The organism is Actinomadura miaoliensis, assembly GCF_039536785.1.
Taxonomy (GTDB): domain Bacteria; phylum Actinomycetota; class Actinomycetes; order Streptosporangiales; family Streptosporangiaceae; genus Spirillospora; species Spirillospora miaoliensis.
On sequence record NZ_BAAAZG010000021.1, the window covers coordinates 1 to 42,993 of the forward strand.

Annotated in this window: 36 protein-coding genes and 1 pseudogene; 9 read left to right on the top strand and 28 right to left on the bottom strand. The window is 73.1% G+C overall.

Annotated features, from left to right (window positions below):
• Both ABD811_RS17805 and crtI read right to left on the bottom strand, forming a co-directional pair.
• Positions 1–926, bottom strand: a 926-nt coding sequence (locus ABD811_RS17805; protein ID WP_344948522.1) for a phytoene/squalene synthase family protein, incomplete at its 3' end; no start/stop codon positions are given.
• The gene (gene crtI / locus ABD811_RS17810) at positions 923–2,431 is read right to left on the bottom strand and encodes a phytoene desaturase family protein (RefSeq protein ID WP_344948524.1); all 1,509 of its coding nucleotides are present in this window, start codon (positions 2,429–2,431) and stop codon (positions 923–925) included. The genes ABD811_RS17805 and crtI, both read right to left, overlap by 4 nt.
• 407 nt (positions 2,432–2,838) lie before the next feature.
• Between crtI and ABD811_RS17815 the strand changes: the two genes are divergently transcribed.
• A complete protein-coding gene (locus tag ABD811_RS17815; protein WP_344948527.1) occupies positions 2,839–3,147 on the top strand; it encodes a hypothetical protein in 309 nt (102 codons plus the stop codon).
• Complete coding sequence (locus ABD811_RS17820; protein WP_344948530.1) at positions 3,144–4,718, top strand: amidase; 1,575 nt, start codon at positions 3,144–3,146, stop codon at positions 4,716–4,718. Before ABD811_RS17815 ends, ABD811_RS17820 begins: the two co-directional genes overlap by 4 nt.
• 46 nt (positions 4,719–4,764) lie before the next feature.
• Here the strand turns inward: ABD811_RS17820 and ABD811_RS17825 are convergent, their stop codons facing one another.
• From ABD811_RS17825 to ABD811_RS17845, 5 genes are all read right to left on the bottom strand, one after another.
• A complete protein-coding gene (locus ABD811_RS17825; protein ID WP_344948533.1) occupies positions 4,765–5,805 on the bottom strand; it encodes an ABC transporter permease in 1,041 nt (346 codons plus the stop codon).
• Entirely contained in the window at positions 5,802–6,767 is a 966-nt protein-coding gene (locus tag ABD811_RS17830) for an ABC transporter permease (protein WP_344948536.1), read from the bottom strand. The genes ABD811_RS17825 and ABD811_RS17830 overlap by 4 nt, the downstream gene beginning before the upstream one ends.
• Positions 6,760–8,340, bottom strand: a complete 1,581-nt coding sequence (locus ABD811_RS17835) for a sugar ABC transporter ATP-binding protein (RefSeq protein WP_344948539.1) — start codon at positions 8,338–8,340, stop codon at positions 6,760–6,762. Before ABD811_RS17835 ends, ABD811_RS17830 begins: the two co-directional genes overlap by 8 nt.
• 11 nt (positions 8,341–8,351) lie before the next feature.
• Positions 8,352–9,440: an ABC transporter substrate-binding protein gene (locus ABD811_RS17840; protein ID WP_344948541.1), complete on the bottom strand. Its 1,089-nt coding sequence runs from the start codon at positions 9,438–9,440 to the stop codon at positions 8,352–8,354.
• An 89-nt stretch (positions 9,441–9,529) separates the two neighbouring features.
• Positions 9,530–12,136 (bottom strand): PA14 domain-containing protein, encoded by a 2,607-nt coding sequence (locus tag ABD811_RS17845; protein WP_344948544.1) that lies wholly within the window; start codon positions 12,134–12,136, stop codon positions 9,530–9,532.
• Between the two features lie 311 nt (positions 12,137–12,447).
• Here ABD811_RS17845 and ABD811_RS17850 point away from each other — a divergent pair, with 311 nt between their 5' ends.
• The 4 genes from ABD811_RS17850 to ABD811_RS17865 all read left to right on the top strand — a co-directional run bounded on the left by ABD811_RS17850 (position 12,448) and on the right by ABD811_RS17865 (position 18,346).
• A complete protein-coding gene (locus ABD811_RS17850; protein ID WP_344948547.1) occupies positions 12,448–13,254 on the top strand; it encodes a DeoR/GlpR family DNA-binding transcription regulator in 807 nt (268 codons plus the stop codon).
• A gap of 167 nt (positions 13,255–13,421) precedes the next feature.
• A complete protein-coding gene (locus ABD811_RS17855) occupies positions 13,422–14,984 on the top strand; it encodes a sugar ABC transporter ATP-binding protein (protein WP_344948551.1) in 1,563 nt (520 codons plus the stop codon).
• A gap of 194 nt (positions 14,985–15,178) precedes the next feature.
• A complete protein-coding gene (locus ABD811_RS17860; RefSeq protein ID WP_344948554.1) occupies positions 15,179–17,488 on the top strand; it encodes a beta-L-arabinofuranosidase domain-containing protein in 2,310 nt (769 codons plus the stop codon).
• Positions 17,489–17,662: 174 nt separating this feature from the next.
• Positions 17,663–18,346 (top strand): NADPH-dependent F420 reductase, encoded by a 684-nt coding sequence (locus tag ABD811_RS17865; RefSeq protein ID WP_344948557.1) that lies wholly within the window; start codon positions 17,663–17,665, stop codon positions 18,344–18,346.
• A 618-nt stretch (positions 18,347–18,964) separates the two neighbouring features.
• Here the strand turns inward: ABD811_RS17865 and ABD811_RS17870 are convergent.
• The 6 genes and pseudogenes from ABD811_RS17870 to ABD811_RS17890 form a co-directional block, all read right to left on the bottom strand.
• Entirely contained in the window at positions 18,965–19,462 is a 498-nt protein-coding gene (locus ABD811_RS17870; RefSeq protein ID WP_344948560.1) for a GNAT family N-acetyltransferase, read from the bottom strand.
• A 377-nt stretch (positions 19,463–19,839) separates the two neighbouring features.
• Complete coding sequence (locus tag ABD811_RS17875) at positions 19,840–20,043, bottom strand: carbohydrate-binding protein (RefSeq protein WP_344948563.1); 204 nt, start codon at positions 20,041–20,043, stop codon at positions 19,840–19,842.
• 13 nt (positions 20,044–20,056) lie between these two features.
• A pseudogene (locus ABD811_RS44015) lies at positions 20,057–20,107 on the bottom strand (hypothetical protein); the annotation flags it as partial.
• Positions 20,108–20,173: 66 nt separating this feature from the next.
• The gene (locus tag ABD811_RS17880) at positions 20,174–20,362 is read right to left on the bottom strand and encodes a DUF397 domain-containing protein (protein WP_344948566.1); all 189 of its coding nucleotides are present in this window, start codon (positions 20,360–20,362) and stop codon (positions 20,174–20,176) included.
• An 84-nt stretch (positions 20,363–20,446) separates the two neighbouring features.
• Positions 20,447–20,638 carry a DUF397 domain-containing protein gene (locus tag ABD811_RS17885; protein WP_344948568.1) on the bottom strand — a complete coding sequence of 64 codons (192 nt, stop codon included), beginning with the start codon at positions 20,636–20,638 and terminating at the stop codon, positions 20,447–20,449.
• Entirely contained in the window at positions 20,635–21,441 is an 807-nt protein-coding gene (locus ABD811_RS17890) for a helix-turn-helix domain-containing protein (protein WP_344948570.1), read from the bottom strand. The genes ABD811_RS17885 and ABD811_RS17890 overlap by 4 nt, the downstream gene beginning before the upstream one ends.
• Positions 21,442–22,045: 604 nt before the next feature.
• Here ABD811_RS17890 and ABD811_RS17895 point away from each other — a divergent pair.
• On the top strand, positions 22,046–22,579 hold the full coding sequence (locus tag ABD811_RS17895) for an ATP-binding protein (protein WP_344948573.1): 534 nt from the start codon (positions 22,046–22,048) through the stop codon (positions 22,577–22,579).
• A gap of 464 nt (positions 22,580–23,043) precedes the next feature.
• Here the strand turns inward: ABD811_RS17895 and ABD811_RS17900 are convergent, their stop codons facing one another.
• The gene (locus ABD811_RS17900) at positions 23,044–24,336 is read right to left on the bottom strand and encodes a cryptochrome/photolyase family protein (protein WP_344948577.1); all 1,293 of its coding nucleotides are present in this window, start codon (positions 24,334–24,336) and stop codon (positions 23,044–23,046) included.
• A gap of 107 nt (positions 24,337–24,443) precedes the next feature.
• Positions 24,444–25,631, bottom strand: coding sequence for an ROK family transcriptional regulator (locus ABD811_RS17905; protein WP_344948580.1), 1,188 nt, complete (start codon positions 25,629–25,631; stop codon positions 24,444–24,446).
• Positions 25,632–25,789: 158 nt separating this feature from the next.
• On the opposite strand from ABD811_RS17905, the gene ABD811_RS17910 reads away from it, so the two are divergent.
• The gene (locus tag ABD811_RS17910; RefSeq protein WP_344948582.1) at positions 25,790–26,926 is read left to right on the top strand and encodes a sugar ABC transporter substrate-binding protein; all 1,137 of its coding nucleotides are present in this window, start codon (positions 25,790–25,792) and stop codon (positions 26,924–26,926) included.
• A 9-nt stretch (positions 26,927–26,935) separates the two neighbouring features.
• Here ABD811_RS17910 and ABD811_RS17915 read toward each other — a convergent pair whose 3' ends face one another.
• The 11 genes from ABD811_RS17915 to ABD811_RS17965 form a co-directional block, all read right to left on the bottom strand.
• Positions 26,936–28,384 carry a DUF6297 family protein gene (locus ABD811_RS17915; RefSeq protein ID WP_344948584.1) on the bottom strand — a complete coding sequence of 483 codons (1,449 nt, stop codon included), beginning with the start codon at positions 28,382–28,384 and terminating at the stop codon, positions 26,936–26,938.
• A complete protein-coding gene (ccmA, locus tag ABD811_RS17920) occupies positions 28,381–28,995 on the bottom strand; it encodes a heme ABC exporter ATP-binding protein CcmA (RefSeq protein ID WP_344948614.1) in 615 nt (204 codons plus the stop codon). Before ccmA ends, ABD811_RS17915 begins: the two co-directional genes overlap by 4 nt.
• 19 nt (positions 28,996–29,014) lie before the next feature.
• Positions 29,015–30,187 carry a hypothetical protein gene (locus ABD811_RS17925; protein ID WP_344948588.1) on the bottom strand — a complete coding sequence of 391 codons (1,173 nt, stop codon included), beginning with the start codon at positions 30,185–30,187 and terminating at the stop codon, positions 29,015–29,017.
• 135 nt (positions 30,188–30,322) lie between these two features.
• Entirely contained in the window at positions 30,323–31,327 is a 1,005-nt protein-coding gene (gene hpnH, locus ABD811_RS17930) for an adenosyl-hopene transferase HpnH (protein WP_344948591.1), read from the bottom strand.
• Positions 31,327–32,826 carry a 4-hydroxy-3-methylbut-2-enyl diphosphate reductase gene (gene ispH / locus ABD811_RS17935; RefSeq protein ID WP_344948593.1) on the bottom strand — a complete coding sequence of 500 codons (1,500 nt, stop codon included), beginning with the start codon at positions 32,824–32,826 and terminating at the stop codon, positions 31,327–31,329. The genes hpnH and ispH overlap by 1 nt, the downstream gene beginning before the upstream one ends.
• Positions 32,823–34,760: a squalene--hopene cyclase gene (shc, locus tag ABD811_RS17940; RefSeq protein WP_344948596.1), complete on the bottom strand. Its 1,938-nt coding sequence runs from the start codon at positions 34,758–34,760 to the stop codon at positions 32,823–32,825. Before shc ends, ispH begins: the two co-directional genes overlap by 4 nt.
• A gap of 35 nt (positions 34,761–34,795) precedes the next feature.
• Entirely contained in the window at positions 34,796–35,809 is a 1,014-nt protein-coding gene (locus tag ABD811_RS17945) for a family 2 encapsulin nanocompartment cargo protein polyprenyl transferase (RefSeq protein ID WP_344948598.1), read from the bottom strand.
• Positions 35,806–37,161: a hydroxysqualene dehydroxylase HpnE gene (gene hpnE / locus ABD811_RS17950; protein ID WP_344948601.1), complete on the bottom strand. Its 1,356-nt coding sequence runs from the start codon at positions 37,159–37,161 to the stop codon at positions 35,806–35,808. Before hpnE ends, ABD811_RS17945 begins: the two co-directional genes overlap by 4 nt.
• A complete protein-coding gene (hpnD, locus tag ABD811_RS17955) occupies positions 37,161–38,018 on the bottom strand; it encodes a presqualene diphosphate synthase HpnD (RefSeq protein ID WP_344948602.1) in 858 nt (285 codons plus the stop codon). Before hpnD ends, hpnE begins: the two co-directional genes overlap by 1 nt.
• Positions 38,019–38,021: 3 nt before the next feature.
• Complete coding sequence (gene hpnC, locus ABD811_RS17960; RefSeq protein ID WP_344948604.1) at positions 38,022–38,927, bottom strand: squalene synthase HpnC; 906 nt, start codon at positions 38,925–38,927, stop codon at positions 38,022–38,024.
• A 225-nt stretch (positions 38,928–39,152) separates the two neighbouring features.
• Positions 39,153–39,932, bottom strand: coding sequence for an SDR family NAD(P)-dependent oxidoreductase (locus tag ABD811_RS17965; RefSeq protein WP_344948605.1), 780 nt, complete (start codon positions 39,930–39,932; stop codon positions 39,153–39,155).
• Between the two features lie 111 nt (positions 39,933–40,043).
• On the opposite strand from ABD811_RS17965, the gene ABD811_RS17970 reads away from it, so the two are divergent.
• Positions 40,044–41,333, top strand: a complete 1,290-nt coding sequence (locus tag ABD811_RS17970) for an MFS transporter (RefSeq protein ID WP_344948608.1) — start codon at positions 40,044–40,046, stop codon at positions 41,331–41,333.
• Between the two features lie 29 nt (positions 41,334–41,362).
• On the opposite strand, the gene ABD811_RS17975 is transcribed toward ABD811_RS17970, so the two are convergent.
• Together ABD811_RS17975 and ABD811_RS17980 are read right to left on the bottom strand one after the other, a co-directional pair.
• Complete coding sequence (locus tag ABD811_RS17975) at positions 41,363–41,803, bottom strand: heat shock protein transcriptional repressor HspR (protein WP_344948610.1); 441 nt, start codon at positions 41,801–41,803, stop codon at positions 41,363–41,365.
• 10 nt (positions 41,804–41,813) lie between these two features.
• Positions 41,814–42,993, bottom strand: a 1,180-nt coding sequence (locus tag ABD811_RS17980) for an Hsp70 family protein (RefSeq protein WP_344948612.1), incomplete at its 5' end; no start/stop codon positions are given.

Consider the following 42,993-nt stretch of genomic DNA (forward strand, 5'->3'; position numbering starts at 1 on the left):
CCGCCCCGGTCGGCCGCCGCCCGCGCGGCGACGCCGAGCGCCACCGCCGCCCGCCGCCGGCGCGGCACGACGGCCCGCCGGTGCAGCACCGCGTAGCCGTCCGCCTCGATGACGCGCAGGATGTCGCGGTAGAGGACGTAGGCGGTGCGGATGCAGGGCCGCGAGACGGGGTGGAGCATGTCCAGGCCCGGCGCGGCCTCGCGGTACACCCCTTCGGCCAGGTCGGCGGCGGCCCGCAGCGCGGACCGGATCCGGGGGTCGGGCCGGCCGGTGTCGCGGCTCCAGCGCAGCAGCTCCCGGTCCACCCCGTGCGCGTCCAGCAGGTCCTCCGGCAGGTAGACGCGGCCCCGGTCGAGGTCCTCGCCCACGTCCCGCAGGAAGTTGGTCAGCTGGAAGGCGATGCCGAGCGCCGCCGCGTGGGGGGCCGCCTCCTCCCGCGGCGCCTCCGTGCCGAGCACCGGCAGCATCTGCAACCCGATGACGGCGGCCGAGCCGTGCATGTAGATCTCCAGGTCGGCGTAGGTGGGGTACCGGGTGACCTCCAGATCGCTGCGCATGGAGGCCAGGAAGTCCAGGAAGTACCGGTGGTCGATGGCGTAGGTGGCCGCCGTGTGCGCCAGGGCCCGGACGACGGGTTCGGCGCTCGTGCCGTCGCGCAGCCCGGCCACCAGCCGCTCCTCCAGGCCGCGCAGGGCCTCGGCGCGCCGGCGCGGTGTGACGTCGGGGTCGAGGTCGTCCACGATGTCGTCGGCCCAGCGGGCGAACCCGTACAGCGCGTGGACGGCGGGCCGGCGCGCCGCGGGCAGCAGCCGCGTGGCCAGGAAGTACGTGCGGCCGTGCCGTGCGTTGAGCCGCCGGCAGCGCGCGTAGGCCCGGCGCAGGGCCGGATCGGTGATGCCCGCCGCGTCCAGTTCCCGCCGGGTCATGGCGACCGCCTCTTGCGGTGCGGCCGGGAGCGGAGGGCCGCTCCCGGCCGGACGAGGCGGGCGGCGGCCAGCTTCCCGGAGATGAGCACGGTGGGGACGCCGACGCCGGGGGTGGTGCCGCAGCCCGCCAGGACCGCGTTGCCGACGCCCCGCACGAGGTTGCGCGGCCGGAACGGGCCGGTCTGCGCGAAGGTGTGGGCGACCGAGAACGGCGTCCCCGCCGCATGGCCCAGCGCCGTCCAGTCGGCCGGGGTGACCAGCCGTTCGCTTTCGATGGACGCGTCCAGGCCGTGGAGACCTCGGCGTTCCAGTTCCGCCACCAGCCCGTCGCGGTAGCGCGGGCCCAGGGCGTGCCAGTCGCGGGCGCTGGGGCCGATGGCGGTGTTGGGGCAGGGCGCGAGGATGTAGAGCAGTTGCCTGCCCTCGGGCGCCAGCGCGGGGTCGCTCGCGGTGGGACGGGTGACCAGCAGCGACGGGTCGCTCATGACCTGGCCGGTGCGCGTGATCTCGTGGAACGTGCGTTTCCAGGCCCTGCCGAAGAAGATCGTGTGGTGCCCGAGCCGCGGCCACGTGCGGGCGGTGACCGCGTGCAGGACGACCGCCGAGGGCGAGTGGCGCAGCGGCACCAGGCGGCGCGGCTCGCGGCCCAGCAGGCGGTAGGCGGCCGGCAGCTCCACGGTGAGCACGACCGCGTCGCAGCGGATGCGGCCGCCCGCGCGGGTGCGCACGGCGGTCACGCGGTCGCCGCGCCGGTCCAGGGCGGTGACCTCGCTCCCCCAGTGGAACTCGCCTCCCGCGTCGGCCGCCGCGTCCGCCATGGCCCGCGCCAAGGCGTGCATGCCGCCGCGCGGGAAGTACACCCCGGCCACGGTGTCCATGTACGCGATGACGGCGTAGGCGGCCAGGGCCCGGTGGGGCGGCACCCCTGCGTACAGGGCCTGGAAGGTGAACGCGCGGCGCAGCCGTTCGTCCGACAGGAAACGGCCGACGCGCGCGTCCAGGCGGCCGAATCCCCCCAGGGCCGCCAGCCTGGCCAGGTCGGGGGTGAGCAGTTGCAGCGGGGAGTCGAAGTCGGCGTCGATGAACCGGCGCATCTGCACGCCGTACAGGTCGCGCAGCCAGGCCCGCAGCCGCCGGTAGCCCTCGGCCTCACGGGGGCCGGCGAACCGGCGGACCTCCTCCTCCATCGCCTCGGCCCGGGTGTGGACGTCCAGGGCCGACCCGTCGGGGAACACCATGCGGTACGCGGGGTGCAGTTCGAGCAGCTCCACCCGGTCCGCGAGCCGGTCGCCGACGGCGCGGAACGCCTCGTCGGCCAGGTGCGGCATGGTCAGCACGGTGGGGCCGCTGTCGGCGCGGCACCCGCCCAGGTCGAGCCGTCCCGCCCGGCCTCCCGGCTCGTCGGAACGCTCCACCACCGTGACCCGGCACCCCGCTCCCAGCAGGTGCAGCGCGGCCGACAGCCCGGACAGCCCGGCCCCGACGACCACCACGTGGTGCGACATCGACGCCCTCCCTGCTCCTGTCCAGCGGGGCCGGCCCGTCCCGCGCGCACAGGGGAACGCCGGAAGCCGGTGCCCGGTCCGGCACAGCTACGTCCCCTCCGGCCACCGTCCGAACCGCGTCGCCGCCCGCGTATTCCGCCAAGATTTTTTTGGATTCTCCAGGTGGGTCAGGACGCGTTCATGAGCCGCGCACGTCTCGCTCTCTGAAACCAACAGGGAACCAACTCGGCCCGCGGCACGCCGGCGGCGAGAGCCAACTTCGCATGTGGCACAGAGCCGGACGCAAGCCCCACATCGCATCACTTGTCACATTTGTTACCTCATCCCGACACCGCCGAAATCTCCTCGAAACGGATGTCCGATTTCCTCACCGATCGTGATCTACGAGTGGAGGAGGACCCGTGGGCATGCCGTCGGATGACGAGCTCGACGCGCTGATCAGGGCGCGGCTGGCGCTGGCGGGCGTCGATCTGGACCAGCTTCCCGAGTCCCCGGACCCCGCGACCGGCGTGCCGACGCGCGCCCAGGCCATGGAGTACCTGCGGACGTTCCTGGCGGGCGCCAAGAGCGGCGGCGCCCGCACCGGCGGGCGTCCCGGCGCGATCAACACCTGGCGGCCGCCCGCGACCGGCGAGGACGCGGCCGCGCTGGCCCAGCAGGCCGCCCCGCCGCTGGAATACCCGTCCATCACGACGGCCTGGACGGAGGCGAAGTGAACCGCGACGTCTCGCGCCGCCTGTTCCTGGCCCGCTCCGGCGCGGTCACCACGGCCGCCGTGGCCGCGGCGGCCGTCGCTCCCCGCGCCGCCTCGGCCGCGGCGCGCAGGCCCGCCCTCGACCTGCCGGACGTCCCCGTGCGCCCCGAGGCGGTGGCCGACCCGACCGAGGCGACACTGGCGGAGGCGGCCACCCTGCTGCGGCAGCGAAAGATCACCGCCGTGAAGCTCGTCCAGGCGCACCTGGACCGCATCACCGCCCACGAGACGACCTACCAGGCGTTCGTCACCGTCACGGCGGAGCAGGCCCTCGCCGCGGCCCGCACCGCGGACCGGCGGCGCACCGGCCCGCTGTCGGGCATCCCGCTGTGCGTCAAGGACAACTACTTCACCGCCGGGGTCCGGACGACCGCGAACTCGTTCATCTTCGACGACTTCGTCCCCGACCACGACGCGACGGCCGTGGCGCGGCTGAAGGACGCGGGCGGGATCGTCATCGGCAAGGGGCAGATGGGGCCGCTGGCCACCACCCGGGCGACGACGCCCGACGGCCGGATCACCACCGTCAACGCCTGGACGCCGGCCGACCCGTCGGTCGACCCGGGCGGGTCGTCCACCGGCCCGGCGACCGCGGTCGCCGGACGGCTGGCCACCTCCTCGATCGGCACGCAGACCGGCGGCAGCATCGTCCTGCCGGCCAACCGGCAGAACCTGACCGGGCTCAAGCCGACGATGGGCCGCACCTCGATCTACGGGATCGTCCCGCTGTCGTTCACCCGCGACCACAGCGGGCCGATCGCCCGGGACGCGCTGGACGCCGCGATCATGCTGTCGGTGCTGTCCGGTCCCGACCCCAGGGACGTGCGGACCCTCGGCCTGCCGCCCGTGCCGGACCTCGTCCGCGCCGCCACGCCGGTCCGCCGGGGCGGCAAGGTGCGGCTGCGGCGCACCACGCGCATCGGCGTCCCCCCGGACTACCTCGGCGGCGGGAACGCGCAGGTGGTCGCGTTGCGCCGCAAGTTCCTCGCCGACCTGGAGGCGATCCCCGGGGCCCGGCTCGTCGAGGTGTCCTACCCGTCGGACTGGTCGCTGCTGACGGGCGCGTTCAACGACATCCGGCTGGCGGAGCGGACCGAGCCGTTCCGGCCCTGGCTGCAGAAGGACCTCAGGCTGTTCGGGGTCTCGCTGCTGAGCTGGCTGGCCGGGCTGATGCTGTCGGGCGACGAGTGGGTCACCGGGCAGCGGGCCAAGACGCACCTGCTGGGCGAGGTCCTGGACGGGGTGCTGGACGACTGCGACGTCGTCCTGCAGACCGGGCCGGTGCCGTTCGACATCCTCGGCCTGCCCGAGATCGGCTTCCCCATCGGGTTCGACGCGGCGGGCGTCCCGGTCGGGACGATCCTCGGCGGCGGCCCCTACGAGGAGGACCGGCTGCTGGAGGTCGTCGCGGCCTACCAGGCCGTCACCGACTGGCACCTGCGGCGGCCCGCCGACCCGCCGAAGGCCCGGCTCAGGACGCGGGCCGCCGCGCCCAGGCTGGACCCGGTGACCGCCGCCGAGCAGAGCGCCTGAGGCGGCGGGGCACGGGGTGACGGGACGGTCGGCGGCGCGGGCCCGGTCAGGTCAGGCGCTGGGTCCTGCTGAGGATCCGCTGGGCGACCACGACCAGGACCAGGAACGCGCCGCTGACCACCTGCTGGACGGCGGAGGTGAGGTTGCCGACCTGGTTGATCAGGTTCTGGATCACGCCGAGCAGCAGCACCCCGGCCATCGTGCCGGTCACACCGCCGACCCCGCCGGTGAGCAGGGTGCCGCCGATGACCACGGCGGCGATCGCGTCCAGTTCCAGGCCGATGCCGAGGATGGTCACGCCGGACGACAGGCGGGCCGCGTTCAGCGCGCCCGCCAGCCCGGCCAGCAGCCCCGACAGCAGGTAGACCAGGATCTTGGTGCGGACGACCGGCACGCCCATCAGGCCCGCGGCCTCCTCGTTGCCGCCGACCGCGTACACGTTCTGCCCGAAGCCGGTGCGCTGCAGCAGCACGACCCCGGCGACGGCGAGCACCACCGTGATCAGGACGGGCCAGGTGAGGCCGAACGGCCCGTCCTGGCCCAGCGAGGCGAAGGCGCGGTCCTCGACCAGGTAGGTGGTGGCGCCCTCGTCGGACACCGCCAGCATGATCCCGCGCACGCCGAGCAGCCCGGCCAGCGTGACGATGAACGGCGCCATCCCCAGCCGCCCGATCAGCACGCCCTGCAGCAGGCCGATCGTCCCGCACACCGCCAGCGGCAGCGCCAGCGCCGCGAGTACCCCCGCGCGGGAGCCGTATGCGGCCAGCACCCCGCCGAGCACGAACAGCGAGCCGACCGACAGGTCGATCCCGCCGCTGATGATCACGAAGGTCATGCCGAGCGCGACGATCGCCAGGAACGCCGAGGACACCGTGACGGCGCGCAGGTTGGCGCCGGTGGCGAACGAGTCGAAGGCGAGCGTCCCGAACGCCACCAGGCCGAGCAGGACCAGCGCCGCGCCGTGGTGCTGCAGCAGGTGACCGAGCCGTTCGCGGCGGGCGGCGCCGGTCTCGGGGGCGGGCGGGTCCGGCGGCGGCGCCGGGCGTCCCGCCGCCCCGCCGGCGGTGATCGCGGTGGGGTCGGTCATCGCGCACCTCGGTTTCCGGCCGCGTACACCGCGGCGAGGATGATGGCCGCCTGGACGATCTGCGCCCAGGACTGCGGCAGGTCGTGCTTGATCAGGGTGGCGCCCAGCAACTGCATCAGCAGCGCCCCCATGACCGTGCCGAGCACGCGGATCCGGCCGCCGCTCAGCGGGGTGCCGCCGATGACCACGGCGGTGATCGCCGACAGCTCCATGAACAGGCCGAGGGACGTGGGGTCGCCGGCCTGCAGCCGGGCGGTGGCCAGCACCCCGGCCCCGGCCGCCAGCGTGCCGGAGATGACGTAGACGGCCAGCAGCAGCCGCCGGACCGGCAGCCCGGACAGCTCGCTGGCGGTCCGGTTGCCGCCGATCGCCACGATTCGCCGCCCGAACGTGGTGCGGCGGACGACGAACGCCATCACCGCGGTCAGCGCCGCCGCGACCAGCACCACGTACGGCACGCCCGCGACCGAGCCGCTGCCCAGCGTCAGCAGCCCCGGGTCGCCGATCTCCTTGAGCTGCGGGACCAGCACGTTGGCCAGCCCCCGCACACCGACCAGCAGCGCCAGCGTGGCGACGATCGGCTGCACCCCGACGTAGGCGACCAGCGTGCCGCCCGCCGCCCCGACCACGGCGCCCGCCGCCAGCGCCGCCAGCACGGCCGGGACCGTCCCGTAGCCCAGGTACAGCACCACCATCGACGCGGCCAGCGCCATCACCGACCCGACCGACAGGTCGATGCCCTCGGTGCCGATCACCAGCGCCATGCCGAGCGCCACGATGACGATCGGGGCGACCTGCACGAGCTGGGTGCGGAAGTTGCCGGTGTCCAGGAAGTTCGGCGTGAAGATCACGTTGAACAGCAGCAGGGCCAGCACGGAGGCGTACACCCCGTACTCGCGCAGCCACGCCAGGACGCGCGCCCGGTCGAGTCCGGTGCCGCGTCCGGCCACGGCCTCAGCCATGGCGCTCCTCTCCAGGTCCCTCGCCGGATCGCTCGTCGGATCGCTCGTCGGGGCGGTCGCCGGCGATGACGGCCATGACGCGGTCCTCGGTCACCTCGTCGCCGTCCAGTTCCCCGGCCACCGTCCCGTCGCGCAGCACGACCACCCGGTCCGAGCCCTCCACCAGCTCCTCCAGGTCCGCCGAGATCAGCAGCACGCCCAGCCCGTCGCGGGCCAGCTCGTCGATCAGCGCCTGCACCTCGGCCTTGGCGCCGACGTCGATGCCGCGGGTCGGCTCGTCCAGCAGCAGCACCCGCGGATCGGTCGCCAGCCACCGCGCCAGCAGCACCTTCTGCTGGTTGCCGCCCGACAGCTCCTCGACCCGCTGGTGCGGCGAGGCGGCCTTGATGCGCAGCCGCCGCATGAACTCCGCCACCATCCGGTCGATGCGCGCCTCGGACACCAGGCCCGCGCGGGCCAGCCGGGGCAGCGCGGCCAGCGCGATGTTCTCGCGCACCGACAGGCCGGGCACGATGCCCTCGGCCTTGCGGTCCTCGGGCAGCAGGCTCACCCCGGCGCGCAGCGCGGCGGCGACCGGCCGGCGGCGGCGCAGCGGCGTGCCGTCCACGACCACCTCGCCGTCGTCCAGCGGCAGCGCGCCGACGATCGCCTTGGCGGTCTCGGTGCGGCCCGCGCCGAGCAGCCCGCCGAGCCCGACGACCTCGCCGGGACGCACGGTCACCGACACCCCGTCCAGGACGTGCCGCCGGGTGAGGCGGTGGGCCCGCAGGACGGGCGGCCCGGCGGCCTCGTGCTCGCCGGAGAACCGGGTGACCCCGCGGGCCCGCACGTCGGCCAGGTCGCGGCCGAGCATGAGGGAGATCAGCCGCAGCCGGTCCAGGTCGGCCAGCGGCCCGGTGTGCGCCACCCGTCCGTCCCGCAGCACCGTGACACGGTCGCACAGCCGGTACAGCTCGTCGAGACGGTGGCTGACGTAGACGGTGGAGATGCCCCGCGCGCGCAGCTCGCGGACGACGCCGAACAGCGTCTCCACCTCCCGGGGCTCCAGCGAGGACGTCGGCTCGTCCATGATGACCACCCGCGCGTCCACCGACACGGCCCGCGCGAGGGCCACCATCTGCTGCGTGCCGACGCCCAGCGACCGCAGCGGCGCCCGCACGTCCGCGCGCACCCCGAGCCCGGCGAGCGTCTCCTCGGCCGCGGCGTGCAGGCGCGGCAGGTCGATCACGCCGAGCCGGGTGCGCGGCTCGCGGCCGAGCAGCAGGTTGCGCGCCACGCTCATGGCCGGGACGAGCCCCACCTCCTGGTGGACGGCGGAGATCCCGGCGCGCCGGGCGTCCAGCGGGGAGCCGAACGCGACCGGCTCCCCGCCGACCAGCACCCGCCCGCCGTCCGGCCGGTGCGCGCCCGTGAACACCTTGATCAGCGTGGACTTGCCCGCGCCGTTCTCCCCCACCAGGGCGTGCACCTCGCCGGGACGCAGCGCGAACGACACCTCGTCCAGCGCCAGCACGCCCGGGAACCGCTTGGACACGCCGTCGGCCTCCAGCACCGGGGCGTCCTGCGCCCCCATCGGCGCCTCCATCAGTAGGCCAGCCCCAGCGAGCCCTTGGCGTTGGCCGTGGTGTACTCGCGGTCGGCGATGACGACCTTCTCGGGGATCGGCTCGCCCGCCAGGAACTTCTGCGCCGTGGAGAACGCCAGCGGCCCGAACCTCGGGTTGGACTCGATCACCGCCTGCAGCCAGCCGTCGACGATGGAGCGCACCGCCCCGCGCGTGCCGTCGATCGAGACGATCTTGATGTCGCCAGGCTTCTTGCCCGCGCCCTTCAACGCGGTGACGGCGCCGAGCGCCATCTCGTCGTTCTCGGCGTAGACGCCGTTGATGTCGGGGTTGGACTGCACGAGCTGCTCGGTGACCTGCTGGCCCTTCTCGCGGGTGAACTCGGCGGTCTGCTCGAAGGAGATCTGGATGCCGGGGGCCTTCTCCTTGATCCGGTCCTTGAAGCCGTTGGTGCGGTCGGTGGTGACGTTGTTGCCGGGGGCGCCCAGCAGGATGGCGACCTTCCCCTTGCCGCCCAGCACGTTGATCATCTGGTCGGCGGCGCGCTGCCCCTGCTGGTAGAAGTCCGAGCCGATGAACGTCAGGTAGTCGCCGCACGGCCTGGCGTTGATCTTGCGGTCGACGGTGATGATCGGGATCTTCTTGGCCGCGGCCTGCCGCAGCACCGGCTCCCACCCGTCGGAGTTGAGCGGCGCGATGACCAGCAGCCGGGCGCCCTGGGCGATGAGCTGCTGCACGTCGGCGATCTGCTTGGAGAACTGCGACTGGGCGTTGGTGACGCGCAGCTTGGAGATGCCGAGCCTGGCCGCCTCGTCCTTGATGGACTTGGTCTCGGCGATGCGGAACGGGTTGGCCTCCTTCTCCGACTGGGAGAAGCCGACCACCGAGCCCTTCAGCTCGAACTTCGCGCCCCCGAACTGCTGGAGCGTGCAGGTCTTCCCGGCGGTGCCGGCCGGGGACTGGGCGACCTGCTGCTGCGCCTGCGCGGCCGGGGTGCTCTGGGACGAGGCGTCGTCCTCGGTCTTGGCGCAGCCGCCCGCGACCAGGACGGCGGCGGCGGTGACGGCCGCGAGGGGCAGATGACGGGAACGGCCTGGCTGCTTGGGCATCGCGAGTCCTTAAGACGTGCCGGGGTGGGGGGAGGGGGCGGGGCGGGCGGCGCTCCGCGGCGCCGCCCGCCCCGCGGTCATGGGCCGGGTCAGCCGCAGCTGACGGGGGTTTCGTCGATCACGGACCGGTTGGCGGCCCGGATCCGGTCGACGTCGGGCTTGACCACCGCGCGGTCATAGGTGATGAGCCCGTTCAGCTCGGTCTCGACGTCGGTCGTCTGGGTGTAGATCGCGGCGCTGAGCCCGTTGCAGGTGCGCAGCCTGCGCAGCTGCTCGCTCATCCCGGCGTACCGGTTGGTGAGCGCCTCGGGGTCGGGCTCGACCGCGTAGCCCCAGCCGCCGCCGGACCAGGTGTGGCCGATGACGGGCAGCCCGAGCCCGCCGTACTCGCCGAGCACCGAGGCGCGGGTGGCGGACGGAGCGCCCGGCGTGCCGGGGCCCGGATAGATGTGGTAGTCCATGACGTCGCCGTTGCCGCCGTCGACGGCGCCGCAGCAGTTGATGCCGCTCATGTTGTTGACGAGGCGGGACGGGTCCCAGCTCTTGACCAGGTCGGCGATGCGGGCCTGGTCGTACTGGCCCCAGCCCTCGTTGAACGGCACCCACATGACGATGGACGGGAAGTTGTGGTGCTGGTCGACCAGGGCGCGCAGCTCGGTCTCGAACCGGGCCCGCTCGGCCGCGTCGGCCGAGCCGAACATCGACGGCATGTCCTGCCACACCAACAGCCCGAGGCGGTCGGCGTGGGCGTACCAGCGGTCCGGCTCCACCTTGACGTGCTTGCGGACGGTGTTGAAGCCGAGCCGCTTGGTCTCCTCGAGGTCGTAGCGCAGCGCCGCGTCGGTCGGCGCGGTGTAGATGCCGTCCGGCCAGAAGCCCTGGTCGAGCGGGCCCATCTGGAAGACCGGCTCGCCGTTGAGCAGCATCCGGTTGACGCCGCCGACCTGCTTGACCTCGATCGTGCGCATGCCGAAGTAGCTGCCGGTCCGGTCGAGGGTGCGGCCGCGGGCGTCGAGCAGGGTGACGTCCAGGTCGTACAGGAACGGCCGGTCGGGCGACCACAGCTTCGGCTTGGGCACCGGCACGCGCAGCTCGGTGCCGGGGGCGCCGGTGGCGCGGCCGACCACGCGGCGGCCGTCGCGGGCGGTGACGACGGCGCGGGCGCCGTTCTGGGCACCCTGCGCCTGGACGGTGACGCGCAGCGCCTGTCCGGCGACGTCGGGCGTGCTGCGCAGGCCGGTGATGTGGGCGGGCGCGACCGGCTCCATCCACACCGACCGCCAGATGCCCGACGCCGGGGTGTACCAGATGCCGCCCGGCGTCTTGCGCTGCTTGCCGACGGTCTGACCGTCCAGGTCGGTGGGGTCGTACACGCCGACGATGAGCTCCTGCGGGCCGCGTCCCGGCTTGAGGGCGTCGGTCACGTCCACGCTGAACCGGTCGTAGCCGCCCTTGTGCGCGGCGACGCGCCTGCCGTTGACGTACACCGTGGACTCCCAGTCGACGGCGTCCAGGTGCAGCAGCAGCCGTTGCCCGCTGCGGCCGTTGTTCACCCGCCAGCCGGCCGGGACGGTGAACGTGCGGCGGTACCACATGCGCTCCTCGGCGCGCTGGATGCCCGACAGCGCCGACTCGACCGGGTACGGAACGACGATCCGTTCGCCGAGGGTGCGGCCGGCCGGGGGCGCCTCGCCCTGGCGGGCGGAGGCGAACTGCCAGGTGCCGTTCAGGCTCTGCCAGCGCTCGCGGGTGAGCTGCGGGCGCGGGTACTCGGGCAGCGGGTCGCGCGGGTTCACCTTGTCGGCCCACCGCGTCCTGATGGTGTAGGTGGACTCGTTCCACGCCAGGGCGTACTTGAACGCCTCCAGTGCGGTCCCGTCGGCCCGGGTGACGCCGCCGGCGCCGTCGTAGGTGACGCGCACGCCGTTGCCGGCCTGCTGGGGAATCGCGTGGGCGAGCTTCAGTCGCAGCGCGGACGTGTCGCCGGAGTCGCGGGTGACGGAGTCGACGGGCCAGGGGGTGCCGCCGACCGTCACGGTGAAGTGCTGGTGCGCACCCGCCGGCGGGGCGGCGAGCGGCGCGCCGAAGCCGAGCCGCACGGTGTCGCCGGACGTGCTCACGGCGGCCGTGCCCGGCCCCGGCGGGTCGAAGCCGTCCGGGAGCGTGAAGGCGCTCGCGGGCACGATCTGCTTCGGCTGGGACGGGCTCTGCCAGCGCAGCCGCAGGTTGGAGCCGCCGTAGTGCTCGAAGTACTCGATCTTGAAGTCGTACTCCGTACCGGCCTTCAGGTCGATCGGCGCGCCGGTCTTCTCCTGGTCCCAGGTGTCGGTCCAGTTGTCGATGACCAGGCGGCCGTCGACCCACAGCCGGAAGCCGTTGTCGCCGATCATCGAGAACGTGTACGGCTCGGAGTGCGCGGGCCTGATCCTGCCGGTCCAGCGCACCGTGACGTCGTCGTTCTGGCCGGTCAGCTCCCGGAAGGCGCCCTCCAGGTCCGGCATCTCGATGGCGGGGTCGACGACGGTCGCCTTGAGCTGGTGGAAGTCGAACCTGCCGGCGCCGGAGCTGACGTAGTAGTCGCCGCGCAGGCCCTGGCGCGCCTCGGCCTGGGCGGGGGCGCCGACCGGGGCGGCGGAGGCCGGGAGCGCCGCGACGCACTGCCAGACGAGCGCGGCGAACAGGGCCACCAGGAGCACGGGTCGGGGTCTGGTTCGGGGACGGGGTCTCTTCGCGTTCATCCGGGGGATCCTCTGCGCAGGGGGTGGGTGGATCGGGGACGGATGGATCTCGGGACCGATCGAAACGAACAGATATGAACCCTTGGCCGATCCCAACCAAGCACCGAACGATCGCTTTGGTCAAGACATCTCGGTCACTTTCGATCGAAAACGATCGGAGCTTGACAGGTTCCGGCCGTCCGCCCCGACCGCGCCCACCGGCCCGCCTGACTGACTACGATCGGAATCGGTCGGATCGTTTCGGGTCGCCGAGTCGAGGTCGGGAGACAGTGAGCGAGAACCAGGGACCGGCGGACGGGCGCAGGCCGGTGTTCGCCGCCGAACGCCGCAGGCGCATCCTGGAGCTGGTCCGGGCCAACGGCGCGCTGTCGCTGCGCCAGCTCGCCGAGGCGGTGCAGTCGTCGGAGGTCACCGTCCGCCGCGACGTGCGGGCGCTGGAGGCCGACGGGCTGCTCAACCGGCACCACGGCGGCGCCTCGCTGCCCGGCGAACTGTCACGCGAGCCCACCCACCTGCAGAAGGCGCAGGTCGCCTCCACCGAGAAGGCCGCCATCGCCGACCTGGCCGCCGCGCTGGTGGAGGACGGCGACGCGGTCGTCATCGGCCCCGGCACCACGACGCTGGCGCTGGCGCAGCGGCTGACCGGCCGCACCGAGCTGGCCGTCGTCACCAACGCGCTGCTGGTGGCGCAGGCCCTGGCCGGGTCACCGCGGATCGAGGTCATGCTCACCGGCGGCATCCTGCGCGGCTCCACCCAGGCGCTGGTCGGCAGCGAGGCCGAGCGGGCGCTGGCCGGGCTGCGGGTGCGCCGGGCGTTCATCTCCGGCAACGGGCTGACCGCCGAGCGCGGGCTGTCGACCCCGAACCTGCAGGTCGCCAGCGCCGACCGCGCCCTGGCGGCGGCGGCCGAGGAGGTCGTGGTGCTCGCCGACCACACCAAGATCGGCGTCGACACGATGGTGCAGACCGTCCCCGCCGACCGGATCGACCACCTGGTCACCGACGAGCACGCGCCGCAGGAGGAGCTGGACGAGCTGAGCGCCCGGGGCGTCCGCCTGCACGTGGCCCGGCTCTGACTCCGCGCGCGGGCCGTCTCTGACCGGTTTCGATCGACCGTGACCGAACCTGCCCCCAATCGTTCCACGATCGTTACACGACGCGATCACCATCGGTGCAGCGGGAGCCGCGTCGCGCACGGGGCCGCAGGGAACCGCGCGGCGGCCGGAGGGCCGGGAGGCAACGCGTGGCGGAAAGAATCCTGGAGGCCGCCGGGATCCTCAAGAGGTTCCCGGGGGTCGTGGCGCTCGACCATGTCTCCCTGACGCTCGTCCCGGGCGAGGTGCACGCGCTCGTCGGGGAGAACGGCGCGGGCAAGTCGACGCTGCTGAAGGTGCTGGCGGGGATCTACCGTCCCGACGCGGGCCAGGTGCGCGTCGCGGGCGAGCCCGTCCGCTTCGCCGGGCCACGCGACGCCCGGCGCGCCGGGATCGGCGCCGTCCACCAGGACGCCGGCCTGCTGCCCCTGATGAGCGTGGCCCGCAACCTGTTCCTCGGCCGCGAGCCCCGCACCCGCCTCGGGCTGATCGACACCGCCCGCATGAACGCCCGCGCGCGGGAGATCCTCGACCGCTACGAGGTGACCGCCGACGTCCGCCGCCCCCTCGGATCGCTGCCACCGGGCGCGCGCCGGCTCGTCGCGCTGGCCCGCGCCTGCTCCGCCGAGGCGCGGGTGGTCATCCTGGACGAGCCCGCCGCCTCACTGGAGCCCGCCGAGGCCGCCACGCTGCGGCGCACCGTCAAGGCGCTGCGCGCCGAGGGCCGCTCGGTGGTCTACGTCAGCCACCGGCTGGAGGACCTGTACGAGATCTGCGACCGCGTCACCGTCCTGCGCGGCGGCCGCGTCGTCCACACCGGCCCCCTGGCGACGCTGGACCGCCTCTCCCTGGTCTCCCTCATGCTCGGCCGCAGCCACGTCCCCCGTCCCCGCGCCAAGCCCGCCCCGGCGGCCGCACCGGAGCCCGTGCCGGTGACGGCCCCGCTGCCGCCGGAGGACCCGCCGTACCTCCAGGCCACCGGCCTGACCCGCAAGCACGCGCTGTCCGACGTGTCGATCGCGCTGCGGCAGGGCGAGGTGCTGGGGCTCGGCGGACTGCTCGGCGCCGGCCGCACCGAGACCGCCAAGGCCATCGCGGGCGCCCTGCCGCTGGACGCGGGCGAGGTCACCGTCGCGGGGGCACCGCTGCGCAAGCGCTCCATCACCGGCGCCATCCGGGCGGGCGTCAGCCTGCTGCCCGAGGACCGCACCGCCGAGGGGCTCGTCCCGTCGCTGTCCATCCGCGACAACATCGCGCTGGCCGCGCTTCCCCGCCTGTCCCGCTTCGGCGTCGTCTCCCCCGCCCGCATCGACCGCGTCGTCGCGACGTTCATGCGCCGCCTCCACATCACCGCCACCTCGCCGCACCAGAAGGTCCGCGAACTGTCGGGCGGCAACCAGCAGAAGGTCCTGCTGGCCCGCTGGCTCGCCACCCACCCCAAGGTCCTGCTCCTGGACGAGCCGACACGGGGCGTGGACGTGGGCGTCAAGGCCGAACTGCAGGAGCTGCTGGACGAACTGGCCGTCGAGGGCCTGGCCGTCCTGCTCATCTCCTCCGACCCTCGCGAACTCGTGGAGGGCTCCGACCGCGTCGTGGTGATGCGCGAGGGCGCCATCGCCGCCGAACTGGTCGGCCCCCAGATCACCGAGGACGCCATCATGTCCGCCCTGGCCGCCGGTCGCGTGCCGAGCGGAAAGTACGCGCGCTCGTAGGCATTACGGCGCCCAGTCGGAGCGGCCAAGCTGTGCGGGCGGTGGCGCGTGAAAGGCGTCCACGGGAGTCGGCGGCGCTGAAATATTCGCGCGATCGGAAACGAGGGGTTGCGTCAATGGCGGGGCGGCAGGAAGATGCGCGCACTGTCCCTCTCAATGTTAGCACTAACATTGATCTTGGAAGGGGTGTGGTGATGTCCTCCTCCGTCAGCCGCCGTCGGTTTCTGGAGGCCGCAGGGGCCGTGGCCGTCACTTCCGTCGCCGGATCCGCCGTCGGACGCTCGCCCGCCCGGGCGGCGGCCGCCCCGGTCGGGGCGTCGGCGTCCCCCTTCGACCTCGGCCAGGTGCGGCTGACCGCGAGCCGGTGGTTGGACAACCAGAACCGTACGCTGGCCTACCTGCGGTTCGTCGATGTGAACCGGCTGCTGTACAACTTCCGGGCCAACCACGGGTTGTCCACCGGCGGCGCCGCCCCCAACGGGGGTTGGGACGCGCCGACCTTCCCGTTCCGCACCCATATGCAGGGCCATTTCCTCACGGCGTGGGCGCAGGCGTATGCCGTGACAGGAGACACCACCTGCCGGGACAAGGCGAACCACATGGTGGCGGAGTTGGCCAAGTGCCAGGCCAACAACGGCGCCGTCGGGTTCAACAGCGGGTACCTGTCCGGTTTCCCCGAGTCCGAATTCAGCGCACTGGAGGCGCGGACGCTTTCCAACGGCAACGTGCCGTATTACGTCATCCACAAGACCCTGGCCGGCCTGCTGGACGTGTGGCGCCACATGGGCAGCACGCAGGCCCGTGACGTCCTGTTGCGTCTGGCGGGGTGGGTCGACTGGCGCACCGGGCGGCTGAGCAGCCAGCAAATGCAGGCCATGTTGGGGACGGAGTTCGGCGGCATGAACGCCGTGCTGACCGACCTGTACCTGCAGACGGGCGACGCGCGGTGGCTCACCGCCGCCCGGCGGTTCGACCACGCGGCGGTGTTCAACCCGCTGGCGGCCGGCCAGGACCAGCTCAACGGCCTGCACGCCAACACCCAGGTGCCCAAGTGGATCGGTGCCGCGCGGGAGTACAAGGCAACCGGCGACACCCGCTACCGGGACATCGCCACCAACGCCTGGAACATCTGCGTCAACGCGCACACCTACGTCATCGGCGGCAACAGCCAGGCCGAGCATTTCCGCCCGCCCAACGCCATCGCCGCCTACCTGAAACAGGACACCTGCGAAAGCTGCAACACCTACAACATGCTGAAGCTCACCCGGGAGCTGTTCACGCTGGATCCCGACCGGGCCACCCTGTTCGACTACTACGAACGGGCGTGGCTGAACCAGATGATCGGCCAGCAGAACCCGGCCGACGGCCACGGGCACGTCACCTATTTCACGCCGCTCAATCCGGGGGGCCGCCGTGGGGTGGGCCCGGCGTGGGGCGGCGGCACCTGGAGCACCGACTACAACTCCTTCTGGTGCTGCCAGGGCACGGGCTTGGAAATGCACACCGGCCTGATGGACTCCGTCTACTTCCACAGCGACACCACGCTGATCGTGAACATGTTCCTGCCCTCGGTGCTCACCTGGTCGCAGCGCGGAATCACGGTCACCCAGACCACGTCGTACCCGGTCGGCGACACCACGGCCCTGCAGGTCACCGGCAACGTCAGCGGCACCTGGTCGATGCGCGTCCGGATCCCGGGCTGGACCACCGGTGCCACCATCAGCGTCAACGGCGTGGCGCAGAACATCTCCACCACGCCCGGCGGCTACGCCACCCTCACCCGCTCGTGGACCTCCGGCGACACGGTCACGGTCCGCCTGCCCATGCGGGTGGTCATGCGGGCGGCCAACGACAATGCGAACGTCGCCGCGGTGACCTACGGCCCGGTGGTGCTGTCCGGAAATTACGGCAACACCTCGCTCGGCTCCCTGCCGTCGCTGAACACCTCCTCGATCACCCGGACCAGCGGCAGTTCGCTCGCCTTCACCGCCACCGCCAACGGCTCCACGGTCGATCTCGGCCCGTTCTACGACGCGCACGGCCACAACTACACCGTCTACTGGAACGTCGGCGGCCAGGGCGGTGGCACCGTCCGGCTCGTCAACGTGGGCAGCGGCCTGGTGCTGGGCATCCAGGACATGTCCACGGCCGATGGCGGACGCGCTCTGCAGTGGCACGACTCGGGCACCGCCGACCACAACTGGGAAATGGTCGGCGACGGGAACGCGGTCCGGTTCCGCAATGCCCACAGCGGCAAGGTGCTCGGCGTTCAGGACATGTCCACGGCGGACAACGCGAATGTCCTGCAGTGGTCGGACAACGGCACCGCCGACCACAGGTGGACGCTGCTCGACCAGGGCGACGGGACGTACAAGATCCGCAACGTGAACAGCGGCAAGTTGCTCGGCATCCAGAACAACTCGACCGCCGTCGGCGCATTCGCGGTCCAGGACTCGGACAACGGCACCGCCGACAACCGCTGGCGCATCGTACGCAACGGCTGACCGTTCGGCTCTCCGAAGACGGAATGCGGGCGGCCGGCAGATCGGCGAGCTGGCAGACGCTCGTGCGCCACCGCTCCGCACGCCGGGACCGGGCCGTTCGGGACTCGCCGCCGGTGCCGTCGAGGGAATGCCCGGCGGTGACCGCGGGTTGTCGCGGGCATGACAACGATTGGCTTGATCGGAAGCGGCAACATCGGCGGCACGGTGGCCAGGCTGGCCGTCGCCGCGGGCTACGACGTGGTGCTCAGCAACTCGCGCGGCCCTGAGACGCTGAAAGAACTCGTCGACGAGCTCGGGCCGCACGCCCGTGCCGCGACTCCCGCGGAGGCGGCGGAGGCCGGCGACCTCGTCGTGGTGACGATCCCGCTGCGGGCTTACCGCGACGTGCCCGTCGAACCGCTCGCGGGCAAGGTCGTCATCGACACGAACAACTACTACCCGGACCGGGACGGCCGGTTCCCCGAGCTGGACGACGAGTCGACCACCACCAGCGAGCTGCTGCAGGCGCACCTGCCGCAGTCGAAGGTGGTCAAGGGTTTCAACAACATCTTCTTCAAGCACCTGCTCGCGCTGGCGCGTCCGGCGGGGTCTCCCGACCGCACCGCACTGCCGATCGCCGGCGACGACGCCGATGCCAAGGCCGCGGTGACCGAGTTCCTGAACGCGGTCGGCTATGACGCGGTCGACGTGGGCCCGCTCGCGGAAGGGTGGCGTTTCCAGCGCGACACGGCCGCCTACGCGGCCCTCTACGCCAGTGACGGCCCGGAAGGCTGGGACAAGGCGGTTCCGGTTGACGCCGCCGCGCTGCGCGAGGCCCTCGCCGCCGCCCGCCGGTACGCCGACATGGACCAAGACTGACCGTACGGGCGCCGTCCGCCCTCGGCTCAGCGCACGGCGGTTGACCTGTAGCGGGTAAGTCCTCCAGGTGCAGGCCACGCGCCTGGCCCGCGAGTACGCGCTGTCGGACGTGTCGGTCGCGCTGCGTCAGGGTGAGGTGCTGGGGCTCGGCGGGCTGCTCGGCGCGGGCCGCACCGAGACCGCCAAGGCCATCGCGGGCGCCCTACCGCTGGACGGCGGGCCAGGTCACCGTGGCGGGGGCGCCGCTGCGCAAACGCTCCATCACCGGCGCCATCCGGGCGGGCGTCGGGCTGCTGCCCGAGGACCGCACGGCCGAGGGACACATCACCGCCACCTCGCCGCACCAGAAGGTCCGCGAGCCGTCGGGCGGCAACCAGCAGAAGGTCCTGCTGGACGAGTCTGGGGGCCGGCGAGTTCGGCGGCGACGGTGCCCTCGCGCATCACCACGACGCGGTGGGAGCCCTCCACCAGCTCGCGCGGGACGGAGGAGACGAACAGGACGGCTGGTCCCTCGACGGCCAGTTCACAGAGCAGGCCATCACGTCCGCACTGGCCACCGCCCGCGGAGCGGCGACCTGAGGTCGGTGGCACCGCCGCCGGATGCCGTACCCGAACGTGTCACACGGCACGGGGCAGCGACAGCCAGTCCTGCCAGGTGATGTCGCGGCCCAGATAGCGGGGCTGCCGGAAGGGCCATTCGGCGGCGATCCACTGCGGCACGAACGCGTCGAGCGCGCGCTCCGCCTCGCCGCCGACGAGGTCGTCCACCACCCACCAGCAGACCTCTGCGTCGGCGCCGGCGCGCTCGGGCGGATCGACGTAGACGCAGCCGAAAATCGCCGTCTCCCCCTCGTCCAGGAGTGCGTAGTTGAACGACTGGTGCGCGGCTATCTCCTTCTCGTGCCGCAGCAGGTCGATGCGGTCCTCTTCATAGGTCATCGTCTCCTTGGGCCAGGCCCAGGCCGGGCCGAAGATCTCCCACAAGCGCTCCCGGGATCCCATCACGGCGGGGTAGTCGAGCGGGGTGTCCGCCTCCCGGATCGGCCGCAGGTGAAGCGCGGTGCCGGGCACGGGCACGTGGACGGGGTGGACGAAGTCGTCAGGCAGCCAACTCATCAGGGCCGACGCTATAACCGATCAGTGCGGAGTGCCCCGGGCGGCGCGGACGCCGTGGCGGACGGCCGCCTCCTGGCGTCGATGGCGGTCAGGAGGAGTCACGCCAAGCCGAAGGCGTGTGTCCGCTCAGCGCCCGAGGGGCCACCGCGGTCCAGGGCCCGCCTACATCCTCTGGGACATGCACACCCGCCGGGATCGGCATGAGACCGTCTTCCCCGCCGGGCTCCTGGGTGGATGGCACCGAACGTCACCCGGCCGCATGCCCCGTCGTGACCGTGGTGTGCGGTGCCCCGTTCATACGCCGCAACCGGCGCGATGAAGCGGGGCGGCGCCGAGGGGTGTCGGCGCCGCCCTGCTTGTCGTGCTGGTGACGTGGGCTATCGGCGGATGACGCCCGGATCGGGTTCGAGGGTGATGTTGTCCAGGTTGACGTTGCCGTTGTCGTTCGGGCCGAACACGAAGGTCAGCGGGTGGGCCTGGCTGAGGGGGAGGCTGACCTGGTGCTCCGCCCAGGCGCCCCAGGTCGGCAGGGTGGGCAGCCGCAGTTGAGACCAGGGATGGGGCAGGAGCGGCGACCTCAACAAACTCGCCGCCATTGTTGCCACTACGGGTGCTCTTGCGCCATACGACAGCGGCCATGTTCATCTTCCTCACCCTCTCGGGCTGCCGACGGCGCAAGGGCGCCCCCGGCCCCTTGATCTGCGTCTGCTGCTAGCTCAAGTCGTGACGACCGTCCACGATGCCAGCACGCAACGCGCGCCACGCGTCCGCAGTCAGCATGAGCTTGGGCCCGGACGGGTCCTTAGAGTCGCGGACCCCGATGTTTCGGCCGAGGTTCGCAACTTCTACGCAGTCCCCCCCAGACGTGCCGCTCCGGCTCGACTTGCGCCACTCGCTCATGTACGACTCCCAAATGCGTGCTCCGGCAGAGCCGCGATGGGCTAGCACTCCTGCGCCCCGGCCCTTCACCTTCCTCCGCTGCTGCTAGCTCAAGTCGTGACGACCGTCCACGATGCCAGCACGCAACGCGCGCCACGCGTCCGCAGTCAGCATGAGCTTGGGCCCGGACGGGTCCTTAGAGTCGCGGACGCCAACGCTGCCCTCGATGCCCGCGAGCTCCACACATTGTCCACCGCTTGTATCACTACGGCTGGACTTGCGCCACTGGGTTGTCATCTGTAGTTCTCCATGGCTTGCTCGATCAGGGCCCGTGAGGCGGACCGGTTCGCCGCGAGGTTCGCGATTCGGTCGTACCTTACTTGGAACTGCTGCACGTCGGTCGGGACGACGATGAGCCGCCCGCGTTCGGGTGCGGTTGCGAATGCGATGTCTCGTCCGTCAAAGGACAGCAGCGTGAACGACCCGTCCATGCCAACGTGTGCGCCGACACTGCGCTCCAGAACTCGAACGGTCACGTTGGGACTGTCACCGAGTTCGAGGAGGCGCGCCAGTTGCTCGCGCATGACGCCCAGGCCGCCAACGGGCTGCTCCAGGATCGGCCAATAGATGATCGCTGACACGTGCGGAGGATTCGGCCGTTCCCACACGGCGCGCTGCCGCGCGAGCCTCCGCTCTAGGGCCGACTCGATGTCCGCCGCCAGTCCGGCCGCGAGGGCTGCACGGGCATAGGCTTCCGTTTGAAAGAGTCCGGGGATGATTAGCGCCTCCCACATGCGGTGATGCGTGGCCCGCTCCTCGTGCTCGACGAGTCCCGTGAACCAGTCCCCGCCGTCCGATGCCTCCGCAAGCTTGACGAGCCACGCGAAACGCGTTTCCCATAGTGCATCGATCTTCTCGGCGTACGCCCGGGAGAGATGGATTCGTCCGTTCTCAACACGGGAAACATACGAGCGATCGCAGCCAATTCGCTGAGCGAGCTTGTTGCCCGACAGGTTGCGTTGTTCGCGCTGTTCCCGGAGCGTAATGGCTATGTAGTGCCAGATCGAGCCCTCCGGATCCAGCCCGTCAACGATCGGCATGGGTGCGCCTCTCCTATGTTTCCGATGTTCCGCGAACGTAGCGAGCGTAACCCACAGTGACGCACTCTGTAACGCAGTACGCACAGAGCGTTAGTCAAAGGTGGCCGAAGTGGGACAGCACAGCAGAGACCACACACGCCCGACTCGGGCCCGGAATGCCCTCATCAGCCTTCCGAGCGTCCAAGTCACTCCCGCCCCGCCTCGCAACCAGGCGCTTCTAGAGATCGTCAAGTCGGTGCATGGGGAGCGTATGGGTGCGTATGCCGCGTTGCAGGCGCGATTGCTCGCGAACACCGATCTCATGGCGGTGATCGTGGAAGCCGAAGGGTTCCCGTTCCTGTACGTGTACCGCGTCGCCGACCTCAGGGTGGGGAACCGTGGACGCTGTGTTCGCGTCGGGTGCGTTTACTACGCCGAGACGTGGTGGTACGTGACCCCGGGGGCCCCTGCCGCGGGCCCCAACTTGGTGGCTCCGATGTCGGACCCAGCCGCGGCGGCACGGATCATCGCGGGAGCGCTACTGCCATGAGTGTTCTCATGATGCGGCGGCCTGCGCGGGCTGCGCAGACCGTCGTTGCCGCTTTCGAGGGAGCTATGGCACTCGATGGGGGTCGGCGTGATCGCGAGTAATCCGCTGGTCGAGTGGCGTCTTCCGGAGTGGTGGCGGCGTGCCCAGGACATCCGGACGCGGGGCGAGCACTCGATACCGGTCAACGCGACGAGGGTCTTCGGAGAGCGCCGGTTCCCACAGGATCCGCGGAGTGCCGAGGCGGCTCGCGGCTGGATCGTGTCACGGATCAAGGAGACGATCCGGTTTCCCGAGCCCGCGCACATCGTCACCGAGGTGATCGACGACATCGTGCTGTGCGCCGACGAGGTGATCGCCAACTCGGTCGTTCACGCCGATCAGCAGCCCGGCGACTCAATACGCGTCCTGCTCGCCTACACGTGGTGCACGGTGCGCGTGGAGGTGACCGATCCCGGTAGCGGCAACGGCAAGGCGCCCCGCGTCCGGGACGTCGACCTGTGGGACGAGACCGGTGGGCGCGGCCTGATCATCGTCCAGAACCTGTCCCATGACTGGGGCAGCGACCAGAACGCGACCGGTCGCACAACGTGGTTCGAGATCGAGTACTGATGCGCGATCTCGATCTCCCGCTGACGCGTGCGAATCAAGACGAGGCGATCGGTTGGCCCGGGGCGGTGGCGCGACACCTCATTGCGACCGGTCCGGTTCACGTCGTGGGCGTCATCTGGCTCCCGATCACTGCGTGGGTGACACCCGAGCGGGACGGCTGCCCCCACCGTGGTCGGCGCCGGTCACAAGAGAGGCCGCGCACACCGGGCGGCCTCTCTTGTTGTCTGGACGGCCGACGCAGGGCCTGGACGTGGGCGTCAAGGCCGAGGCTTGCAGGACCTGCTGGGCGAGCCGGCGGTCCAGGGTTTGGTCTTTCTGCTCATCCCTTCGACCCGCGCGAGCTGGTGGAGGGCTCTTACCGCGTCGTCATGCGTGTGGGTGCCGTCGCCGCCGAGCCGGGTCGGCGAGGAGGACCTCATGTCCGCGATGGCCGCTGCCCGATGATCGCTTGGCGTCGCGCTGGGTCAGGGGAGGGCGACGATGGGGGGTGGGTAGGCGAGCGGGCGGCGTGTTTCGGTGGGGAGGGTCCAGGGGTGGTGGATGTGCGGGGCGGGGACGGCGGCGAGTTCGGGTATGTGGGTGCGGACGTAGGCGCCGGTCGGGTCATACCTGGCCGCCTGCCGCAGCGGGTTCATGACGCGGTTGGGGCGGGTGTCGTTGCCGGTCCCGGCGACCCACTGCCAGTTGCCCGCGTTGTCGGCGATGTCGCCGTCGATGAGCCAGTCGCCGAAGTGGGCCAGGCCCTCCCGCCAGTCGACGCCCAGGTTCCTGGTGAGGAACGACGCGGTGATCAGGCGGGCTCGGTTGTGCATGAAGCCCTCGCGGTGCAGCTGGCGCATGCCCGCGTCGACGATCGGCACGCCGGTCGTGCCGTCGCACCAGGCGGCGAGGGCGTCGTGCTCGCGGTTCCAGCGTCGTGCTCGGGGGCGGTAGTCGCGGCGGGGCAGGTCCGGGAAGGCCGCGGCCACCTGGTGGTGGAAGTCGCGCCAGGCGAGTTGCCGCCGGTAGGCCCCGCCGGTCGCGTTGGCCAGCTCCAGGGGCGAGACGCAGCCGAACTTCAGGTACGGGCTGAGCCGCGAGGTGCGGTCGGCGGCCAGGTCGTCGTGGGCCTGCTCGTAGGCGGCGGCGTCGCTGCGGAGCCACGCCGCCATGCGGTCCCGTCCCGCGTGCTCGCCTCCCGTCGGCAGGTGGGGTGACAGCGAACCGGACGTCAGGTCGTGCAGTTCCGGCAGCGTCCCGGGCTCGACGCCGCCGGGCAGCCGGATCCTCGCCGGAGGGTCGGCGACCGGCCGCCACGAGGCCGCCTCCCAGGCCCGCCAGTACGGGCTGAACACGCGGTAGTGGTCGCCGCTGGACGGGGCCAGTTCCCCTGGCGGCACCACCGTGACGCCCGGGTGCGCCGACACCTCAAGGCGCAGTTCCCGCAGCGCCGCCAGCCGCCGCGTCCCGAACGCCGATCGCTCGTCGGCGAGCGTCACCGCCTGGACGCCTGTTTCGGCGGCGATCCGGGCGACGTGCGCGACCGGATCGCCGCGGCGCACCACCAGGTCGCCGCCGAGGCCGCGCAGCGATTCGCGCAGGTCGCCGAGGCAGTCGAGGAGGAACCGGACCCGGTTGGGCGCGGCGAACCGCCCGTTCAGAATGGCGTCGTCGAACACGAACAGCGGCACCACCCGCTCGGCCCGGCACGCCGCCGCCAGCGCGGGATTGTCCCGAACCCGCAGGTCGCGGGTGAAAAGCATGATCGAGACGTGCATCGCGACATCACCGTCCCCGCCGTGGCCGGTCCGCGTGGGCCGTCCTGCCGGACTCGGACCTCACGGCTCACCCTTCCCGCCCGGGACCGCTCCGCACCCGGCGCGAGTCAGGGTTTCAGCAGGTGGGCGGAGGTCTGGTGGGTGGCCAGGACGATGGCGCCGAACGCCTCGGCGCGGTCGCCGAGGCTGCCGGCGGTGACGGCGACCGCGTGGCCGATCGCCGGGGGCAGCCGGTGGGTCAGCTCGTCGCGGACGCCGTCGAGCAGCAGCCGCCCGACCGCCGCGACCTCCCCGCCGATCACCACGAGGCGGGGTTCGAGCACTGCGCAGACGCCCGCCAGAGCCTGGCCGATCATGCGGCCCGCGTCGGACACCACCCGCCGCGCCCCCGGATCGTCGGCGGCCAGCAGCGCCACCAGGTCGGCGATGGTGGTGTCCGGCCCGCGGATGTGGGAGAACGCCGAACTCAGCGCGCGGGCCCCCACGACGGTCTCCAGGCAGCCGCGGTTTCCGCACCGGCACACGTACCCGCCGTCGACCACGGGCACGTGGCCGAGTTCGCCCGCCGTTCCGGTGGCGCCCTCGTAGAGCCGCCCGTCCAGGATCAGCCCGGCGCCCACGCCGTCCGACAGCATCACGTAGATCATGTCGTGGACGCCGCGCGCCGCCCCGAACGTCCATTCGGCCAGGGCGCCCAGGTTCGCGTCGTTGCCGACGTGCACCGGGAGCCCGACGCGTTCCCGCAGCCGGGCGGCGATGTCGACGTCGGTCCAGGCGGCCAGCATGGACGGGGTGCTCGGCGTGTGCGACCGCGACCGGACGGGCGCCGACACCGCCACGCCCATGCCGAAGACGCGGCCCATGCCCCGGCCCTCGGTCGCGACCAGGTCGAGGGCGGTCTCGGCGACGAAGTCCAGCGCCCGGCCGGGCTGGTGGTCGACGTCGAGCCCGCGATGCCGCTCGCCGAGAACGCCTCCGGACAGGTCGGCCAGCAGCACGCGGATGTCGGTGTGCCGCAGATGGACGCCCAGCACGCCGCCGCCCTCGGGGTTGAGCGACAGCGGGGTGGCGGGACGGCCGCCCCGCGAGGCGGAGGGCGGCGCGGACGCGGCCGCCTCGCTCAGCACGCCCTCGGCCAGCAGGTCGGCGACGAGGCTGGAGACGGTCGTGCGGGACAGGCCCGTCGCACGGGCGATGCCGACCCGGCTGATCCGGCCGTGCCGCCGGACGGTCTCCAGGACCAGCAGCCGATTCCGCGACCGCAGCGATGCCAGGGACCCCGGCGAGTCATCCATGACCGCACCTTAGCCACTTTCTCCCGACTCCGTATTAACTATGGCCGTATCCGGCCTTATTCGTCCTTGACGCTGATTAACCGCGATTTCTACAGTTCACCAAAGTCAGCGGCCGGCGGTCGGGTGCCGGCCCGGCTTCCCACCCCTTTGGAGTTGGCGTGCGCACACGAGCGTCCGCGCTGGACAAAAGCGGCACGGTTTTCCGCAGGCGGTTCCTCGGCAAAGGGGTCCTCGGCCTCACCGCCGTGTCGGCGGCCGCGGCGCTGACCCTCACCGCGTGCGGAGGCGACTCCGGTGACGACGAGGGCGGTTCCGGCGCCGCCCAGGGCAAGGTCGGCGTGATCCTGCCCGACACCACGTCCTCGGTCCGCTGGGAGAACTTCGACCGGCCCTATCTGGAGCAGGCGTTCAAGGCGGCCGGGGTGCAGTACGACATCCAGAACGCCGAGGGCGACCCCCAGCGGTTCCAGACCATCGCCGACCAGATGATCACCAATGGCGTGACGGTCCTGGCCGTGAGCGGACTGGACTCCAATTCGGCCGCCGCCGTGCAGCGCAAGGCGCAGCAGCAGGGCGTCAAGACGATCGACTACGACCGGCTCACCCTGGGCGGCGTCGCCGACTACTACGTCTCGTTCGACAACGTCAAGGTCGGCGAGGAACTGGGCAAGGGCCTGCAGAAGTGCCTGGGCGACAAGAATGCCGACATCGTCTACCTCAACGGCGCGCCGACCGACAACAACGCGACGTTGTTCGCGCAGGGCGCCCACAACATTCTCGACAAGGTCTCCACCTACAAGAAGGTCGCCGAGCAGGCGGTGCCGGATTGGGAGCCCCAGCAGGCCGCGACCATCTTCGAGCAGATGTGGACGCAGCAGAACGGCAAGATCGACGGCGTGCTGGCCGCCAACGACGGCGTGGGCAACGCGGCCATCTCGATCCTGAAGAAGAACCGCGCCGCCGGAAAGGTCCCGGTGACCGGCCAGGACGGCACCCTGGAGGGGCTGCAGAACATCCTGGACGGCAACCAGTGCATGACGGTCTACAAGCCGGTCAAGCAGGAGGCCGACGCGGCGGCCAAACTGGCGGTCGCGCTCATCAAGGGCGAGAAGGCCGAGACCAACGGCACGGTGAACGACCCCCAGGGCAAACGGCAGGTGCCGTCGGTCCTGCTGATCCCGATCGGGGTCGACAAGAACAACGTCAAGCGCGTCGTCGACGACGGTTTCGTCAAGAAGGAAGACCTCTGCAAGGGCGCCTACGCCGCCAAGTGCAAGGACGCCGGAATCCAGTGATCCTCTCGATCAGCGTGTTCGCGCCCGCAGCAGGTAGAGGCCGAGCGTCGCGGCACCGGTGACGGCCTGGACGGCCAGTGCCGGGCCGAGGGCGGCGGGGCGGTCCAGGAGGACGTGCAGCACGGGCGCGCAGCCGAGCAGGGCCAGGTCCGCGCCGGTCACCGCCCACAGGACCGGGCCTGTGGGGACGGAGCCGGCCGGTGTCTCGATGACCGGCATCGCGTGATCCACCGGGGGGCGCCGCGCCATCCGCAACGCCCCGGCGGCCAGCGCGGGCGCGGCGGGGAGCGCCAGCGGCCACCACGGGCCGCCGGGCAGGCCACCGGCCGTCTCCAGCCCGGCCAACGCCACGGCCAGCCAGAGACCGCCGACCAGCGCCGGGAGCACGGCGCGCGCGGCCAGCGCCGCGCGGGGACCGACGCCGCACAGCCGGGTGAAAGCGGGATCGTCCGCGTCGCGGCGGGCACCGGCCGTGCAGGAGGCGGCGGCGGCCAGCGCTCCGGCCGCCGTCAGCGCCACCACGACCGGGGTGGTCCCGCCCGCCGCCCGCATCGCCAGCGCGGGCAGCGCGGCGGACGCCGACAGGACGGTCAGCCGCCCGGGCAGGCGGCCGAGCCTGCGCCAGTCGTGCCAGGCCAGCGCGAACGGCGCGGGCAGCCGCGGCCACCTGCGCGACCGCAGGCCCCGGCCACGCCAATGGGCGTCCTCGACGGCCCAGGTCAGGGAGCTCACGTCGAGCATGGTCGTCGCGGTGGTCACCTGGCGGACGCGGGTGGAGGCGGCCAGCAGGTCGCGCGCGTGGACGCGGTCGAGCCGGGCCCACGCCGACCGCACCGCCAGCGCGGCGGCGACGCCGCAGGCCGCCGCCAGGGCCGCGCCGAGCACCGCCGGAACCGTTTGGAGCAGGCGCCCGGCGGGTTCGCTCAGCAGGGCCGCCAGCACCGCCAGGGCCGCCACCGCGACGATCATCACTCGCAGCCCGTCGTCCCACGGCGCCGACGTCTGCGCCAGCACCGCCACCGCCATGCCGCCGACGGTCGCGGAGACGCCCAGCACCAGCACCGCCACCAAGCGCACGACGGCCGGGTCCGGTGCGCCCAGCACCGCCAGCAGGCTCACCCCCAAGGCCAGCCCGGCCACCACCGCCGCACCGAGCAGGATCATCGCCGGTCGCGTCAGCACCCGGCGGCGCGGCAGCGGGGACAGCAGCAGCCAGGCCGCATCGGCGGCGGGCAGCGCGACCGGCCCGAAGGCGCGGGCCACGGCCAGAAAGCCCGCGTACAGCAGGCCCAGCAGCGCCAGTCCGGCCCCCGCCTGCGCCGGGTCGGTCCGGCGGTCCAGGGTCGCGAGCACGTCCTGCACCACCGGCGCGAGCAGCAGCGACGCCACCGCCAGGCCGAACAACAGCACGTACCGGTCGGCCCAGCTCGGGCGCTGTGCGCGGGGGACGAGGTTCACGCGGCCTCCAGCCTGACCAGCCGCGCCCCCGCGGCCTTGGCCATCGCGGGGTCGTGGGTCGCCATCACGACGGTGCCTCCGGCCGCCGCGTACGCGGCGAGGATCGACGCCAGCCGCATCCGGAACGCCGCGTCCAGGCCGCGCTCCGGTTCGTCCAGCAACAGCACCCGGCTGGGGCGCAGCAGCGCCATCGCCAGCGACAGCCTCTGCCGCTGACCGGTGGACATCGCCACCGGCGCCATGTCGCGCCGCCCCGTCAGACCGAACGGCTCCAGCGCCTCCTCGGCCCCCATCCGGGCGCCGTCGTGCACCGACGCCATCAACTCCAGGTGCTCCAGCACGGACAGCCCCGGATACCAGGCCGGTTCGTCGCCGACCAACGCCACGTCACGCCAGAAGTCCGGCGCGTCGGCGGGCGGGCGGCCCAGCACCCCGACCTCACCGGCCGCACGCGGCTGGAGCCCCGCCAGGCAGCGCAGCAGCGTGGTCTTGCCGGCCCCGTTGTCCCCGGCCACGGCGACGATCTCGCCACGACCGGCCGCGAGGTCGACCCCGTCGAGGACCACGGCACCGGCGAGCTCCACCGTGACATCCCGGGCCTCGATGATCATTTCGGCCACGGGGCTCAGCCTAGTGCCCGCCTCCGCGTTTCTTCGGGGCGAGTTCCTCCAGGGCCAGGTGGAACAGCACCTTGAGATGGCGGGCGCGCAACGGCAGCGGGTGCTCCAGCAGGTCGGACACGCGCTCGTCGCGCGCGGCCGCCTCGGCCGTGAGGTCGAGGGCGGCGTCCTCGTCGCCGGTGAGCAGCGCCAACGCCAGGTCCAGTGCGGGGCTGGGCCCTTCGACCTGCCGCCGGAAGTCCCGCATGCCGGGGATCAGGGCGGTGGCGGCCGCCGGGTCCAGGGCGGCCAGGACGATCAGCCAGGCCCGTAGCGGCGGCGTGCCGTCGGGCCACAGGGAGAGCACCTGCGGCAGGTGGTCGATGACGGCCTGGCAGGTGAGCTCCTCGTCGGAACTGTCCTCGCCGACCGGTTCGCCGGACGCCGGGCCGGGGTCGATCGTCGCCATGTAGACGAAATCGATCAGCAGTTCCAGCCGGTAGGGCGGATTCAGCTGGGGGGCGAGCGCGAGCCGCGTCAGGAACCCGATGGTCGGCGGGGTGGTGGCGTAGCAGGTGTCCTGGTGGACCACGGCGCTGAAATACTCGAACTGCGCTTCGTTCCAGCCCTCGTCGTTGGCCGCGAGCGCGCGCAGGATGGCGGGGACGGAGTCGTCCGCACCGTAGGCGTGGCCGAGTGCGGCCCAGTCGACGTCGTCGAGACCGTCCAGTTCGATCGGCACTCCGAACCGGTCGCCGACGGGTTCCGGTGTGTCGAGCCCGTGGACGATGACCGGGGCGGGGGCGCGGGCGGGTTCCCCGGACAGCGCCGCCAGACGAAGGTCGCGCACCTGCTCCACGGTGCGGTCGGCGATGGTCTCCCCTTCGGCGACGAAGCTCCGCAACGTCTCGGCGTGGGCGACTCCGGTCATGTGGCTGCCGCCGTAGGCGTCGGCGATCTTGGCGACGGCCTGCTGCTCGACCGCCCGCCACCACGACTCGTCGTCGTCCGGATAGGGCCCCTCGTCGATGCTGTGGACCCTGCGCCATCCCTTCCCGGAAAGGGGGCCGCCGGACGGTCCGGGCGCAGGCATGCGGACCACCGAGTGGCCGCGCTCCACCAGCAGCCGGGCGACCTGCCGGGCGGCCTCCTCGTCAGGCACGTCGATGGTGTGACTGGTGGCGTACCGCGGGACATGACCCATGAGTTCCTCATCAACGTGGCGCGGACGGGCACGCTTCGGCCCGAGATGCGGGGAAACCGCAGGCTAGCAACACCCTCGGTCATGAGGACGGCCGCCGGCTCCGGCCCCGGGCGACCCGGCGGCGTACGGGCGCCTTTAGGCGGAGCGCAGAGCCCGTAGGGACTGTTTCACCGACGACAAGGTCGTGAAGACGGCGGTGGGTTCGTAGCCGCAGTGGGCCATGCAGTTGGCGCAGCGCGGGTCGCGGCCCCGGCCGTAGGAGTCCCAGTCGGTGTCCTCCAGCAGTTCCCGGTAGGTCTGGGCGTAGCCGTCCGCCATCAGGTAGCAGGGGCGCTGCCAGCCGAACAGCGAGTACGACGGGATCGCCCACGCGGTGCACGGAAAGTCGACCTTGCCCTCCAGGAAGTCGAGGAACAGGGGCGAGTGGTTGAGGCGCCAGCGTTTGCGGTTGCCCCCGGCGAACGCCTTGCGGAACAGCTCCCGGGTCTCCCGGACACCGAGGAAGTGGTCCTGGTCGGGCGCCTTCTCGTAGGCGTAGCCCGGCGAGATCATCATCTGGTCGACGCCGAGCTCGTCGTTGAGGTAGTCGAGCACCTCGATGACGGTGCGCGGGGTGTCGGTGTTGAAGAAGGTGGTGTTGGTCGTGACGCGGAACCCCCGGCGGCGGCATTCGCGGACGGCGGCGACCGCCTCGTCGAACACGCCGTCCTTGCAGACCGACTCGTCGTGGCGGTCGCGCAGGCCATCGATGTGCACGGCCCACGCGAAGTAGGGCGACGGCCGGAACTGGTCGATCTTCCTGGGGATCAGCAGCGCGTTGGTGCACAGGAACACGTACCTGCGCAGCCGCACCAGTTCCTCGACCATCTCGCCGATCTGCGGGTGCATCAGCGGCTCGCCGCCCGCGATGGACACGATGGGCGCGCCGCACTCCTGGACGGCGGCGACGGCCTGTTCGACGGGCATGCGCCGTTTCAGCACGTCGGCCGGATGCTGGATCTTCCCGCACCCGGCGCAGGCCAGGTTGCAGGCGAACAGCGGCTCCAGTTCGAGCAGCAGCGGGAACCTGTCCCGGCCGCGGATTTTGTTGCGCAGGATGTGGGAGCCGATGCGCAGGCTCTGGCGGAGCGGCATGCCCATCAGGGCCGCACCTCCTTGGGCAGGGTGAACTCGGTGGTCTCGACGGTCACGGCGTGCTCCTCCACCTCGACGGGGCCCAGGCCGCGCAGGGCGTCCACGACCGCGCCCACCATCGCCGGCGGCGCCGAGGCGCCCGCGGTGACGCCGACGACGCGGGCCGCGGCGAGCCGGTCGAGCGGGACGTCCGCGGGCCCGTCGACGAGCAGCGCCGGCGTCCCGCCGCGCTCGGCCACCTCCACCAGACGGCGGGAGTTGGACGAGTTCGCCGAGCCGACCACCAGCACCAGGTCGGCGTCGCGGGCGACGGCGGTGACGGCGCGCTGGCGGTTGGTCGTGGCGTAGCAGATGTCGTCGGTGCGCGGTCCCCGGGCGTCGGGGAAGCGGCGGGTGATGGCGCGGGCGATCTCCTCGGCCTCCTCCACGGCCAGCGTGGTCTGCATGACGTAGGACACGGGCCGGTCGGCGGGCAGCCGCGCCACGTCCTCGGCCGTCTCGACCAGGACGGTGGCGCCGGGCGCCTCGCCGAGGGTGCCCTCGACCTCCTCGTGCCCGGCGTGGCCGATGAGGGCCACCAGGTCGCCGCGGGCGGCGGACCGCCGCGCCTCGGCGTGCACCTTGGCGACCAGCGGGCAGGTCGCGTCGATGACCCGCAGCCCGGCGCGGTCCGCCTGGGCGCGCACGGCGGGCGCCACCCCGTGCGCGGAGAAGATCACGACGGCTCCGGCGGGCACCTCGGCGAGGTCGTCGACGAAGACCGCGCCGCGCCGCCGCAGGTCCGCCACCACGTGCACGTTGTGGACGATCTGCTTGCGCACGTACACCGGCGGGCCGTGCTCGGCCAGCGCGCGTTCCACGATCTCGATGGCGCGTTCCACGCCCGCGCAGAACGACCGCGGCGAGGCCAGCAGGACGCGGCGCGGCCCGACGGCCGCCCCCCAGCGCGCCAGCGCCGGGCCGACCGTCCGCAGCCGGCGCAGCGCGGCCAGCCCGCCGGTGAGGGTGGCGGGGCTCAGCAGCGGGCGGTCGGGCGTGTCCACGATCGCGCGGACGACGGCGTAGGGCCGGCCCGCCGCCGCGGCGGCCAGCGGGGCGGACTCCATGTCGACCGCCAGCGCCCCGGTGGCGGCGAGCGCGGCGCGCTCGCCGCGGCCCAGCACGACGTGGTCGCTGGTCAGCAGCGGGCCGCGGTGCACGGGCGCGCCGTCGCGTTCCAGCAGCCCGGCGAGCAGTTCGGCCGACGGGCAGGGGACGGTTCCGTCCGGGCCGCGGATCTCCGTCGCGACGAACAGGCTGCCGGGCCGGACGCGCGGGTCCAGCGATCCGGCGAACCCCGTCACGGCGAGCGCGTCGAAGCGCGGCAGCCGCGCGGCGGCCCGGTACGCCCGGTGCGGTCCGGCGCCGACCGTGACGACGCGCAGGCCGGGACGGGCGACGGCGCGCGCCTCGATCCCCAGGGCCGCGCAGACCACGAGCCGTGCCATGTCTTCGCCGGGGATCACGGCATCGCCTCCTCCAGGTAGCGGCCCAGGGCGCTCACCGGGAACACCAGCCGGTACAGGTGGTAGTTGATGTAGAAGTCGCCGGGGAAGCCGGTGCCGGTGAAGTGGTCCTCGTCCCAGGTGCCGTCCTCGCGCTGGTTCCGGACGAGCCAGCCGACGCCGCCGTCCACGGCGGCGGAGCGTTCACCGGCGGCGAGCAGGGCGAGCAGGGCCCAGGCCGTCTGGGACGGGGTGGAGACGCCCCGGCCGATCCACGCGGGGTCGTCGTAGGAGCGCATGTCCTCGCCCCAGCCGCCGTCGGGGTTCTGGTGCGCCTCCAGCCAGGCGACCGCGCGGCGGATCGCCGGTCTGTCGCGGCGGACGCCCGCGGCGACGAGCGCGGGCACCACGCTGCCCGTCCCGTAGACGTGGTTGGCGCCCCAGCGTCCGAACCAGGAGCCGTCCGGTTCCTGGGCGTTGAGCAGCCACACCACCGCCCGCCGCACCACCCGCGACCCGGCCAGGCCCTCCCCGCACAACGCCTCGACGACGTGCGCGGTCACGTCGGCCGACGGCGGGTCGATCACCGCGCCGAAGTCGCAGAACGGCAGGCGGGTGCACAGCACGCGGGTGTTGTCGGCGTCGAAGGCGCCGTAGCCGCCGTCGCGCGAGGCCATGCCGGTCAGCCAGCGCACGGCCCGCCTGATCGCCGGTCCGGCGTCGGGGTGGGCGGTGCGGCGCAGCGCCAGGATCGCCTCGGCGGTGTCGTCGGTGTCGGGGTAGATGTCGTTGTCGAACTCGAAGGCCCAGCCGCCGGGCGGCAGGAACGGCCGCCGCACCGACCAGTCCCCCGGTCCCCTGACCTCCTCGTCCAGCACCCAGCCGGCGGCGCGCAGCAGCGCGGGATGGTCGGCGGGCAGGCCCGCGTCGGCCAGGGCGGTGACGGCCAGCACCGTGTCCCACACCGGGGACTGGCAGGCCTCCAGGCGGCGGCCCGTCGCGTCGCGGATGGTGAACCGGTCGAGCCCGTCGAGCCCGCGCCGCATGACGGGGTGCTCCAGGTCGTAGCCGAGCAGGTTCAGCGCCATCAGCGAGTACACCCACGGCGGCTGGATCCCGCCCCACGACCCGTCGGCTTCCTGGCGGGCGACGATCCATTCGGCGGCGCGGCGCAGCGCGGCGGTGCGCAGGGTGCGCACCGGCCGCCTCTGGTAGACGTGCAGTGCCCGGTCCAGCGCGCCGAACGCGTGCCCCCAGGCGTCCTTGGCGCGGCGCGGACGGCGGCCGGTGCGCAGCTCCGGCAGGTCGAACGGCAGCGGCCGGACGGGACGCAGCGCGCACACGACGGTCAGCGGGACGATCGTCTGCCGCGCCCAGCACGCCCAGTCGTGGACGTTCAGCGGGAACCACGACGGCAGGAACACCATCTCGGGCGGCATGACCGGCAGGTCGTCCCAGGACCACTGCCCGAACAGCGCCAGCCAGATGCGGGTGAACACCCGGCTCGCCTCGATGCCGCCCGCGTCGCGCACGTACGCGGCGGCGCGGCGCATGTGCTCGGCGTCCACCGGGTCGCCGGCCAGCCGCAGCGCCACGTACGCCTCGATCGTCGTGGACAGGTCGGGCGGGCCGTCGTGGAAGTTGGCCCAGGTGCCGTCGGCGCGCTGCTGGGAGCGGATCCAGCGGGCCGCCTCGGCGGTGTCGTCGGCGGTGCGGACGCCGAGGAACTCGCGCAGCAGCAGGTCCTCGGCGTCCATGGTGACGTTGGTCTGCAGCTCGCCCTTCCACCAGCCCTCGGGCGACTGCAGGTCCAGCAGGTGGTCGCGGGCCCGGTGCAGGGCGGCCGCCACGTCCTCGGTGCGCGGCGCGGCGGCGGGCGGCGCACCGGTCGTCGTCGTGCGGGTGGTGTCCGGCGTCGTGGTCTTCTGTGTCGTGGTCGCTTGGGTCGGGGTCATGTCGCCATCCGTTCCGGGTGGTCCCGAGTGGTCGGTCAGTGGTCGCGGGCGGTGACGAAGCGGGCGATGTCGCGGAGCTCGGCGCGGACGCCGTCGTCCATCCGCGCCCGTCCGAGCCGCGTCTCGGCCTGTTCCAGGCGGTGCGCGGCCTGCGCCTCGGCCCAGGCGCGGCCGCCCGCCGCCTCGATCAGCCGGGCCGTCTCGCGCAGTTCGTCCTCGGGCCGCGGTGCCGGGCGCGCGTACAGCTCGGCGAGCCGCCGCGACTCGGCGGTCCCGGCGGCGAGCGCGGCCACCACGGGCAGGGACTTCTTGCGGGCACGCAGGTCCGACAGGACGGGCTTGCCGGTCGTGTCCGGGCTGCCCCAGATGCCCAGCAGGTCGTCCACGAGCTGGAAGGCCATGCCGAGCTCGGCGCCGAACCGGTCGAGCGCGTCGACCAGCGCCGGCGGCGCGTCGGCGAGCGTGGCGCCGATCGCGCAGGAGCAGGCCAGCAGCGCGCCGGTCTTGTCGGCCACCATGGCCAGGCACTCGTCGAGCGAGACGTCGTCGCGGGACTCGAAGTCCAGGTCGCGGGCCTGCCCGGCGATGAGCCGCCGGGTGGCCTCGGTGAGGACGCGCGCCGCCCGCTGCGCCGCCGGGCCGTCCTCGTCCAGCAGCAGCTCGATCGCGATCGTCATCAGCGCGTCGCCGCCGAGGATGGCGGCGGACGGGCCGAAGACGGTCCAGGCGGCGGGCCGGTGCCGGCGGGTGCGGTCGCCGTCCATGATGTCGTCGTGCAGCAGTGAGAAGGCGTGCACCAGCTCGACCGCGACGGCGCCGGGCAGGGCCGTCTCGGGCGCCGCGCCAGCGGCGCGGGCCGACAGCAGCGCCAGCGCCGGCCGCAGCGCCTTGCCGCCGCCCCCGGTGACGGGCCTGCCGTCGGCGTCGACCCAGCCGAGGTGGTAGGCGGTGACGCGCCGGGTCCACGGGTCGAGCCGTTCGATCGCCGCGCGCATCGCCTCGTCGACCAGCGCGCGCCCGGCGGCGGTGGCGAGGGGAACGCCGGTCATCGCGCGTCCACCCCCTCGCGCGGACGCCGGTCGAGCAGGTGGCGGCGGACGAGACGGGCGGCGGTCAGGCCGCTGCGCACGGCTCCCTCCATCGTGTCGGGCCAGCCGGTGTCGGTCCACGCGCCGGCCAGGAAGACGCCCGGCATCCGGGTCTCGGCGGCGGGACGCAGCGCGCCGCTGCCGGGGCCCTGCCGGAACGTGGCGTGGCGTTCCCGGGTGACGAAGAAGTCGGCGATCCCGGCCCGCCGGGCGGCCGGGAACAGGCGCTCCAGCGCGGGGACGAACACCGTGCGCAGCTCGGCCGCCGGCACGTCGATCCACCGGTCGGCCGCCGACACCGACACCGCCAGGTACTGGCCGCGGTCCAGGCCGGCCCCGGCGGTGCGGTCGAACACCCACTGCACGGGCGAGCCGACCGCCGCGGCGAACGGAAGATCCGTCACCCTGGTGTCGTAGACGACGTGCACGTTGACGATCGGGCTGGCGCCCAGGCCGGACCAGCGCGTCCGGTCGGGGCACGCCTCGTCCGGGACGATCCCGGCGGCCGCCTGGTGCGGCACGGCCACCACGACGGCGTCGGCGGCGACCGGCGTGCCGTCCACCACCAGCTTCGGCCCGGCCCGCACCGCCTCGACCTTCGCCCGCAGCCGGACCTGCCCGCCGCCGCGCTGCACGCGCCGCAGCGCGGGCGTGCCGTGCAGCTCGCCGAGCGGCACGGCGGCCACGCCGATGTCGGCGGCGTCGGCCCGGCCGAGCAGCGCCGTCTGGCACACCATCGCGGCGGACCCGAGCGCGGCCTCGTCCAGCCGGATGTTGAGCGCGGCGGTGACGAACAGCTCCCACAGCGCCTCGCGCGGCCACCGCCGTTGGCCGTGCGCGGCCAGCCAGGCGCCCATGCCGAGCTGGTCGAGCCAGGGGTCGCCCGGGTCGAGACGGTTCAGGGCCAGCGACGCGCGGACGGCGCGCAGCCGGTCGGACGGCGACAGCAGCCCGTACCCGGCCAGCGCGGGCAGCATGTGCAGCGGGCCGGGCAGCCGGGCGCGCCGCAGCCGTCCCGCGGTGCCGCCCGGGGTGAGGACGGTGACGTCGAAGCGGTCCTGGACGCGGACCCGGTTCTGCACGCCCAGCCTGCGCAGCAGCCCCTGGTAGGCCGAGCAGCAGCGCAGGAACACGTGCTGCCCGTTGTCGACGGTCAGGCCGTCGCGCCGGAACGAGCAGGTGGCGCCGCCGAGCCGGGGCCGCGCCTCGTAGATCGTCGTGCGCAGGCCCGCCTCCTGCAGGGCCAGCGCCGCGCTGATCCCGGCCAGGCCGCCGCCCACGACGGCGACGTGCGCGTCGTCCGCCGCGCCCATCACCGCACCATCCACAGCGAGCGCAGCGCCACGGCGGCCTTCTCCCACGGCGGCAGCGACACGTGGCCCTGCAGCGCGGCGAGCGGGTCGGCCGCGATGCGCGCCAGCAGCCGCCGGTAGATGTCGGCCATCGCCGAGGCGCACGCGCCGCTGCGCGGGTCGAGCATCGGGATCAGCCGGAACCCGGTGTCGTACCACTCGCTGGCCCGCGCCGCCTCGAAGCGCATCAGCGCGACCAGCCGGGACGGCGGGTCGGTGAACCGGCCGGACGCGTCGCGCTGCAGCGAGCAGCCGAACCGGGCCAGGTCCTCGCCGGGCAGGTAGACGCGGCCGCGCAGGGCGTCCTCGCGCACGTCCCGCAGGATGTTGGTCAGCTGCAGCGCCACGCCGAGCGCGTCGGCCAGCGGCTCGGCGGCCCGCAGGTCGGTGGCGCCGAACACGCCGAGCGACAGGCGCCCGATCGTCCCGGCGACGCGGCGGCAGTAGGCCAGCAGGTCGTCGAAGGTCTCGTAGGCGGCGCCGCGCACGTCGGACTCGCAGCCGTCGACGAGCTCGGCGAACGCCTCCAGCGGGATCGGGTAGCGCCGCGCCGCGTCGGCCATCGCGACGAACACCGGGTCGGTCGGCCTGCTGTCCAGGTCGCTGATCTGCTTGCGGGTGGCGACGAGCGCGGCCAGCCGCTTGTCGGCGGGCGTGGCGTCGTCGTCGCCGAAGTCGTCGATGCGGCGCGCCAGCGCGTACACCGCGCTTAACGCCCGCCGCTTGGGTGGTGGCAGCAGCCTGATCCCGTACGAGAAGTTCCGTGCCCGCGAGCGGACCACCTGCTCGCAGTACCGGTAGCCGTCAGACGGATCCACTGGTCATCTCCTTCCGAGCATCCGTGACCACTCGATCAGCAGCCGTGTTCTCGCGGGACGCGGCGGATCCGCGAGAACGTCGTAGCCGCGGTGTTGCAGAGCCGCCAGGGCGGCGCGCCCGCCCGCGATGTATCCGGCCACCGCGAGCCGCGCGAACCCCGGCAGCCGCGCCGGGGCGGCGCCTCCCGGCTCCGTGAGCCGGGCGGCGGCCGGCACGCCGACCAGAGCCGAGCCCTCGTCGAGCAGGCGGCGCGCCCGCGCGGCCTGCAGTGCGATCACGCCGCGCAGCCGGGTGGGGGTGGCGGAGCGGGTCAGGTCCCGCTCGGCGCAGCCGAACCGGCGCAGGTCCGCCTCCGGCAGGTAGATCCGTCCCCGCCGGTAGTCCTCGCCGACGTCCTGGCAGTGCTCGATGATCTGCAGGGCGGTGCAGACGCGGTCGGACAGGGCGAGCCGGTCCGGGGTGACCGCGTCGAAGACGTGCAGCACGACGCGGCCGACCGGATCGGCCGACAGCGCGCAGTAGGCCACCAGCTCGTCGAACGTCTCGTACCGGGTGACGACCTGGTCCTGCCGGTTGGCCTCGATGAGGCGGCGCAGCGGCTCGGCCGGGACGCGGCAGTCGCGCACCGTCGCGGCCAGCGAGACGAGCGGCGGCAGTTCGGGCGCGCCGCCCTCGTACAGGCGGCGCAGGTCCGTCTCCACCTCGTCGAGCAGCGCCTTTCGCTCCCGCGGAGGCGCCCGGTCCCCGATGTCGTCGACGAAGCGGGCGTACCGGTACACCGCCAGGAGGTGCATGCGATGGCGAGCGGGCAGCAATCGCGTGGCGACCGGGAAATTCTCCCGGCGCGCGAATTCGTCCAGTGTCCGTGGACCTGCTGCCGGATCCCACGCCTGCGCGTTCGCGGACATGTCCTCCCTTCGGTGTCCGGCCGACCAAGGCACCAGGACCAGGCCAGTTGCACGCCAGGCCACCAGGCCGGTCACCACGACCGGGGTGCGACGGGATTCGGACAAAGCACCCGCCTGTCACTCTCAGCAGCAGTCATGCCCGTTCGCCCGCCAATCGCTTCCCCCTCTTTGGAAAAGCAGACGGAGGGTGTCGGAAATGTTTTCGGCGACGCGGCAAATAGGCCGTCAGACACGTTCCCCGAATCGGCCCGCGAGGGTCCGGTAAAGCCCGGGGGCGGTGGCTTTGACGGCGATCGGCAGCCGCAGCCAGCCGGGCACGTGGACCTCGGCCGAACCGGTGGCGACGGCCCGCACGGCGGCCTCGGCGACCCGCTCGGGCGGCAGGGGCCGGGGACGGCGCCGCGCGTACGGGGCGCCGCGCCGCTCGAAGAACCCGGTGTCGACCACGCCGGGGACCAGCACGCCGACGGTGACGCCGGTGCCGCGCAGCTCCAGGCGCAGGCTCTCGGCGAAGGCGTCCAGTCCCCCCTTGGCGGCGGCGTAGACGGCCTCGCCCGCCACGCCCATCCGCCCGGCGATCGAGGTGACGAACAGCAGCCGCCCGCCGCCCCGCGCCAGCATCTGCGGCAGCAGCGCCCGGGTCAGCGTGATCGGCGCCGCCAGGTCGACCGCCAGCAGGTGGCCGACGCCGCCCTCCGGCATGTCGGTGAACCGTCCGGCCCACCCGGTCCCGGCGTTGAGCACCAGGACGTCCACCCGCCCGGCCCGCCGCAGCGCCTCGTCGGCCAGCCGCCGCACCTGCGCCGGGTCGGCCAGGTCGGCGGTGATCGGGACGCCGCCGGTGGCGCGGGCCGTCTCCGCCAGCCGCCGCTCGTCGCGGCCGTGCACGACCAGGCGGGCGCCGTCGCGCGCCAGGGCGACGGCGATCGCCCGGCCCAGGCCCGCCGACGCGCCGGTGACCAGAGCGACCCTCCCCCGCGCCGACTGCCGCCGCCGGAACATCATTCCCGCAGCTTACGGGGCCGCGGCGGGGCCGTTCGAGCATGCCGCGCGGCTGGCGGGGAAGCAGGTCGCTGTGGACATCCCGCCCGCCGGACGCGCCGTCTCGGGGATCCCATGGGGACCGCCGAACGGCTGAACCGCCCCGCCTTCCGCCGCCTGCTGATCGGGCAGACGGTGTCCTCGTTCGGCGACTGGATGGGCACGCTCGCCCTGATGTACCTGGTGCTGGAGCTCAGCGGCTCCACCACTGCGGTCGGCGGCGTCCTGGTCCTGCGGCTGCTGCCCTCGGCGCTGGGCGCGCCGCTGGCCGCCCGCGTGGTGACCAGGTGGCGGCGCCGCAGCGTGATGATGACCTCCGACCTGGTCCGCGCGGGCATGGCGTTCGTCCTGCCCGTCGTGCCGTCGCTGTGGTGGGTGTACGCGTGGGCGTTCGCCATCGAGGTCGTCGGCCTGATGTTCCTGCCCGCCCGGGACTCGGCCGTCCCCGTCATCGTCGGGGGCCGCGACGGAAGACCCGACCGCGGGACGTTGCAGCTGGCCAACGGCATCACGATGGCCACGTCCTACGGCATGATCCCGGTGGGCGCGGGGGCGTTCGGCGCGCTGCTGTTCCTGTCGGACGCGCTCGGCTGGACCGGCCACGGACGCTTCGTCGCGGTGTTCTGGCTGGACGCGGTGACCTACCTGGTCTCGTTCGTCGCGGTGCGCGGCCTGCCCGACCTCGGGCCGCGCCGCGGCGAACGGCGGCCCGCCGGCGACGCCGTCCGGCCGGGGGCGGGGCTCCTGGCCACGCTGCGGATGCCGGTGATGGCGTCGGTGCTGCCCGCGGTGGCGGTCGTCTCGCTGGGGCTGGGGTCGCTGTTCTCGGTCGGCATCCCGTTCGTCCGGGACGTGCTGCGCGCCGGGCCCGTCGGGTTCGGCGCTCTGGTGGCGCTGTTCGGCGTCGGCGCGCTCCTCGGCCTGCTCGGCACCCGACTGTACGGGCGGCACGGCCTGGTCGGGCAGGTCAGGCTGGCCACGGTGACACAGGGCCTGGTGATCATCGCGATGGGCGCGCTGGCGTCGCCGGCCTGGGCGTTCCTCGGCGCGGCGCTGTTCGGCGCCGCCGCCACCGGCGCGCTGGTCGGCGCGATCACCTACCTGCAGGAGAGCCTGGACGGCGCCTGCCGCACGCTCGGGCTGACCGCCTTCCACGCCGTGCTGCGGTGCGGCCTGGCCACGGCCGCGCTGGCGGCGGGCGCCGCCGACGACGTGCTCGCCCGGACGCGTCCGCCACCGCTCGGCATCGCCCCCGCCGGCCTGGTGCTGATCGTGTCAGGGGTCGTGGTGTGCTGCGGCACCTTCCTCATCCGGCACCCGACCGGCCGGGACCGTCCGGTGACGCCCGCCGGCCGCGCGGCCTGAACTGGCCGACGCGGACCGGCACGGGGGCTTCACGGGGCCGGGGGCGGCGGCCGGACGTCCGCCCGGGTGGAGGCGGGCACCAGCGCGCCGTCCCCCGCCCTTCCCCGCCTGCGCAGCTCCCGGGCCAGGCGGGCGGCCACGCTGCGGGTGGACTCCAGCTCGTTGCCCAGCTGGTCGACCAGCTCGCGCAGCCGCCGCACCTCCGCCCGCAGCGCCTCGGTCTCGCGCCGCAGGTCGAGGATGTGCCGGACGCCCGCGAGGTTGACGCCCTCGTCGCGCGACAGCCGCTGGATCTCGTGCAGCGTCCTCATGTCGCGCATGGAGTAGCGCCGGTTGCGGCTGCCCGCGCGCACCGGCGTCACCAGCCCCATCCGCTCGTAGGCGCGCAGCGTCTGGGGATGCAGGCCGGACAGCTGCGCCGCGACCGAGATGACGTAAACGGGCGTGTCGTCGTCGATGGGCGTGCTCATCGGGTGCCGCCTAGCGCGCGTCCTTGGCCCTGTCGTCGTCCACGATCTCGGCGTCGACGACCTCGTCGTCGTCCTGCCGGGCCTCCCCCTCGCCGGACGCGCCGGACGCGCCTTCGCCCGCCTGCGGGCCCTGCGCGTAGATGGCGGCGCCCATCTTCTGGCCGACCTGGCCCAGCCGCTGGGTGGCGGCACGGATGGCGTCGACGTCGTCGCCCTCCAGGTTCTTCCTGACCTCGGCGACGGCCTCCTCGACCTCCTTCTTGACGTCCTCGGGGATCTTCTCGGAGTTCTCCTTGAGGAACTTCTCCATCGAGTACGACAGGGTGTCGGCCTCGTTGCGGACCTCGGCCTCCTCCTTGCGCCGACGGTCCTCCTCGGCGTACCGCTCGGCCTCCCGGACCATCCGGTCGATGTCGTCCTTGGGCAGCGCGGACCCCCCGGTGATGGTGACCGACTGCTCCCTGCCCGTGCCCAGGTCCTTGGCGGACACGTGGACGATGCCGTTGGCGTCGATGTCGAAGGCGACCTCGATCTGCGGCACGCCCCGCGGCGCCGGCGGGATCCCGTCGAGGGTGAACGTGCCGAGCTTCTTGTTGTAGGCGGCGATCTCACGCTCGCCCTGGAACACCTGGATGCCGACCGACGGCTGGTTGTCGCTGGCGGTCGAGAACACCTCCGACCGCTTGGTCGGGATCGTGGTGTTCCGCTCGATGATCTTGGTGAAGATGCCGCCCTTGGTCTCGATGCCCAGGCTCAGCGGCGTGACGTCCAGCAGCAGGACGTCCTTCACCTCGCCCTTGAGCACGCCCGCCTGCAGCGACGCGCCCACCGCCACGACCTCGTCGGGGTTGACGCCCTTGTTGGGCTCCTTGCCGCCCGTCAGCTCCCTGACCAGCTCGGTCACCGCGGGCATACGGGTGGAGCCGCCCACCAGCACCACCTGGTCGATGTCGCCCACCGAGATGCCCGCGTCCTTCACCACCTGCCGGAAGGGCTCCTTGGTGCGCTCCAGCAGGTCGGCGGTCATGCGCTGGAACTCCGCGCGCGACAGCTTCTCGTCCAGGTGCAGCGGGCCCTCGGCCGAGGCGGTGATGTAGGGCAGGTTGATCTGCGTCTCCGAGGAGGACGACAGTTCGATCTTGGCCTTCTCGGCCGCCTCGCGCAGCCGCTGCAGCGCCATCTTGTCCTTG

Bases quoted from the DNA above. Each gene is read 5' to 3' on its own strand.
- crtI (WP_344948524.1), bottom strand. From the start codon at position 2,431: ATGTCGCACCACGTGGTGGTCGTCGGGGCCGGGCTGTCCGGGCTGTCG.
- ABD811_RS17815 (WP_344948527.1), top strand. From the start codon at position 2,839: ATGCCGTCGGATGACGAGCTCGACGCGCTGATCAGGGCGCGGCTGGCG.
- ABD811_RS17825 (WP_344948533.1), bottom strand. From the start codon at position 5,805: ATGACCGACCCCACCGCGATCACCGCCGGCGGGGCGGCGGGACGCCCG.
- ABD811_RS17830 (WP_344948536.1), bottom strand. From the start codon at position 6,767: ATGGCTGAGGCCGTGGCCGGACGCGGCACCGGACTCGACCGGGCGCGC.
- ABD811_RS17835 (WP_344948539.1), bottom strand. From the start codon at position 8,340: ATGGGGGCGCAGGACGCCCCGGTGCTGGAGGCCGACGGCGTGTCCAAG.
- ABD811_RS17840 (WP_344948541.1), bottom strand. From the start codon at position 9,440: ATGCCCAAGCAGCCAGGCCGTTCCCGTCATCTGCCCCTCGCGGCCGTC.
- ABD811_RS17860 (WP_344948554.1), top strand. From the start codon at position 15,179: ATGTCCTCCTCCGTCAGCCGCCGTCGGTTTCTGGAGGCCGCAGGGGCC.
- ABD811_RS17870 (WP_344948560.1), bottom strand. From the start codon at position 19,462: ATGAGTTGGCTGCCTGACGACTTCGTCCACCCCGTCCACGTGCCCGTG.
- ABD811_RS17880 (WP_344948566.1), bottom strand. From the start codon at position 20,362: ATGAGCGAGTGGCGCAAGTCGAGCCGGAGCGGCACGTCTGGGGGGGAC.
- ABD811_RS17885 (WP_344948568.1), bottom strand. From the start codon at position 20,638: ATGACAACCCAGTGGCGCAAGTCCAGCCGTAGTGATACAAGCGGTGGA.
- ABD811_RS17890 (WP_344948570.1), bottom strand. From the start codon at position 21,441: ATGCCGATCGTTGACGGGCTGGATCCGGAGGGCTCGATCTGGCACTAC.
- ABD811_RS17895 (WP_344948573.1), top strand. From the start codon at position 22,046: ATGGGGGTCGGCGTGATCGCGAGTAATCCGCTGGTCGAGTGGCGTCTT.
- ABD811_RS17900 (WP_344948577.1), bottom strand. From the start codon at position 24,336: ATGCACGTCTCGATCATGCTTTTCACCCGCGACCTGCGGGTTCGGGAC.
- ABD811_RS17905 (WP_344948580.1), bottom strand. From the start codon at position 25,631: ATGGATGACTCGCCGGGGTCCCTGGCATCGCTGCGGTCGCGGAATCGG.
- ccmA (WP_344948614.1), bottom strand. From the start codon at position 28,995: ATGATCATCGAGGCCCGGGATGTCACGGTGGAGCTCGCCGGTGCCGTG.
- ABD811_RS17925 (WP_344948588.1), bottom strand. From the start codon at position 30,187: ATGGGTCATGTCCCGCGGTACGCCACCAGTCACACCATCGACGTGCCT.
- hpnH (WP_344948591.1), bottom strand. From the start codon at position 31,327: ATGGGCATGCCGCTCCGCCAGAGCCTGCGCATCGGCTCCCACATCCTG.
- shc (WP_344948596.1), bottom strand. From the start codon at position 34,760: ATGACCCCGACCCAAGCGACCACGACACAGAAGACCACGACGCCGGAC.
- ABD811_RS17945 (WP_344948598.1), bottom strand. From the start codon at position 35,809: ATGACCGGCGTTCCCCTCGCCACCGCCGCCGGGCGCGCGCTGGTCGAC.
- hpnE (WP_344948601.1), bottom strand. From the start codon at position 37,161: ATGGGCGCGGCGGACGACGCGCACGTCGCCGTCGTGGGCGGCGGCCTG.
- hpnC (WP_344948604.1), bottom strand. From the start codon at position 38,927: ATGTCCGCGAACGCGCAGGCGTGGGATCCGGCAGCAGGTCCACGGACA.
- ABD811_RS17965 (WP_344948605.1), bottom strand. From the start codon at position 39,932: ATGATGTTCCGGCGGCGGCAGTCGGCGCGGGGGAGGGTCGCTCTGGTC.
- ABD811_RS17970 (WP_344948608.1), top strand. From the start codon at position 40,044: ATGGGGACCGCCGAACGGCTGAACCGCCCCGCCTTCCGCCGCCTGCTG.
- ABD811_RS17975 (WP_344948610.1), bottom strand. From the start codon at position 41,803: ATGAGCACGCCCATCGACGACGACACGCCCGTTTACGTCATCTCGGTC.